The sequence below is a fragment of the Telluria sp. AZSoR62 genome (assembly GCF_058111565.1).
Window position 1 is genome coordinate 55,204 of record NZ_JBYTST010000015.1, and the last position, 43,623, is coordinate 98,826.

Annotated in this window: 47 protein-coding genes (1 of these 47 only partly in view); 26 read left to right on the forward strand and 21 right to left on the reverse strand. The window is 65.3% G+C overall.

Going from position 1 to position 43,623, the window contains the following annotated elements:
* The 3 genes from AC3XQU_RS20150 to AC3XQU_RS20160 form a co-directional block, all read left to right on the forward strand.
* Nucleotides 1–300, forward strand: partial view of an AraC family transcriptional regulator gene (locus tag AC3XQU_RS20150; RefSeq protein WP_489875944.1) — the 3' end only. 636 nt of this gene lie to the left of the window's left edge; only the last 300 of its 936 coding nucleotides appear in the window; its start codon lies off the left edge, out of view; it ends in the stop codon at nt 298–300.
* Nucleotides 301–577: 277 nt separating this feature from the next.
* A complete protein-coding gene (locus AC3XQU_RS20155) occupies nt 578–3,037 on the forward strand; it encodes a bifunctional diguanylate cyclase/phosphodiesterase (protein ID WP_489875945.1) in 2,460 nt (819 codons plus the stop codon).
* Between the two features lie 111 nt (nt 3,038–3,148).
* Nucleotides 3,149–4,633 (forward strand): aminotransferase-like domain-containing protein, encoded by a 1,485-nt coding sequence (locus AC3XQU_RS20160; protein WP_489875946.1) that lies wholly within the window; start codon nt 3,149–3,151, stop codon nt 4,631–4,633.
* A gap of 270 nt (nt 4,634–4,903) precedes the next feature.
* On the opposite strand, the gene AC3XQU_RS20165 is transcribed toward AC3XQU_RS20160, so the two are convergent.
* The 3 genes from AC3XQU_RS20165 to fliE all read right to left on the reverse strand — a co-directional run bounded on the left by AC3XQU_RS20165 (nt 4,904) and on the right by fliE (nt 6,756).
* Nucleotides 4,904–5,257: a hypothetical protein gene (locus AC3XQU_RS20165; RefSeq protein WP_489875947.1), complete on the reverse strand. Its 354-nt coding sequence runs from the start codon at nt 5,255–5,257 to the stop codon at nt 4,904–4,906.
* Between the two features lie 419 nt (nt 5,258–5,676).
* Nucleotides 5,677–6,231: a hypothetical protein gene (locus AC3XQU_RS20170; RefSeq protein WP_489875948.1), complete on the reverse strand. Its 555-nt coding sequence runs from the start codon at nt 6,229–6,231 to the stop codon at nt 5,677–5,679.
* Between the two features lie 156 nt (nt 6,232–6,387).
* Nucleotides 6,388–6,756, reverse strand: coding sequence for a flagellar hook-basal body complex protein FliE (fliE, locus tag AC3XQU_RS20175; RefSeq protein ID WP_489875988.1), 369 nt, complete (start codon nt 6,754–6,756; stop codon nt 6,388–6,390).
* A 172-nt stretch (nt 6,757–6,928) separates the two neighbouring features.
* Between fliE and fliF the strand changes: the two genes are divergently transcribed.
* From fliF to fliR, 13 genes are all read left to right on the forward strand, one after another.
* Nucleotides 6,929–8,614, forward strand: coding sequence for a flagellar basal-body MS-ring/collar protein FliF (gene fliF, locus AC3XQU_RS20180; RefSeq protein WP_489875949.1), 1,686 nt, complete (start codon nt 6,929–6,931; stop codon nt 8,612–8,614).
* Entirely contained in the window at nt 8,607–9,611 is a 1,005-nt protein-coding gene (gene fliG / locus AC3XQU_RS20185) for a flagellar motor switch protein FliG (RefSeq protein ID WP_489875950.1), read from the forward strand. The genes fliF and fliG overlap by 8 nt, the downstream gene beginning before the upstream one ends.
* The gene (locus tag AC3XQU_RS20190) at nt 9,611–10,339 is read left to right on the forward strand and encodes a flagellar assembly protein FliH (protein ID WP_489875951.1); all 729 of its coding nucleotides are present in this window, start codon (nt 9,611–9,613) and stop codon (nt 10,337–10,339) included. The genes fliG and AC3XQU_RS20190 overlap by 1 nt, the downstream gene beginning before the upstream one ends.
* Before the next feature lie 139 nt (nt 10,340–10,478).
* Nucleotides 10,479–11,879, forward strand: a complete 1,401-nt coding sequence (gene fliI, locus AC3XQU_RS20195) for a flagellar protein export ATPase FliI (protein WP_489875952.1) — start codon at nt 10,479–10,481, stop codon at nt 11,877–11,879.
* Nucleotides 11,880–11,919: 40 nt separating this feature from the next.
* Complete coding sequence (fliJ, locus tag AC3XQU_RS20200; RefSeq protein ID WP_489875953.1) at nt 11,920–12,363, forward strand: flagellar export protein FliJ; 444 nt, start codon at nt 11,920–11,922, stop codon at nt 12,361–12,363.
* Nucleotides 12,364–12,387: 24 nt separating this feature from the next.
* The gene (locus tag AC3XQU_RS20205) at nt 12,388–13,698 is read left to right on the forward strand and encodes a flagellar hook-length control protein FliK (protein WP_489875954.1); all 1,311 of its coding nucleotides are present in this window, start codon (nt 12,388–12,390) and stop codon (nt 13,696–13,698) included.
* A 134-nt stretch (nt 13,699–13,832) separates the two neighbouring features.
* Nucleotides 13,833–14,354: a flagellar basal body-associated protein FliL gene (fliL, locus tag AC3XQU_RS20210; RefSeq protein WP_489875989.1), complete on the forward strand. Its 522-nt coding sequence runs from the start codon at nt 13,833–13,835 to the stop codon at nt 14,352–14,354.
* 12 nt (nt 14,355–14,366) lie between these two features.
* Nucleotides 14,367–15,350, forward strand: a complete 984-nt coding sequence (gene fliM, locus AC3XQU_RS20215) for a flagellar motor switch protein FliM (protein WP_489875955.1) — start codon at nt 14,367–14,369, stop codon at nt 15,348–15,350.
* A gap of 90 nt (nt 15,351–15,440) precedes the next feature.
* Nucleotides 15,441–15,878, forward strand: coding sequence for a flagellar motor switch protein FliN (fliN, locus tag AC3XQU_RS20220; RefSeq protein WP_489875956.1), 438 nt, complete (start codon nt 15,441–15,443; stop codon nt 15,876–15,878).
* 152 nt (nt 15,879–16,030) lie between these two features.
* Nucleotides 16,031–16,780, forward strand: coding sequence for a flagellar biosynthetic protein FliO (gene fliO / locus AC3XQU_RS20225; protein ID WP_489875957.1), 750 nt, complete (start codon nt 16,031–16,033; stop codon nt 16,778–16,780).
* A complete protein-coding gene (gene fliP / locus AC3XQU_RS20230) occupies nt 16,770–17,519 on the forward strand; it encodes a flagellar type III secretion system pore protein FliP (protein ID WP_489875958.1) in 750 nt (249 codons plus the stop codon). The genes fliO and fliP overlap by 11 nt, the downstream gene beginning before the upstream one ends.
* 9 nt (nt 17,520–17,528) lie before the next feature.
* Nucleotides 17,529–17,798 carry a flagellar biosynthesis protein FliQ gene (fliQ, locus tag AC3XQU_RS20235; protein WP_171082344.1) on the forward strand — a complete coding sequence of 90 codons (270 nt, stop codon included), beginning with the start codon at nt 17,529–17,531 and terminating at the stop codon, nt 17,796–17,798.
* 10 nt (nt 17,799–17,808) lie between these two features.
* A complete protein-coding gene (gene fliR / locus AC3XQU_RS20240) occupies nt 17,809–18,645 on the forward strand; it encodes a flagellar biosynthetic protein FliR (RefSeq protein WP_489875959.1) in 837 nt (278 codons plus the stop codon).
* A gap of 9 nt (nt 18,646–18,654) precedes the next feature.
* On the opposite strand, the gene AC3XQU_RS20245 is transcribed toward fliR, so the two are convergent.
* Nucleotides 18,655–19,476, reverse strand: coding sequence for an alpha/beta fold hydrolase (locus tag AC3XQU_RS20245; RefSeq protein WP_489875960.1), 822 nt, complete (start codon nt 19,474–19,476; stop codon nt 18,655–18,657).
* Nucleotides 19,477–19,735: 259 nt separating this feature from the next.
* Here AC3XQU_RS20245 and AC3XQU_RS20250 point away from each other — a divergent pair, with 259 nt between their 5' ends.
* The 3 genes from AC3XQU_RS20250 to AC3XQU_RS20260 all read left to right on the forward strand — a co-directional run bounded on the left by AC3XQU_RS20250 (nt 19,736) and on the right by AC3XQU_RS20260 (nt 21,579).
* A complete protein-coding gene (locus tag AC3XQU_RS20250; protein WP_489875961.1) occupies nt 19,736–20,638 on the forward strand; it encodes an alpha/beta fold hydrolase in 903 nt (300 codons plus the stop codon).
* Between the two features lie 94 nt (nt 20,639–20,732).
* A complete protein-coding gene (locus AC3XQU_RS20255) occupies nt 20,733–21,266 on the forward strand; it encodes a DinB family protein (RefSeq protein WP_489875962.1) in 534 nt (177 codons plus the stop codon).
* Nucleotides 21,267–21,411: 145 nt separating this feature from the next.
* Nucleotides 21,412–21,579: a hypothetical protein gene (locus tag AC3XQU_RS20260; protein ID WP_489875963.1), complete on the forward strand. Its 168-nt coding sequence runs from the start codon at nt 21,412–21,414 to the stop codon at nt 21,577–21,579.
* A 403-nt stretch (nt 21,580–21,982) separates the two neighbouring features.
* On the opposite strand, the gene AC3XQU_RS20265 is transcribed toward AC3XQU_RS20260, so the two are convergent.
* Nucleotides 21,983–23,521: an Ig-like domain-containing protein gene (locus tag AC3XQU_RS20265; RefSeq protein ID WP_489875964.1), complete on the reverse strand. Its 1,539-nt coding sequence runs from the start codon at nt 23,519–23,521 to the stop codon at nt 21,983–21,985.
* Nucleotides 23,522–23,782: 261 nt separating this feature from the next.
* Here AC3XQU_RS20265 and udk point away from each other — a divergent pair, with 261 nt between their 5' ends.
* Nucleotides 23,783–24,424, forward strand: a complete 642-nt coding sequence (gene udk / locus AC3XQU_RS20270) for a uridine kinase (protein ID WP_489875965.1) — start codon at nt 23,783–23,785, stop codon at nt 24,422–24,424.
* 19 nt (nt 24,425–24,443) lie between these two features.
* Here the strand turns inward: udk and AC3XQU_RS20275 are convergent, their stop codons facing one another.
* Together AC3XQU_RS20275 and AC3XQU_RS20280 are read right to left on the reverse strand one after the other, a co-directional pair.
* The gene (locus AC3XQU_RS20275; RefSeq protein WP_489875966.1) at nt 24,444–25,124 is read right to left on the reverse strand and encodes a class I SAM-dependent methyltransferase; all 681 of its coding nucleotides are present in this window, start codon (nt 25,122–25,124) and stop codon (nt 24,444–24,446) included.
* Nucleotides 25,125–25,135: 11 nt separating this feature from the next.
* The gene (locus AC3XQU_RS20280) at nt 25,136–26,026 is read right to left on the reverse strand and encodes an NAD(P)/FAD-dependent oxidoreductase (RefSeq protein WP_489875967.1); all 891 of its coding nucleotides are present in this window, start codon (nt 26,024–26,026) and stop codon (nt 25,136–25,138) included.
* Between the two features lie 166 nt (nt 26,027–26,192).
* Here AC3XQU_RS20280 and AC3XQU_RS20285 point away from each other — a divergent pair, with 166 nt between their 5' ends.
* Nucleotides 26,193–26,627, forward strand: coding sequence for an Rrf2 family transcriptional regulator (locus AC3XQU_RS20285; RefSeq protein ID WP_489875968.1), 435 nt, complete (start codon nt 26,193–26,195; stop codon nt 26,625–26,627).
* A 28-nt stretch (nt 26,628–26,655) separates the two neighbouring features.
* On the opposite strand, the gene AC3XQU_RS20290 is transcribed toward AC3XQU_RS20285, so the two are convergent.
* Nucleotides 26,656–27,372 (reverse strand): NnrU family protein, encoded by a 717-nt coding sequence (locus AC3XQU_RS20290; RefSeq protein ID WP_489875969.1) that lies wholly within the window; start codon nt 27,370–27,372, stop codon nt 26,656–26,658.
* A 155-nt stretch (nt 27,373–27,527) separates the two neighbouring features.
* Between AC3XQU_RS20290 and AC3XQU_RS20295 the strand changes: the two genes are divergently transcribed.
* Entirely contained in the window at nt 27,528–28,001 is a 474-nt protein-coding gene (locus AC3XQU_RS20295) for a hypothetical protein (RefSeq protein WP_489875970.1), read from the forward strand.
* 104 nt (nt 28,002–28,105) lie between these two features.
* Here the strand turns inward: AC3XQU_RS20295 and flgL are convergent, their stop codons facing one another.
* The 11 genes from flgL to flgB form a co-directional block, all read right to left on the reverse strand.
* On the reverse strand, nt 28,106–29,335 hold the full coding sequence (gene flgL, locus AC3XQU_RS20300; protein ID WP_489875971.1) for a flagellar hook-associated protein FlgL: 1,230 nt from the start codon (nt 29,333–29,335) through the stop codon (nt 28,106–28,108).
* 38 nt (nt 29,336–29,373) lie between these two features.
* Nucleotides 29,374–31,320, reverse strand: a complete 1,947-nt coding sequence (flgK, locus tag AC3XQU_RS20305) for a flagellar hook-associated protein FlgK (protein WP_489875972.1) — start codon at nt 31,318–31,320, stop codon at nt 29,374–29,376.
* Nucleotides 31,321–31,499: 179 nt separating this feature from the next.
* Nucleotides 31,500–32,459, reverse strand: a complete 960-nt coding sequence (gene flgJ, locus AC3XQU_RS20310; protein WP_489875973.1) for a flagellar assembly peptidoglycan hydrolase FlgJ — start codon at nt 32,457–32,459, stop codon at nt 31,500–31,502.
* Between the two features lie 11 nt (nt 32,460–32,470).
* Entirely contained in the window at nt 32,471–33,574 is a 1,104-nt protein-coding gene (locus tag AC3XQU_RS20315; protein WP_489875990.1) for a flagellar basal body P-ring protein FlgI, read from the reverse strand.
* Between the two features lie 14 nt (nt 33,575–33,588).
* Nucleotides 33,589–34,239: a flagellar basal body L-ring protein FlgH gene (locus tag AC3XQU_RS20320; protein WP_489875974.1), complete on the reverse strand. Its 651-nt coding sequence runs from the start codon at nt 34,237–34,239 to the stop codon at nt 33,589–33,591.
* Nucleotides 34,236–35,018: a flagellar basal-body rod protein FlgG gene (gene flgG / locus AC3XQU_RS20325; protein ID WP_489875975.1), complete on the reverse strand. Its 783-nt coding sequence runs from the start codon at nt 35,016–35,018 to the stop codon at nt 34,236–34,238. Before flgG ends, AC3XQU_RS20320 begins: the two co-directional genes overlap by 4 nt.
* A 64-nt stretch (nt 35,019–35,082) precedes the next feature.
* Entirely contained in the window at nt 35,083–35,823 is a 741-nt protein-coding gene (gene flgF, locus AC3XQU_RS20330) for a flagellar basal-body rod protein FlgF (protein WP_489875976.1), read from the reverse strand.
* A gap of 154 nt (nt 35,824–35,977) precedes the next feature.
* Nucleotides 35,978–37,513: a flagellar hook protein FlgE gene (locus AC3XQU_RS20335; protein ID WP_489875977.1), complete on the reverse strand. Its 1,536-nt coding sequence runs from the start codon at nt 37,511–37,513 to the stop codon at nt 35,978–35,980.
* A gap of 33 nt (nt 37,514–37,546) precedes the next feature.
* A complete protein-coding gene (locus AC3XQU_RS20340) occupies nt 37,547–38,260 on the reverse strand; it encodes a flagellar hook assembly protein FlgD (RefSeq protein ID WP_489875978.1) in 714 nt (237 codons plus the stop codon).
* 17 nt (nt 38,261–38,277) lie between these two features.
* Nucleotides 38,278–38,679, reverse strand: a complete 402-nt coding sequence (flgC, locus tag AC3XQU_RS20345; protein WP_489875979.1) for a flagellar basal body rod protein FlgC — start codon at nt 38,677–38,679, stop codon at nt 38,278–38,280.
* Between the two features lie 2 nt (nt 38,680–38,681).
* Nucleotides 38,682–39,098 carry a flagellar basal body rod protein FlgB gene (gene flgB, locus AC3XQU_RS20350; RefSeq protein WP_489875980.1) on the reverse strand — a complete coding sequence of 139 codons (417 nt, stop codon included), beginning with the start codon at nt 39,096–39,098 and terminating at the stop codon, nt 38,682–38,684.
* Nucleotides 39,099–39,270: 172 nt separating this feature from the next.
* On the opposite strand from flgB, the gene flgA reads away from it, so the two are divergent.
* The 3 genes from flgA to AC3XQU_RS20365 all read left to right on the forward strand — a co-directional run bounded on the left by flgA (nt 39,271) and on the right by AC3XQU_RS20365 (nt 40,879).
* A complete protein-coding gene (gene flgA, locus AC3XQU_RS20355) occupies nt 39,271–39,966 on the forward strand; it encodes a flagellar basal body P-ring formation chaperone FlgA (protein WP_489875981.1) in 696 nt (231 codons plus the stop codon).
* Nucleotides 39,967–40,093: 127 nt separating this feature from the next.
* Nucleotides 40,094–40,402: a flagellar biosynthesis anti-sigma factor FlgM gene (gene flgM, locus AC3XQU_RS20360; protein WP_489875982.1), complete on the forward strand. Its 309-nt coding sequence runs from the start codon at nt 40,094–40,096 to the stop codon at nt 40,400–40,402.
* 6 nt (nt 40,403–40,408) lie between these two features.
* A complete protein-coding gene (locus AC3XQU_RS20365) occupies nt 40,409–40,879 on the forward strand; it encodes a flagella synthesis protein FlgN (RefSeq protein WP_489875983.1) in 471 nt (156 codons plus the stop codon).
* 84 nt (nt 40,880–40,963) lie between these two features.
* Here the strand turns inward: AC3XQU_RS20365 and AC3XQU_RS20370 are convergent, their stop codons facing one another.
* Together AC3XQU_RS20370 and AC3XQU_RS20375 are read right to left on the reverse strand one after the other, a co-directional pair.
* Nucleotides 40,964–41,653 carry a type 1 glutamine amidotransferase domain-containing protein gene (locus AC3XQU_RS20370; RefSeq protein ID WP_489875984.1) on the reverse strand — a complete coding sequence of 230 codons (690 nt, stop codon included), beginning with the start codon at nt 41,651–41,653 and terminating at the stop codon, nt 40,964–40,966.
* 91 nt (nt 41,654–41,744) lie between these two features.
* Nucleotides 41,745–42,350 carry a TetR/AcrR family transcriptional regulator gene (locus AC3XQU_RS20375; protein ID WP_489875985.1) on the reverse strand — a complete coding sequence of 202 codons (606 nt, stop codon included), beginning with the start codon at nt 42,348–42,350 and terminating at the stop codon, nt 41,745–41,747.
* A gap of 170 nt (nt 42,351–42,520) precedes the next feature.
* Here AC3XQU_RS20375 and AC3XQU_RS20380 point away from each other — a divergent pair, with 170 nt between their 5' ends.
* The gene (locus tag AC3XQU_RS20380; RefSeq protein ID WP_489875986.1) at nt 42,521–43,360 is read left to right on the forward strand and encodes a transposase; all 840 of its coding nucleotides are present in this window, start codon (nt 42,521–42,523) and stop codon (nt 43,358–43,360) included.
* The last annotated feature ends 263 nt before the right edge of the window (nt 43,361–43,623 follow it).

Here is a 43,623-nt window from a genome sequence, read left to right on the forward strand (position 1 = left end):
GAGGCGCCCGAGCGTCCCTGGGAAGTGAGCGAACTGGCGGCCGCCTGCAACATGTCGCGCGCCACCTTCGCCCGGCTGTTCCAGCAGGTGGCCGGCACCACGCCGGCGCAGCTCCTGAGCGAAACACGCATGGCCAAGGCCGCGGCGCTGCTGCAGAACGGGCGCCTGCCGGCCGGGGCGATCGGCGAGCAGGTCGGCTATCAATCCGAGGCCGCCTTCAACCGGGTCTTCAAGCGCCATTTCGGCGTCGGCCCCGGCGCCTACCGGAAAACCCGGGCGCCGGGACAGGAACGCGCCTGAACGGGAGGCGGGAGTGCAAGCGGTGCAGTTGCCCCGAAAAGCGGCGTAGCAAGCTGCTGTCCTGCACGAGCCGCGGGGAAACGCCCATGCGCCGCCGCCACCGACACGCGGGACGGCGCCATCTGATGCGCTAAAACGGGTCCGGACTGCCTCTGTTTGTTTTCCATGCGCAGGCCATACTGCCTCATCGACTGGCCGCTGCGCACTTTCCTCGAGCAAGACGTGCAGCGCCACGCCGATCGACAGCCCCGCCGGGGCCTTGTTCCAGGAGCGTGTCATGAACCTGTCCTTCCACCGCGTCATCCCGTTTCGCCGCGATCCCGGCGCGGCCGGCGCCAGCCTGCCCCTGCCGGGCAAGGAACTGGCAGGCATCGTGTTCGTGTTTCGCCTGCTGCGCGACGGCACCTACTGCGCCGCGGCCGCCAGCGATGCATTCTGCGCCCTGTACCGGGTCGAGCGGCATTTGCTGCGCCACGATGCCCAGCCCGTATTCGATGCGGTCCACCCCGACGACCTGGATGGCTTCGTCGCTTCGCTGCTGGCGTCGGCGCGCAGCATGCGTCCGTGGCAGCACGAATACCGCCTGCGTTTCGCGGACGGCACCGAACATGTCATCTCGGGCAACGCCCTGCCCGGCCTGACCGACCAGGGCAATGTGGTCTGGAACGGCTTCCTGGTCGACGTCACGGCCCAGCGCCGCAGCGCCGCACGGGCCGAGCTATGGGCCAGGCACAGCCAGCTGCTGATGGAAATGACCACCGAGGGCATCCATATCCTGGATGAGGCCGGATTCCTGGTGGAAGCCAACGATGCATTCGCCCAGATGCTCGGCGGCGCCGCGCGCCACATGCTGGGCATGCATGCCTCCGAATGGAACCTGGAGTGGGATACCACCGCGCTGCGCCAATGCTTCGCCGGCCTGGTCGCCGCGCCCGGCACGGCCGCGACCATCGATGCGCGCTACCGCCGGTTCGACGGGCGCCGGATCGCCGTGCGGATCTACGCCACCAGCACTGTGGTCGAGGGCCGCGCCTATGTCTACTGCTCCAGCCGCGACGTCACCGAGGAACAGCGCATGCACAGGGAGCTCAGCATTGCCGCGATCGCCTTCCAGGGCCTGGAAAGCATGTTCATCGCCGACACCGGGCGGCAGCTCGTGCGCGTCAACCGGGCCTTCGTCGCCGCCACCGGCTACCAGGAAAGCGAGCTGGCCGGCCTGGACCCGCTGGCCGGACGCATCGACGCCGCCGGGCCGGCCTGCCCGTGGATGGAACTGGCGCGCAGCGGCGCCTGGTCCGGCGAGCTGACCCTGCGGCGCAAGAATGGCGAGGTGTATCCGGTGCTGCTGGAACTGTCCGCGGTCGTTGACGAGCACGGCAACATCGCCAACTACGTCGGCCGCGAAACCGATCTCTCGGCGCGCAAGGCGGCGGAACGGGAAATCGCCCGCCTGGCCTACTACGACGAAGCGACCGGTTTTCCCAATCGCCGCATGCTGCTCGAGCGGGTGGCGCAGGGCGCACTGGACGCGGGAAGGCCCGGCGCGCTATTCCACATCGACCTGGACGACTTCAAGGCGCTCAACGACCGCCTGGGCCACGCGTCCGGCGACCGGCTGCTGCACCAGGCCGGCGAACGCCTGCTATCCGTGGCCGGCGCGGGCGCCACGGTGGCGCGGCTCAAGGGCGACGAATACGGGGTATACATCGACGGCGTGGGCGCTGGCGGCGCGACCCCGTCGGCCGAGGCGCTGGCTGCCGGCGCCCGGATGCTGGCCGCGCTGAACGCGCCGTATTGCCTCGATGGGCAGGCGCTGCGCAGCACCGCCAGCATCGGGGTGGCGCTGGCCTGCCCGGGTACGGCGGCGGGTGAAGCGCTGATGGAGCAGGCCAACCTGGCCATGTGCAGCGCCAAGGCGCAAGGGCGCAACACGGTCAGGATGTTCGCACCCACCATGCAGTCGCCCTACTGCGCGCAGCTGGCGCTGGAAGCGGACATGGCCAGGGGCATGCAGCACGGCGAATTCGTGCTGCACTTCCAGCCGCAGCACGAGGGCGGCCAGGTCGTGGGCGCGGAATTGCTGGTGCGCTGGAAGCATCCGCTGAAGGGACTGCTGATGCCCGGGGCCTTCATCGAGCAGGCCGAGCAAGGCGACATGATCGTCGCCCTGGGCAGCTGGGTTCTGGAATGCGCCTGCGTCCAGCTCGCCGCCTGGCAGGCCCACCCGGCCACGGCGGGCCTGAGCCTGTCGGTGAACGTCAGTGCACGGCAGTTCCGCCGGGCCGATTTCCTGGCCGGCGTGGCCGATCTGCTGCGGCGCACCGGCGCCGACCCGGCCCGCCTGACCATCGAGCTGACCGAGAGCTTGCTGATCGACGACGTCGGCGACACCATCGCCAAGATGGAGGCGCTCAAACGCATGGGCATCGGTTGCGCGCTGGACGACTTCGGCGTGTGCTACTCCTCCCTCACCTATCTCAAGAACCTGCCCTTTGCCGAGATGAAGATCGACCAGACCTTCATCCAGGACCTGACCGACCCCAAGAACGCGGCGATCGTGCGCGCCATCATCGTATTGGGCGAGACCCTGGGCCTGAAGGTGGTGGCCGAAGGCGTCGAGACGGAAGACCAGCGCAGCTTCCTGTCCACCCACGGATGCACCAGGCAGCAAGGCTACCTGCACGGACGTCCAGTGCCGCTACAGGAGTTCGCGTCGAGCCTGTCCCGCCATGGCTGAAGCGCCGCTCGCGCACCCGTTTGTTTCGGCAGCCTGATTGCTCAGTTCACTTAACTTGCCATGCATAGAAACAAGTGCTGTAATTCCTGTATCTGGGAGACAGGGAATCGCATGAAACGCTACGAGCAGCTGGCGGAGGAACTGGCATCCTCGATCAGGACCGGGCTCATGAAGCTGGGCGACCGGCTGCCCTCGGTGCGCCAGGTCAGCGCCAGCCGCGGCGTGTCGGCATCGACCGTGTTCGAGGCCTACTACCTGCTCGAAGCCCGCGGCCTGATCCGGGCGCGCGAGCGTTCCGGCTACTACGTGACGGCGGGCGGCACCAGCCTGCCGCCCGAGCCGGGCACGGCAGGCAACTACGATGCGAGCTCCTTGCCGGTCGAGGTGAGCGAGCTCGTGTTTTCGGTGCTGGCCTCGGTCACGACGCGCGAGGTCGTGCCGCTGGGCTCGGCATTTCCCAGCCCGCTGCTGTTTCCCCTGCCCCGCCTGGCCCGCTCGCTGGCCTATGGCGCCAACGCCATGGATCCCTGGAGCACGGTGGACGACATCACGCCGGGCAATGCGACCCTGCGGCGCCAGATCGCCCTGCGCTACCTGGCCGACGGCGTGCATGTCCAGCCCGACGACATCGTCATCACCAATGGCGCGCTCGAGGCGCTCAATCTCTGCCTGCAGACCGTCACCAAGCCCTGCGACTCCGTGATCGTCGAGTCGCCCACCTTCTATGGCGCGCTGCAGGCGCTGGAAAACCTGGGCCTGAAGGCGATCGAGGTGCCGTCGAGCCCGCGCGACGGCATCGACCTCGGACTGCTGGCGCAGGTGCTGGAAATGCACCGGCCGGCGGCCTGCTGGCTGATGACGAATTTTCAGAATCCGCTGGGCAGCTTGATGCCCGATGAGAAAAAGCGCGCCCTGGTCAGCCTGCTCGCCGCGCACGGCGTGCCGCTGATCGAGGACGACGTCTACGCCGAGCTGTACTTCGGGAAAAAGCGGCCCCTGCCGGCCAAGGCCTTCGACCAGTCCGGGCTGGTGCTGCACTGCTCCTCGTTTTCCAAGTCGCTGGCGCCGGGCTACCGTTTGGGCTGGGCGATTCCCGGCAAGTTCAGGCAGGGGGTGTCGCGCCTGAAACTGATGCGCACGCTCGCGGTCGCCGCGCCGGTCCAGGAAGGGATTTCGGACTACCTGGCCAAGGGCGGCTACGACCGCCACCTGCGGCAGTTGCGCCATGCCCTGTCGCAGCAGCAGATTTCGCTGGCAACGGCGGTCTTGCGCCATTTTCCGTTCGGCACCCGGGCCACGCGCCCGGAGGGCGGGTATTTCATGTGGGTCGAACTGCCGCCCGGGATCGATGCCCTGCTGCTGCAGCGCGACGCCTGTGCCGTCGGCATCAGCATTGCGCCGGGACCGATGTTCTCGGCGCGCGCCGCGTTCAAGCACTGCATCAGGCTGAACTACGGGCACCCATGGACGCCGGAGTTCGACAAGGCCATCGCCACGCTGGGGCGCCTGGCCACCATCCAGCTTGCCAACGCCAAGCTGGCGCCGGAAACGCAGGTGGCGGCGCTGCGCCGGGACGAGATTACGGGCAAGGTCTGAGGCGGGTGCGCTGCATGACGAATCGCGCGCGTAGGCCAAGGCGCATGCTCATTGATTATCAAAGTCGCTTCGACGTCAAGAATCCATATGCATTGAATCAACAATCGCGATACGGCCTTCACCGCCCCACAGGCAAACTGAGCGTGTTCGATGCCGTCCGCTCGGACGACACCTGCGGTGTATCAGACAGGAGAAGGCCAGGCACAGACAGCCAGACATCCAGTCATCAAGGCATCAATTACTAGCCATCTATGCACTGCAACGTGAGTCTTACGCGCGGCTGTGACGAAGGTACAGATAGGCAAGGCCGAGTGGTGCGATAAATAGAGCAAGAGCAAAACACATCACCATTGTGAAGCATTTTGCAATCAGCATTGGAATCGCCGGAAGCAGGAAGAAGTTTTCACCAACAATGAAATCAACGATGCTTTCGTAGACAAAGCGGGAATATGGGTACAGTGCAGCATTTACCAGAAACATCAGCATGGCGCCGAAGCCGACACCGCCCGGCCGATTCTGCAGTACCGTAATGAATAACGCTGCCATTGCTACGCCAAAGAACAGTTGACGAGCGAGATACTGTTTGGTCAGTCCGCCGAAGGTTTTAGCAAGAATTTCTTTCATGGCAATCAAGTTGTGAGGAAAATCACATCATACCAACCTCAATTTATATTTCCAAGCAGCAATTTACGTTACTGTAGTTTATTTGCTAGAGTGATAATTCGCTAGTTTTCGCCGTTGCAGATTCATGTAGTTTTGATGGCGCTAAAGAGTGTCAAAGGCAAATACTCGACTGCATGTATTGTGCATCCGGTGAGGCCCCCGCAATGACGAGCCCCCCTGAAGCCGGAGTTCGAGGGTAACGAAGCCGGACCGGATGCGGACGTTTCAACACCTTTGCAGTCGATTAAATCGGACTCGTTCGGGACAAATACGGCATTACTGGACTTGCATGAAACCTGGAGCAGGTCCCAAGCATGAGGCTATCCCGTACAGCAGGCCAATATATATCAGTCCAGCGATCAAGCCGTTGAATAGCCCGATCACTTGCCCTGGTTGATCAGCTGAACCAGCTTGAACGCTTCGCGCTCGATCGCCGGCTCCGCCTCCGCCAGCTGCTTGCTCGCCTGGACGTAGGCCGCACGCTTGCGTTCCTTCTTTTCCTCTGGCGGCACCACCGGCTTTATTCCTGGCATCATGATCTGCGAGGCGCTGTTGTATTTCTGGTGGATCACCGTCTTGCCGTAGGGCGTGTTATAGAAACGCGTCATCTCGGTCGCGGTGTCGTAGGAGATGGCGGACGCCAGCGGCGCAGCCATGCGCTGGTACACGGTGGCCGGCGGCGTCTTGTCGAGCTTGGCGAACACGGCCTTGCGCTGTGCATCGCTCTGGTAGCGGCTGCGGGCGGCGACCCCGCGTACGACTTTTTCAGCCTGCATGGCGCCGAGCAGGTCCTGGACAGCTTTCACGTGCACCGGACTGCCGGGTGCGACCTTGGTCGCCGGCGCTGCAGGAGCGGCCGGGGCGGCAGGAGCGGCAAATGCGGGTGGGACGACGGCAAGCGACACGCCGAGCAAGGCCTGGACGAGGTAGTTCATGGATTTCCTTTCCGATATTAAATAAGCACAGAGATGTCCGGCTGAAGTCTACCAGCCGGGCCGGAATTCCATGGTTTGCCAAACGCGCAGCCCCAACGAAAAACCGGCCATGCGGGCCGGTCTCGATGCGTTCCTGCTCGGCAGAACTTGTCTGCCTTACACCTGCATGTTCATGATGTCATGATAGGCTGACACGAGTTTGTTGCGTACTTGCACCGTACTCTGGAAAGCGATGCTCGATTTCTGCATGGCGATCATGGTGTCGGACAAACTCACGGTATCATCCCCCATCGCAAACCGCTGGCCGAGCTCGGATGCCTGTTTCTGGGTAGTGCTCACGCCTTCCAGCGTGGTCTTGAGCGCGTCGGCGAAGTCGAGCTTGGCAACGGCTGGGCTGGCGCCAGGCGCGCCCATGCCGACGGGTGCAACCGGGCCCGCTGCCGGCTTGGTTGCCGCAGCTTTCAGTTGCTCCATCATCGCCTGGATCCGGCTGGGGTCGATACCGCCGATGCCGCCAATACTCATCATGTTCTCCTGCAAATTAGCGTGACCGCTTTATTCAGGCTTCCAGAATATCAGTGTCCAGACAAGTTCCTCCTTCGAAGAAGCACGGGTTTCCACCCCTATTTCAGGGTTTGAATGTTGCCCTGCGGCTTCATAATGCGTCTAATCCCTCCATCCCGGACACCAACCCACCATGGCAGCAGTAGCAGACGACTTGATCGATACCCCGGCCGCAGGTCAACGCCAGGGATTTTTCCAGAGCACGATGGGGCGCCGCGTCGCCCTGGGCGGCGGCATCGCCCTGGTCCTTGCCATCATGATCGCGCTGTGGATGTGGAGCCAGGCCCCGGAGTACCGCGTGCTGTTCTCGAACTACAGCGACCGCGACGGCGGGGCCATCACCGCCTCGCTCGACCAGATGGGCGTGAAGTACAAGTTTTCCGAAGGCGGCAGCGCGATCCTCGTACCTAGCGAACAGATCCACGACCTGCGCCTGAAACTGGCGTCGCAAGGCCTGCCCAAGGGCGGCAACGTCGGCTTCGAGCTGATGGAGAACCAGAAGCTGGGCGTGTCCCAGTTCCTCGAACAGGTCAATTACCAGCGCTCGCTCGAAGGCGAACTGGCGCGCTCGATCCAGTCGCTCGGCTCGGTCAGCGCCGCGCGCGTGCACCTGGCGCTGCCGAAACCGTCCGTCTTCGTGCGCGACCAGCAAAAGCCGACCGCCTCCGTGCTGCTGAACCTGCAGCCGGGCCGCGCCCTCGATCCGGGCCAGGTCAGCGCCATCGTTCACCTGGTGGCGTCCAGCGTGCCGGAACTGACCGTCGGGAACGTCACCGTCGTCGACCAGACCGGCAATTTGCTGTCGGATACTTCGAACAAGGCGCCGGGCGCCAAGGGACTGGATGCAACCCAGCTCAAGTATGTCGACCAGGTACAGCAGAACATCATCAAGCAGGTCGAATCGATCATCGTGCCGCTGGTCGGCAAGGGCAATGTGCGCGCCGAAGCCACCGCCGAAGTCGACTTCGCCCAGGTCGATACGGCCGCCGAGATGTACAAGCCGAACTCGCCGCCGGAGCCGCAGGCCATCCGCAGCCAGCAAACGTCCGAGTCGAGCCAGCCGGGCCCCGGCGCCTCGGGTGTCCCGGGCGCGCTGTCGAACCAGCCGCCGGGCGTGGCCACCGCGCCGATCGACGGCCAGGCACCGGCAGGCGCAGCGCCGGCCGCCGGTGGCCCGACCCGCAAGGACGCCACCACCAATTACGAAGTCGACAAGACCATCCGCTACGAGCAGCGCCCGATGGGCGGCATCAAGCGCCTGACCGTGGGCGTGGTGGTGAACCACCGCCGTACCGTGGACCCGAAGACCGGCAAGATCATCGTGCGTCCGCTGGCCGCCGCCGAAGTGGCCCAGATCAACGAGCTGGTCAAGCAGGCGATGGGCTACTCGCAGGCCCGCGGCGATACGCTGAACGTGACCAACGCGCCGTTCGACGGCGTCGACCGCCCGGACGACACCATCGCGCAAATCGACTGGTGGCGCGACCCGGCCAACCTGCCGCTGGCCAAGGAAATCGGCAAATACCTGCTGCTGTTCGCCATCCTCGGCTTCCTGTATTACCGTATCCTGCTGCCGCTGATGCGCCCGGCGATCAAGAAGTTCGACGAGGCCGTGGCCCTGCCGCCGGAGCCGGAGCCGGAAAACCAGGATGAAGCCGAAGCCCTGGCCGAGGCGGTCGAGGAAGAGCTGGAAGAGCAGGAAGTGGAACGCCGCAACCAGGGTTACCGCGCCAATTTGGTCATGGCGCAGGAACTGGCTCGCAAGGATCCACGCATCGTGGCTAACGTCGTCAAAGCATGGTTGGGTACAAATGAGTGACAAGGATAAAGATGGCATCCAGCAGGCAGCGATCCTGATGCTGGCCCTGGGCGAAGCGGAAGCGGCCGAAGTGATGAAATTCCTGGGCCCGCGCGAAGTGCTCAAGCTCGGCGGCGCGATGGCGCAGATGAAGGCCGTGCAGCATGGCGAAGTGGTGAAAGTGCTGGAAGCCTTCGTCGAAGAAACCAACCTGCATTCGACCGTGGGCCTGGATTCGGACGAATACATCCGCCAGGTGCTCACGAAAGCCCTGGGCGACGACAAGGCCGCCGTGCTGCTCAACCGTATTTTGGGCGGCAAGGACGCCTCGGGCATCGAGAGCCTGAAGTGGATGGACTCGCCGTCGGTGGCCGAACTGATCCGCAACGAGCACCCGCAGATCATCGCCACCATCCTGGTCCACCTCGAGCGCGACCAGGCCTGCGAGATCCTGGCCAACTTCACCGAACGCCTGCGCAACGACGTGGTGCTGCGTATCGCCACGCTCGACGGCGTGCAGCCGGCCGCCCTGCGCGAGCTGAACGACGTGCTGACCAAGCTGTTGTCGGGTAACGAGAACATCAAGAAGTCCTCGCTGGGCGGCGTGCGCACCGCGGCCGAGATCCTGAACTTCATGAGCGGCGAGCAGGAATCGGCCGTCATGGACAACATCAAGAACTACGACAACGACATGGCGCAGAAGATCATGGACGAGATGTTCGTGTTCGACAACATCATCGACATCGACGACCGCGGCATCCAGCTGCTGCTGCGCGAAGTGCAGTCCGAGATGCTGATCATCGCCCTGAAAGGCGCCTCGCAAGACCTGCGCGAGAAGATCTTCAAGAACATGTCGCAGCGTGCCGGCGAGATGATGCGCGAAGACCTGGAGTCGAAAGGTCCCGTGCGCCTGTCGGAAGTCGAATCCCAGCAGAAGCAGATCCTGCAAATCGTGCGCCGCCTGGCGGACGAAGGCCAGATCGTGCTGGGCGGTAAGGGTGAGGATTCCTTCGTCTGATGATTCCAAAGGAACAGCAAAGCGCCTACCAGCGCTGGGAAATGACCTCCTTCGGCGACGAGCGCCCGAGCACGCTCGCGCGCCGCGCCGCGATGGCGCCGCCGGCCGCACCCAGCGCTCCCGCGGCGGGCGCCGACGCCGGCGAGATCGTGCACAACGTGCCGATGCCCACTGCCGAAGAACTCGAAGCCATCCGCGAGCAGGCGCGCGCCGAGGGCTATGCCGAGGGCCTGCAGGAAGGCCAGGCCGCGGGCCATGCCCAGGGCTATGCCGACGGCGCGGCCGCCGGCCAGTTGGAAGCCAGCGCCGAGCTGGAACACCTGCGCGCGATTGCCGCGACCTTCAGCGACGCCGTCGTGCAGGCCGACGAGACCATCGCCCACGACGTGCTGGAACTGGCGCTGCGCCTGGCGCGCGGCATGGTGCGCACGGCCTTCGACGTGCGTCCCGAACTGATCTTGCCGGTGGTGCAGGAAGCGATCGGCTACCTGCCGGTACTGGCCCAGCCGGCCGTGCTCACGCTCAACCCGCAGGACGCCGAGATCGTGCGCGACGCCATGGGCCAGGAGCTGATCAAGGGCGGCTGGCGCATCGCCGAGGACATCGGCATGGCGCGCGGCGGCTGCAGGGTGGATACGGCCAGCAACCAGATCGATGCCCAGGCTGCGGCGCGCTGGAACCGCCTGACCCATTCCTTGCAGTCCAATGTGGATTGGCTCGGCAATTGACATTATTCGAACACCGTAGGGTGGGCAAGTTTCTTGCCCAGGCGTTCAACCACCGCCGGCACAACCGCGACTCCATTCATGTCGGCGACCACCGCGTGGGCAGAATCTGCCCACCCTACGATTTTCGACAACTCTTCCGATGACGAATCAACCCACCGACCGCCACACCGCCCGCTGGAAATCGTTCTTGAAGGATTGCGATTCCCTGGTCGGCTTCGCCGAACCGATGCAGGTGTCCGGGCGCATCACGCGCGTGGCCGGCCTGGTGATGGAATGCGTCGGCCTGAAGCTGGCCGTGGGCAGCGCCTGCACCATCCCGATGCCCAACGGCACCCGGATCGAGGCGGAAGTGGTCGGTTTCGAAGGCGAGCGCCTGTTCCTGATGCCGCAGAGCGACGTCGAAGGCGTGGTGCCGGGCGCACGCGTGTTCCCGGTCGAATCCGCCCTGCCGAAGCCCGGCAGCGTGCAGCACCCGCGCCGCCGCCCGAGCGACCGCACGCGCCACCTGCCGGTGGGCATGCAGCTGCTGGGCCGCGTGGTCGACGGCGCCGGCCGCCCGCTCGACGGCAAGGGGCCGCTGTCCACAGACGAAGTGGGCCCGCTCAACGCCCGTCCGATCAATCCGCTCGACCGTGCACCGATCAGCGAGACCCTGGACGTGGGCGTACGCGCGATCAACGCCATGCTGACGGTGGGCCGCGGCCAGCGCCTGGGCCTGTTCGCCGGTACCGGCGTCGGTAAATCGGTCTTGCTGGGGATGATCGCGCGCTACACGACCGCCGACGTGATCGTGGTCGGCCTGATCGGCGAACGGGGCCGCGAAGTAAAGGAATTCATCGAGCAGATCCTGGGGCCGGAAGGGCGCGCCCGCTCGGCGGTCGTGGCCGCGCCGGCCGACTCCCCTCCCCTGCTGCGCCTGCAGGGCGCAGCTTACGCCACCGCCATTGCCGAGCACTTCCGAGACCAGGGCAAGAGTGTCTTGTTGATCATGGATTCGCTGACCCGCTACGCGATGGCCCAGCGCGAGATCGCGCTGGCGATCGGCGAGCCGCCGGCCACCAAGGGCTATCCGCCCTCGGTGTTCGCCAAGCTGCCGGTGCTGGTGGAGCGCGCCGGCAACGGACTCGAGGGTGGCGGCTCGATCACGGCGTTTTATACCGTGCTGTCCGAGGGCGACGACCAGCAGGACCCGATCGCCGACGCCGCGCGCGGTATCCTGGACGGCCACATCGTGCTCAACCGCCACCTGGCCGAGGCCGGCCACTATCCCGCGATCGACATCGAGCAATCGATCTCGCGCGCCATGCACGGCATCACCACCCACGAGCACCAGCTGGCGGCGCGCAAGCTCAAGCAGCTGTACTCGCGTTTCCAGCGCTCGCGCGACCTGATCGCCGTTGGCGCCTACGCCGCCGGCAGCGACCCGGTGCTGGACCAGGCGATCGCCAAGAACGAGCAGATCGAACATTTCCTGTGCCAGGAGATCCACGACAACGCCAACATGCTGGAGAGCTTGGGGCAATTAACCTCTCTGTTCTAGCGATGAAAGGATGCTTGGCGGCATTATAGTGTGACCTATTATGGCCAATGCATCCGCCCTCGACACCCTGATCGACCTTGCGCAGCGCGATTCCGACGCGATTGCCAAGCGCCTGGGCGCAGCCCTGAAGGCGGTCGAGGAAGGCGAGCAGAAGCTGGTGATGCTGGACGGCTACCGCGACGAATACGTGCGCAAGCTCGATGCGGCGCAAATGGCCGGCATCACCCCGTTCTCGTACCAGAATTTCGTTGCCTTCATCGGCAAGCTGGACAACGCGATCATCGGCCAGCGCGAAGTCATCAAGCATGCGCAGTACAAGGCGGACATGGAAAAGAAAGCCTGGCAGGAAAGCGAGCGCAAGCGCCTTTCCTACCGCACCCTGAACGAGCGCGCCGCCGCCGAAGCACTGGCGATCGAGAACAAGCGCGACCAGAAACTGATGGACGACCACGCAGCCCGTGGCGCCCGCTACAAACAACGCTGACCAGGCTGACGAAGCCCACACGCCATGACGATGCAGACGACCACCCTCCCGTTCCAGGTTTCCGGCGCCAACGCGCTGGCCCAGCCGCAGCGCAATGCCGCTGCGGGCGTGCAGGCGCCGGGCGCCGGCCAGTTCGGCGCCACGCTGTCACGCGAAATCGCCCAGCGCCAGCAGGCGCCCGGCAAGATCACCGGCGCACCAATGCCCGCGCCCGGCCCAACCTCGGCGAACAAACCCGCTGCCGCGGCCAGGCAGCAGGCGGCCGACAAGCCCGCCGCGCCAGGCCCGAAAGTGGCCGCGCGCGAACCGGCGAAAGCGAACGAGGCGGCAAGCGAGGCGCCGGCAACTGCCCAGGCGGATACTGCCGCCAAAGCCGGCGCCACGGAAGACGCCGCAGCAGCTGCCGAATCGGCCAGCGCCGCGGCCCTTGCCGCCGCCGAAGCGGCCGCCAGCCCGGTCACCGACATGCTCGCCTTCATGGCCAGCCTGGCCCAGCCGGTGGCCGTTGCCGCACCGGTGGTCGCCGAAGCCGCCAACGCTGCCGCGACCGGCGCCGACGTGCAGCTCGCCGCGCTCCAGTCCGCCTTTGCGAAACTCGACACGGCCGACAGCCTTGTGACCACGACCGATCCGGCCCTGGCCACCGCGACCGAGGGCGAGACCGGCTTCTCGCTGGCCACCGGCGTGCAGCCGTCGACCCAGGAAACCGCCGACCTGCGCACGCTGCAGCAGACCGCGCAAGCCGCCGTGCAGGGCGAGCCGAAGGCCCTGGCGGGCGGGCGCGAAGCGGTGGCTGAGGCGGCCCCCGTGGTCGAGGCCCCGGCACCGGCCCAGCTGCAGGCCCAGGCCGCCAAGCTCGAGGCCCTGGCCCCGGCTGCCGTGCCGACCGACCGCATCCCGGCGCGCGTGGGCACCCCGGCCTGGGACAACCAGGTCAGCCAGCGCATCGTCTACATGGTGGGCAAGGAGCAGGCTGCGACACTGACGCTCAATCCGCCGGACCTCGGCCCGGTGCAGGTGGTGCTGAACGTGGGTAACGAGGGCGCCAGCATCGCCTTCTCCTCGAGCGAGCTGGAAGTGCGCCAGGCCCTGGAAAACGCCCTTCCCCGCCTGCGCGAGATGATGAGCGAGAGCGGCATCGCGCTGGGTAATGCGACGGTCGATGCCGGCACGCAGGAGCAGCGCCAGGCGCAGGACGGCGAGCGCCGCAACGGTAATGCTGGCGGCCGCGCAGGCCTGGATGCCGGCGGCAGCGTGCTGGCCGCCGAAGACAGCCGTCCGGCCACGCGCACGGTGATCCTGGGCGACAACGGCATGGTCGATACTTTCGCGTAAGCATAGATCGTTGGGATTGCCACCCGTTCGCCCCTCTTTTCGGGGCTTGCCGGTCTACCCTTTCCACCGATAATGCCATAATGACGCACCCATTCTCTAGGCAGTAACGAGGCATCTTGAAAGCGAATCCGAAAATGAAGGCCGACCCGAAAGCAGACGCAGCCGTAGTAGTCCCGGCCGGCTCCAAGAAGAAGCTGATCATCATCGTCGCGGCCGCCGTGCTGCTGCTCGGCGGCGGCGGCGCCGCGGGCTGGTATTTCATGAACGCGGGCGGCGAGGAAGCGGCCAGCGCGGAGACGGCCAAGGACGGCAAGAAGAAGAAAAAGAAAGAAGCCGGCGTCAAGCCCGAATACGTGCCGGTCGAGCAGTTCACCGTCAACCTGCAGCCGGAAAACGGCGAGCAGTACCTGCAGGTGCAGTTCACCCTGCAGGTCGAGGGCGCCGAACAGGGCACCCTGATCAAGGACAACATGGCGATCGTGCGTAACCGCGTGCTGCTGCTCCTGTCGGGCAAGAAGGCGTCGGAAATCAGCACGGTCGAGGGCAAGCAGCAGCTCGCCGCCGAGATCCAGGCCATCATCCGCGAGCCCTTCGAGAAAGAAGGCGACGAGCAGGAAGTAACGGACGTACTATTTACCTCATTCATCATCCAGTAAGCCAGACGCACCATGGCCGATAATTTCCTCTCCCAGGAAGAAGTCGATGCCCTCCTCAAGGGGGTCAACGGCGACCAGGACGACATTGCCGCGCCTGAAGACACCTCGGGGGTACGCACCTATAACCTGGCGACGCAGGAGCGGATCGTCCGCGGCCGCATGCCGACGCTCGAGATCATCAACGAGCGTTTCGCCAGGTATCTGCGGGTGGGCCTGTTCAACTTCCTGCGCCGCAGCGCCGAGGTGTCGGTCGGCTCGGTGCGGGTCTCGAAGTACAGCGAGTTCATCCGCAACCTGGTGGTGCCGACCAACCTGAACCTGATCCACATGAAGCCGCTGCGCGGCACGGCCCTGATGGTGTTCGACCCGGGCCTCGTGTTCCTGCTGGTGGACAACCTGTTCGGCGGCGACGGCCGCTTCCACACGCGCGTGGAAGGCCGCGACTTTACCCAGACCGAGCAGCGCATCATCCTGCGCATCCTGGACATCGTGTTCGAGGCCTACGGCAAGTCGTGGGAACCGGTGTATCCGGTCGAGTTCGAGTACATCCGCTCCGAGATGAACACGCAGTTCGCCAACATCGCGACCCCGAACGAGGTCGTGGTGTCCTGCACGTTTACCGTCGAGCTCGGTTCAGTGTCGGGCCAGATCCACTTCTGCATGCCCTACTCGATGATCGAGCCGATCCGCGATGCGCTGACCTCCAGCCTGCAGGGCGAGGCGCTGGAAGTGGACAAGCGCTGGGTGCGCCTGATGACCCAGCAGATCCAGGTCGCCGAAGTCGAACTGGTGGCGGTGCTGGGCGAAGGCCGCGCCAATTTCGACGAGATCCTCAACATGAAGATCGGCGACGTCATTCCGATCACGGTGCCCGAGACCCTGCAGGCCACGGTGGACGGCGTGCCGGTCATGGACTGTACCTACGGCGTCTTCAACGGCCAGTACGCACTGAAGATCGAGCGACTGCTGGCCAACAGCGACAGCTTCAACAAGTAATACTCAGATAGCGCAGTCATCAATATTGGCCGCGATTAATAGCAACAGGTAATGAATAGGGCCGGCAGCTGCCGGCGACAGGAGAGCAAGATGTCTGATACCCAGGACGACCAGGGCGGTCTCGACGACGATTGGGGCGCGGCGATTGCCGAGCAGGCCGCGGCCGAAGCCGCGGCGCTCGAGCGCCAGCAGCAGGCCGCAGCGGCCGCCCCGACCGCCGCCGTGTTCAAGGATTTCTCGAACAAGGGCACGCGCAACGAAACGCCGAACGACATCGACTTCATCCTCGACATCCCGGTGCAGCTGACCGTGGAGCTGGGCCGCACCAAGATCGCGATCAAGAACCTGCTGCAGCTGGCCCAGGGCTCCGTGGTCGAGCTCGACGGCCTGGCCGGCGAGCCGATGGACGTGCTGGTCAACGGCTGCCTGATCGCCCAGGGCGAGGTCGTCGTCGTGAACGACAAGTTCGGTATCCGCCTGACTGATATCATTACGCCGTCGGAACGGATCAGAAAACTGAATAAATGACCTCGCGCAACGTCGGCAATCGTAATCCCGTAGGGTGGGCGGGTCTTCCGCCCACGCGTTCAAGCGACGGTGAAGTCATCACAGATGTTCGTCCGTGCCAAGGCCGGTTGAACGCGTGGGCAGCCAAGCTGCCCACCCTACGGATTGCGGCAGTGCTGCTGTTGTCGCCCTTGCCGGCGTGCGCGGCACCCGTCGTTGCCGACCAGGCGCCGACGGCCCAGCAGCAAGTGGCCGCGCCTGCGACGCCGCAGGCAGCGCCTCGCACCGAGCCCGCAGCCACTGCCCCGATTCCCGTCACGCCTCCCGCCTCGGTAGAAACCCAGCCCCTGCCCAAAGGCGCCACCACGGCCGGCCGCCCGGCCACCCTGGCGCGCCCCGCCCCCTCCGGCCCGATCTCCACGCCCGTGCAAGGCCCGGGCCCGGATGCCGTCGTCACCGAGACCGCGCCGGCGCCCGCTGCCGAAACACCTGCCACCACCACCGCCCCCGCCACAACACCGGCGCCTGGCCAGCGTCCGCCGCAAGTGATCATGCCCGGCTCGGCCACGCCCGGCGCCGGCAGCCTGCTGCAGACCATCCTGGCCCTGGTGCTGGTGCTCGGGCTGCTGCTGGGCCTGGCCTGGATGCTCAAGCGCTTCGGTCCGCGCGCCATGGGCGCCAGCGCCAACCTCAAGCTGGTGGGCGCCCTGAATATCGGCGGGCGCGAACGGATCATGGTGGTCGAGGTCGGCGACCAGTGGATCGTCGTCGGCGCCTCGCCCGGCCGCGTGAATGCCCTGGCCACCATGCCGCGCCAGGAGGGCGCGCAGGGACAGGACGCCCAGCTCGCGCAGCACGCCACGCCCGCCGCCAGTTTCGGCGACTGGCTCAAGAACACGATCGACAAACGTAATGCGAAATAAACGACTCCTGCTGTGGGTGGGACTGGCGGGACTGGCATTGCTGCCGCTCGCCGCCCTCGCCCAGCCCGGCATCCCGGCCTTCACCTCGCGTCCCGCCCCCGGCGGCGGCACCGCCTTCTCGCTGCCGGTCCAGACGCTGATCCTGATGACGGCGCTGACCTTCCTGCCGGCCGCGCTCCTGATGATGACCGCCTTCACCCGCATCATCATCGTATTGTCGCTGCTGCGCCAGGCGCTCGGCACCCAGACCGCGCCGCCGAACCAGGTGATGGTGGGCCTGGCGCTGTTCCTGACCTTCTTCGTGATGGGGCCGACGTTTGACCGCATCTACACCGAGGCGTACCTGCCGCTGCAGGAAAACCGGATGGAGATGAGCCAGGCGCTGGACCGCGGCGTGGTGCCGCTCAAGGAATTCATGATCAAGCAGACGCGCCAGTCCGACCTGGCCCTGTTCGTGAAGATCTCGCGCTCGCCCGCCCTGCAGGGGCCCGAGGACATCCCGCTGCGCGTGCTGATCCCGGCCTTCGTCACGAGCGAGCTGAAAACCGCCTTCCAGATCGGCTTCGCCATCTTCATACCGTTCCTCATCATCGACATGGTGGTGGCCTCGGTGCTGATGGCGATGGGTATGATGATGATGTCGCCGGCCGTGATCTCGCTGCCCTTCAAGCTGATGCTGTTCGTGCTGGTCGATGGCTGGCAACTGCTGCTGGGTTCACTGTCCCAGAGCTTCTACTAGGAGGCCCGCATGACACCCGAAACCGTCATGACGATGGGCCGCAACGCAATGGAAGTGACCCTGATGGTCTCGGCCCCGCTGCTGCTGGTGGCCCTGATCATCGGCCTGATCATCAGCATCTTCCAGGCCGCCACCCAGATCAACGAGGCCACGCTCTCCTTCATCCCGAAACTGGTCGGCATCTTCGTCGCCCTGGTGGTGGCCGGCCCCTGGATGCTGTCGGTGATGCTGGACTACATGCGCCAGGTCTTCACCGGCATCCCCGGCATGATCGGCTGAGAAGGCTGCGATGCTGAGCCTGACCACGGGCGAGATGAATGCCTGGATCGCGGGCCTGATCTGGCCGCTCACGCGCATCCTCGGCCTGGTCGCTTCCGCGCCCCTGTTCGGCAATGCCGGCGTGCCGGTATCGATCAAGGTCGCGCTGGGCGTGCTGCTGGCCAGCGTCATCGCCCCCACCGTGGGCGACATCCCGGCCGTCGACCCGGGCTCCTGGGCCGGCATCCTGATCCTGGTAAAAGAGCTGCTGATCGGCGTTGCCATGGGCTTCGCGATGCGCATCGTGTTCGCCGCGATCGAGTACGCGGGCGAAGTGGCCAGCATGACCATGGGCCTGGGCTTTGCCATGTTCTTCGACCCCAACTCGCGCGGGCGCTCGTCGGCAGTCGGCCAGTTCCTGGCGCTGGTGGCGACCATGGCCTTCCTGGCCGTGAACGCCCACCTGGTGCTGCTGGCGGCGCTGGCCGAAAGTTTCGTGACGCTGCCGATCTCCAGCACCCCGTTCTCGGGCAACGCGCCGCTGGAACTGGCGCGCTGGGGCGGCCGCATTTTCTCCAGCGGCCTGCAGCTGTCGCTGCCGATCGTCGCCGCCCTGCTCATCACCAACGTCGCCTTGGGCATCCTCACGCGCGCCGCGCCGCAGCTGAACATCTTCGGTATCGGCTTCCCGGTCACGCTGGGCGTGGGCTTCCTGACCCTGAGCCTGACCCTGCCCTACCTGGGCATGCCGATCGTGAACCTGTTCAACCAGGGCATCGAAGCCGGACGCGCGGTGCCGCGTGCCGGGGCGCAGCGGCCGGCGCAGCCGGTGGCGGCGCCGGTGGCCGCCGTTCCCGCTCCCGGCTGACGCAGCCCTTCAGCGCCCGGCCACGGCCTGCGCGCCGCCGGCCGCGATCACCTGCAGGATCGCCGCCTTCACGACGTCCGGAGAGCTCAAGGCCATCTGGTGGCTGGAATCGGCCACGATGGTCTTCGCATTCGGGTACAGCGCGCGCACCTGCTTGCGCGTGTCCTCGTCCATCCGGAAGGCGCCGAAATCGACCGGGATCGCCGTCGCAGAAGTGGGCTGGTTGACCAGGCGGACGATCGGCTTGCCGTCGATGCTCGCCATGCGCAGCACCATCTCGCCGGTCTCGTCGATCTGCTCGATTTCGCGCCACACCGAGCGCGAAAAGCCCAGCTGCCCAGCCAGGCGCGACCACATCGGAAACTCCGCGACCGGCTTGACCATGCGCGGATACAGCGCATCGACCAGTACCAGGCCTTTGACTTCTTCCGGATAGGCGCGCGCGAACAGCTGCATGTACAGGCCGCCCAGCGAATGGCCCACCAGCACATAGGGCGGACCCAGGCCCTTGTGGCGCAGCACCGCGCGCAGCTCCTCGACGATCGTGCGGCCGTCGCGCGCCGTCGCGGCAACCGCGCTGTTGCCATAGCCGGGGCGGTTGTAGGCAAACACGGTGGCCTCCCGCCCGACCAGTTCCGGCACCGTGCCCCACTTCTCGATCGTATTGCGCGAGCCGCCTTCGAACACGACCACGTCCTTCGATGTGGGATGGCGGATCATCAAGGATTCGACCTGGCGCCCGTCGATGGTGTCGACGACCGGCGCCGGCGCGGCGGCAGCGCCAAGCAAGGGAAAGCAGAGGGCGGACAGGGTCAGGACAGGTTTGAACACGGGCGTCTCCATGATGAAAACGCCAGCATCGCGCCAAGCCTGCCCAGGTGCAGCAGCTTTGCGACAGACCGGCGCCGCCTGCGACGAACTGCAGTTTGCTGGCGGATGCATTGATGGGAAAGGCAATGACGGGCGGTGACAATATGCGAAAATTGCCACTTCAATAGCCAATATACTGGCCGGTGACTGGTAGCAGACCGGCTTGTGATCCGGACCCCGTGCGCCGCCCGCGCCCATGACAAATCGAACAGGAGACAGGATGAATTCAACGAAGATGTCGCGTCGCAGCTTTGCCGCATGCGCAGTAGCCGTGCTGGCAGCATTCCCCCTCACCAGCGCGCTGGCCGCGCCCTTCTCCTCCGAACGGATTACCGTGCGGACCGAAGGCAGCGGACCGGACGTGGTCTTGATCCCCGGCCTGAATTCGTCGCCGCGCGTGTGGGCCTCGACCGTCGAGAAGCTCCCCGGCTACCGCTACCATCTGGTCCAGGTGTCCGGCTTCGCCGGCCAACCGGCCGCCGGCAACAAGGAAGGCACGGTGGCCGCGCCAGTGGCCGACGAGATCGCGCGCTACATCGGCGAGGCAAACCTGAAGCAGCCGGCAGTCATCGGCCACTCGATGGGCGGCACCATCGGCATGATGCTGGCAAGCCGCCACCCACAGCGCCTGTCGCGCCTGATGGTGGTCGACATGTACCCCTTCCTCGGCACCTTCTTCGCCGGCCCGGGCGCGAGCGCGAGCCAGGTGGAAGCGGTCGCCGACCGCATCGGCGCCGGCATTCGCGCGGCAACGCCGGAGCAGCGGACCAAGAACACCAACGACACCATCGCCGGCATGGTCAATACCGAGGCGATGCGCCCGGTCGCGATCAAGGATTCCACGGCCAGCGACCCGGACGTGAGCAGCCGCGCCTACCGTGAACTGATCGTCACCAACCTGATTCCCGAACTGTCGAAGATCACCGTGCCGGTCACGGTGCTGTACGTCCAGCCCAAGACCGTGCCGCTCGCGCCGGAACAGTTCGACGCTGTCTACAAGGGCGCCTATGCGCCGATCAAGCAGCTGACCCTCAAGCGCATTCCCGACAGCGCCCACTTCATCATGTGGGACCAGCCGCAGCGCTTCCAGTCGGAAGTGGCGGCCTTCCTGTCGGCGCGCTGAGCGGCGCGGCCTGAAATCCCGATCCTTGTGCCGCCATCGTCCTGCCTGGCCGGACGATGGCGGCATGCCCATTTCGACAGTCTGAACAAACCGAATGCCCACGCGCGACGATATCGTTTTACTAGCGGCCTATAACGCGTCGATGAACGCCAAGCTGTATGCCGCTGCCGCCCTGCTGCCGCAGGACGCGCTGCACGCCGACCGCGGCGCCTTCTTCGGTTCCGTCATGGGCACGCTGAACCATATCGTCGCCGGGGACACCATCTGGCTGCGCCGGTTCAGGGGCCATCGATCAGGTTTTGCCGCGTTGGACGCGATGGCGGACATGCCGGTTCCGGCTGGTCTTGCGCATTCCTTCAGCGAGGAGCTGGCTGCGCTGCTGGCGCTGCGGGTGCGGCTCGATGCGATCATCACGGCACTGGCGGCAGAAGTCACCGACGACGACCTGGCACAGGCGTTGTCGTACACGAATTCGCGCGGCGAATTCCGAAAGAATGTTGGAAGCCTGCTGCTCCACCTGTTCAACCACCAGACGCATCACCGGGGCCAGGCAAGCACGCTGCTGTCGCAATCGGGCATCGATATCGGCGTGACTGACCTGCTTGAGTGGATACCCGAGCAAACTTAAGCAGGTCGGCCTAACCCAAGCAGCGCAAGAAAGCGCTGGTACCAAGGCGGCGCACTCCTGAGATACGCAGGCCGAATACGATTTCTGATTAAGCTCATCAAGGCTGGGCAATGACCAAATATCTCATCTCCTTCCCTGCAGTGCAATGGTGGTCGCCGACGAGGATATGGCAGCGGTCAGCGAGGCGTCGCGTGCCGTGATCAGGAAAGCAAAGGCCGCTGGGGCGTATGTTTTCGCCGGCGGCATCAATAGCGAAGTCGATCCGCTGATGGTGTCGGCTGACGGACACTGCGCGAACAAGACTTACCGATAAACGAGAGAGCTGGATGGCGGTTTCTGTGTGCTCGAGCTGCCATCCAGGGAGGATGCTCTTCATTGGGCCGCGAAATTGGCTGCCGCCTGCCGTTGTGCACAGGAGCTTAGCGAGTTCTACTTCGACCCCGAGAGTTAAGTAGGCTTGCTCTGCATTCGGCTTGAGGCGGCCCAGCGTGATTGATTGCAGCGCGACGTCTGCAAATCGATCAAAACCGAATTGAACGGTCGAGGCTCGCAGCCAGGCATGCTTGCGTACGCGGCCTGGCCGAAGGGGCGTTTAGCGAGGGGAGTTCGCTCGTCTGATACCCCTCGAGACCGAGAATCCTGGAAACGACGAAGACTGGGCAGCATGACCGCCGCAGGAGCTGGCAGGTAAGCACCCGCCAGCTCCTGCAACGCGATTATTTCGTGACCTGCACCGACGTGCTCGACACATTACCCGCCGCATCCCTCGCCACCGCCTTGACCGTATGCGTGCCCTTGGCGATCTTCTGCGTGTTCCACTTGTAGCTCAGGCTCGCACCGTTGTTGCTCGCCACCAGCGCGCCGTCGATATACAGCTGGTTGATGATGCCGGCAGCGCCGCTGTTGTCGGCCGACTGCACCATCACCGTCACCGTGCCGCTGATGCGGCCACCGACAGGACTCGTGATCTGCACCGTCGGCGCCGTGACGTCCGTGGTTGGCGCAGGCGCCGGCGCGGGTGCAGGCGCCGGCTGCGTCACGACCGTCGCCGCCTCGTAGGCGCCGATATCGAGCGCGCCGCTCACCGCGCGAACGTCGCTGGCCGCGCGGTGCTTGTACTGGGCGACCGGCGCCAGCGACAGGCCGGTGACGGACACGCCAGGATTGGCGCCGGCGTCGAGCATCGGCGAGCCGGCGGCGGGACGCAGGTCGTAGTTGGCGCGGTCCACAAAGGCCGGCGCCAGCGAGCGGTAGTTGTTGCGGTCGAGTGCGGCCGCTTGCGTGCTCAGGGTGCCCACGCCCGCGACGATGTTGTTCTGGATGAGGGCCGGGGTCGTGACGCCGCTGCCGATGAAGACGAAGGTGCCGCGCGAGCTGTCGTCGTTGAGGAAGGTGTTGTTGACGACGTACAGGTTCTGGCCTGGATTGGTGGCGCCCTCTTCGCCGAAGGTCAGCATGCCCGGGTTCTGGTTCGACGCGGGCTGCTGGATCACGTTGCCGATCACGTAGGCGGTACCGGCGTTGGGCAGGTTCACCTCGTAGCTCGGCTGCCCGCTGGCGGTGGTGTTGGCGTGCCCTGCCGGCGTGCTCGAGAACCGGTTGTAGACGATCGTGTTGGTCTGCGCGCGCGACTTCAGGTTGTGGCCGATATTGGCGTCGTGCGAGTAGTTGTAGCGGAAGGTCAGGCTGCGCACGTTGCCGATATACAGGTTGTGCGAATAGCCGTCGCCGTGGCCGTTGAAGCCGAATTCCGAGCGCTCGACCAGGATGTCCGACGCGGTGTTCGCGTTCGACAGGATGCCGTTCTCGTTATCGTGCAGGAAGCTCGAGCGCAGCGTGAAGCCGGTGCCTTCCAGGCGCAGCGCGGCGCCGTTGCGGTCCGGCACACGGGCGCCGAACATCTCGACGTTCTCGACCGTGATGCCGTTACCGACCACCACCCAGGTGCCCTTGCCCATGGCATTGGCGCCGCCGGCATCGATCTTCGGCCGGCCATTGACACCGCGGATCACCAGGTTGTGCGCGTAGATGCCGCAGACATCGCCCACATAGGCGGTCGCGGCATCGATCTCGACGATGTCGCCGGCGGCAGCGGCGGCGAAGGCCTTGCAGGGCGTGGCAAAGGTCTTGCCGGCGCCCACCGACAGCGTCGCTGCATAGGCAGGGCTCGCGGCGGCAGAGCACAACAACACGGCGGCGGTCATCGCGGTGCGCGACAGTGGCGAGGAAATCAACATGCGGCGGATCGTGGACATGGCTACTCCTGAACTCAACAAGACAGAACAGGAATCTTCCCATGGGAAATTGATTTCCTACGGAAACATAAATCTTCCATAACGCCATAGGACGCGATGCGTTGGCCTCGCACAACAATTTGAACAGCAAGCCTTGGCTTGCCGTCAATCTTGCAAAATGTTGGTGTCGATATCCAAACGCCTGCTACGTCGTACGATTGCGACATCGTGGCGGGTAAGCCCACCCTGTCGCTCCGCCCGCCGCTCCGGTATCATTCGGGGATGAAAGAAATTCCTTTCCGTCCGTTTGTCATTGGTGTCGCCGGCGGCAGCGGCAGTGGCAAGTCAACGGTCTCCCAGCAAGTGCTGGCGTCGTTCGGCGCCGATGTGGTGTCGGTCGTGATGCAGGACGACTACTACCGCGACCAGTCCGACCTTACCCCCGAAGTGCGCCGCCGCCAGAACTACGACCATCCGCAGGCCTTCGACTGGCCGCTGCTGGTGCAGCACGTCCAGGCCTTGTGCAACGGCGACGCGATCGAGATGCCCGAGTACGACTTCACGATCGACAACCGCTCCAACAAGACCATTCCGGTCAAGCCGGCGCCGGTCATCGTGATCGAAGGCCTGTTTGCGCTGTACGACGCGGACCTGCGCAACATGATGTCGCTGAAGATCTTCGTCGACACCGCCCCCGACGTGCGCTTCATCCGCCGCATGCAAAGGGATATCACGGAACGCGGCCGCTCGGTCGAGAGCATCGTCGGCCAGTACCTGGAAACGGTGCGCCCGATGCACAAGCAATTCATCGAGCCGACCAAGCGCCACGCCGATGTCATCCTCCCCCACGGCGCCAATGGCCCGGCGGTCGATGTCATCACGACCAAGGTCGCCAGCGTGATCGGCCAGCTCAAGCGCACCTGATCGCCTGCCCTTGGTGTGACTAGCCGGCGCTGGCCACCCAGCCCCGGAACGAGAAGGCTGCATAGAACAGCGCCACGTCTTCGAACCCCGCTTCGCGCAGCAGCGCTTCTTCCTCGTCCGGGGCGAGCAGCGACAGGCGCTGCGCCATCACCCTGGCGCTTTCGCTGGCGTGGGTCCAGTCCGGGCCGGCGCGATCGCCGAACGCGATCGAGCGCATCATCCAGCGCTGCGGGTCCGGCAAGGGGGCCGTATGGTGGGCCAGTATGAGCCGCCCTCCCGGCTTGAGGCGGCGGCGGATCTCGCGCAAGGCAGGCCCGCGCTGGTCCCTGTCGATGTGATGCAGCGTGAGCAGGCAGCTGGCGCCATCGAAGGGACCGTCCGGCGCCCGGTCGACCGTCCCCTCCAGCAAATCGATGCGGTCCGCGAACGGCGTTAAGGCCTGGCGCGCCAGCGACAGCATGGCCGGCGATGGATCGACACCGGTAAACCGCCATGCCGGCTGCGCCTCGGCCCAGGCCCGTGTTTCCATGCCGCCGCCGGCGCCGACCACCAGCATGTGGGCCGAGGCGCCCGCCTGCTCCTCCAGCAGGAGCAGCGCCATGCGATGCAGGTCCGCCAGTCCCGGCACCTTGCGCAGGGCATCCTCGGCATACGATGCGACGGCGCGCGGGTCGTTGTACGGAGAAGCCTGGCCGGACATCGGGGCCGTCCTCACAGAACCAGCGAGCGGTGGATGGCCAGCGCCGCCATCACGCCGTCGCTGGCGGCAAAGGTCACGGTGTGGCCGGCGCGGGTGATATCGCCAGCGGCCCAGACGCCGGCCACGCTGGTCGCCTTCATCTCGTCCACCGTCAGGATCGGTCCGAGCGGTCCGGCGTCGATGGCGCATCCGAGCCGTTCGGCCAGGTCGCTGTTGAAGCGGTTGGATGGACCGATGTAGAGCGCGTCGAGCTGCAGCTCGCGGCCGTCGCGCAGCTTGACCGCTTGCAGGCGCGTTCCTTCCCCCACCAGGCGCTCGACCGGCGTGGCCTCGAGCGTGACGCCGCGGCGCACCAGGTCCGCCAGTGCGGCCGGGTCGAGCGCGACGTCGTTCGTGAAGAAGGTCGTCGGCCCCCATTGCGGCGCCAGCATCGCCTGGTGCACCGACATCGGCGACATCGCCAGCACGCCGAGCCGCTGGTCGCTGAATTCATAGCCGTGGCAGTAAGGACAGTGGATCACCGACTTGCCCCAGCGTTCGGCCACGCCCGGAAGGTCGGGCAGGATGTCGTGGATGCCGAAGGCGAGCAGCAGCGTGGCGGCCGAGAGCGTGGCGCCGTCGGCCAGGGTGACGCGGAAGGCCTCGCCCTCGCGCACGGCGTCGACCGCTGCTACATCGATGAACTGCACGGTCGGATAGGCCGCGACCTGGGCGCGCATGGTGGCCAGCATGTCCAGCGGGTCCCGGCCGTCCTGGCCGAACAGGCCATGGGACGCGCTGGCGTAGCGGTTGCGCGGGCTGCCCGTGTCGAGCACGCAGACCGAGCGGCGCGCCCGCCCCAGGTAAAGGGCAGCCGACAGGCCGGCGAAGCTGCCGCCCACGATGATGGTGTCGTATCGCATTATAATTTCTCCTTGTCGCAAGACTGCGCAAAGGCGCCCCGCGGCAGGCGAAGCGCAATTCACATGAAGGACTTCATTTCATGTATCTTTGAATGATACGTAATCAGTCCTGGCATGTCAACGGCTGTCCGGCCAGCGCCGGACCACCCCACTCGAAAGCCATACGATGAACCGGGACACCCGACTCTCCGACGTACTCCACGTCCTGCTGCACATGGACCAGTGTGCCGAGCCGCAGACGTCCGAGCTGCTGGCGCAAGGCATGGGCACCAACCCTGCCGTCTTTCGGCGCACCATGGCGGGGCTGCGCGAGGCCGGCTTCGTCAGTTCGGGCAAGGGGCATGGCGGCGGCTGGCAGCTGGCGCGCCCCTTGAGCGAGATCACCTTCCTGGCCGTGTACGAGGCGCTCGGCCGCCCCAACCTGTTCGCGTTCGGCAACCGCAGCGATCATCCGGACTGCGTGGTGGAGAAGAATGTCAATGCTGTGATGGCGGCCACCATGGCGGAGGCCGACGCCCTGTTCCTGAAACGCTTCGGCGAGATCACGCTCGACGAGATCGCGCCGCGCCGTCCGGTGCCGGTCTCGGTGCACGCCGCCTGAGGACGGCTGGCGCGTTTCCTCTACCGCTTCACGCCAGCCAGCGCCAGACGCCGGCCGCCCACCCGGCCAGCGGAATGTGCGCCCAGGTGGCCAGCAGCCACACCACCACCCCGCCGCCCAGCGCATGCGCGCCGAAGCCGCCGAAGCGCGCCCTGCCCTGCGCGATCGCCTGGAACGGCCAGTAGCTGGTGCGCGCCTGCCAGGCGTGCCAGCCCTGCGGATCGAGGCCGGCCTTCTTGCGGTCCTGGAGCGCGGCGCCCACCAATGAGAGCACGATGATGGCGACGGCGACGATGATGTTCTTCGTTACCGGGTAGACCAGGATGTGCACGCATCCCCAGATGGCAAAGGCCCACATCATCGGATGGCGGGTAATGGCATACACGCCGCTTGCCTGCGCGCCGGCGGCATTGGTGGCGCCCGGCAGGGCCGGGTTGCGGATGAAGGAACCGAGCAGCATGATGGAAGCGGCCAGCATCAGTACGGTGCCCAGCGCCCACAGGCCGTCGCCCACGGCCCAGAACGGCGCGGTGACCGGCGCTTTCGGATAGGCCCAGGAGATCGACCACAGGGTAGCGAAGGCCAGCGCCGAATACAGCAGCAGGAAACCCTTCTCGCCCAGGGCGGCGACCAGGGGCCGGCGCAAGGGATGCGACAGCAGGAAATGCGAGCCCACGAAGGCTGCGGCGCACGCCAGCAGCACCACCGTCATGTCCATGTCCAGCCCTCCTTTGTTGTCATCCATGCAAACTATAGCAGACCTGGGAGAGCCTGCAGCCGCATCGCGCCGGCGGCCTTCTTCCGGCGTGGGTGGCGACACCCGTGCCGGGGCCGTGGTTAGAATTGACGAGTCGGCCTGCACCCGCAGGCTCCCGTCTCTCAGCGATAGGAATCACTACCATGCGTTTTCGCGACCTGCTCTCTTCCGCCCTGATCGGCGCCGTCGCCAGCGCGCGCTCCATGACCCCGATGGCCACCATTGCCGCGGCGCGCCTGTTTGGCCGCCGTACGCCGGGCGAGCTGTTCATCCTCGACCGTCCCCTGTTCAAGTACGGTGCGCTGGCGATGGGCCCCGGTGAACTCTACGGCGACAAGATGAAGTCGGCGCCCGACCGTACGGTCTTCCTGGGGCTGCTGGCGCGTGTCATGAGTGCCGGGATCGCCGGCGCGGCCCTGGCGCCACGCGGCCGCGAGCAGGCCGGTGCAGCCGTGGCGGTTGCAACCGCCGTGCCGCTGGCCTATTGCACGCTGGCCGTGCGCAAGCAGGCGATGGCGCGCATTGGCCAGACCAGAAGTGGCCTGATCGAAGATGCGCTCATCGTCGCCGCAGGGATCGCAGTGGTTGCGCTGGCCACGCGTCCGAAATACGCTTGATTCATTCACGGCGTGCCGGAACCGGTCCTGATCGACCGGTCGTTCCGCCCAAGCAAAAGAGCCGGCAACTGCCGGCTCTTTTGCTTGTCACGCCTGCTGAACGCTTACAGGTAGTTGAACAGCGACAGCCCCGACATCGTCTTGAACGACATCTGCGCCGCCTGCAGCGTCACCTGCTGCTGCGAGAAGTCGGAATAGGCCTTGACCAGGTCCAGGTCCTGCAGGTCCGACAGCGTGGCCGTGTACTGGATGTCGAGGTCGTCGCCGGCGCTGTCGAGGTAGTCGAGTTCCTTCATGTGCGCACCTACCGAGGCCTGCACGGTCAGGACGTTGTTGTGCGAGGACTTCAGGTTGTCCAGCGCGGTGTTGATCTGGTTGGCCAGCGCGGCCTTGCCGGTGGAGCCGTCGGCCGGGGCGCGCAGCGCCGTGATCAGGTTGGTCACGGTGGTGAACACCGACTGCTTCTCGCTCGGCTTGGCGCTGAAGTTGTCGCCGTCGGCCGGTTCGCCCTTGATGTCGAAACTCAGGCCGCCGAAAGTGATCGCCTTGCCCGCTTCGTAGGGCTGGGCGGTCATGCCCGGCACGGCGACGTCGGTGCCGGTGGTGGTGTCGACCACGCTGTAGGTGGTCACGGGCGGCGAACCGGCCACCGCGAAGGTGAGCTTGTAGTCGCGGCCCGCATTGGCCAGGTTGCGGTCGACCACCGAGCCGGACGAGATGATGGCCGCGCCCGTGTTGGCGGCGTTGGCCTGGGTCTGGAAGGTGCCGTTGCCGGTCGCGTTGTTCTCGAACACCGCGCTGCCCGAGGTCGACAGCGGCATGCGGCGCGAAGCGGCCACCTGCAGCTGGCGCTGGCCCTGGTCGCCCTGGTAGGCGGCGCCGCCCGGGGTTTCGGTGAAGGGCTGGGTGGTGGCCATGTAGCCGCTGAACAGGTAGCCGCCGGAGCCGTCGGTGCTGTTGGCCACGCCCAGCAAGTCTTGCAGGCGGCCTTCGAGCTCGGTCGCCAGCAGCTGGCGGTCGGCCGGCAGCATGGTGCCGTTGCCGGCGCTGACGGCCAGTTCCTGGATGTCCTGCAGCAGGTTGCCGGCGTTTTGCAGCGCGCCTTCCACGGTCGACAGCGACGAACGGGCGCTGGCGCGGTTGGTGGCGAACTGGCTGTTCATTTCCTTCGACTGGCTCACTTCGAGCGCGCGCGCCGACGCCACCGGGTCGTCGGACGGGGTCAGGATGCGGCGGTCGGTCGACAGCTGCATCTGCGTGCGCGCCAGGGCGCTCTGCAGCGAATTGAGCTGGGTGGTCGCGTTGCTGTAGATCGAAAGTGAACTGATGCGCATGGGTGCCTCGTGTTGGTGCGGTGACGTGCGGTGGGCGATCAGCGGCCGATCGACAGCAGCGTGTCGAAGATGCTGCCCGCGATCTGCATCACCTTGCCGGCGGCCTGGTAGGCCTGCTGGTACTTGATCAGGTTGGTTGCTTCCTCGTCCAGGTTCACGCCCGAGACGTCCTGGGCCGCGCCCTGGGCCTGCACCAGCAGCGCTTCGCCGGCCTTGCCGTTCACCTGCACTTCGCGGGTCTTGTTGCCGACCGTGCTCACCAGCTGGGCATAGGACGATTGCAGGGTCGCGGTGCCGTTGTTGAAGATGTTCTTGGTCTGCAGGTCGCCCAGCAGGCCGATGTTGCGGGTGTCGCCCACCCCGCTGCCGTTGCTGGAAATGGTGAACTTGTCGCCGTCTCCCGGCGCGCCGGTCATGGTCACGCTGATGCCGCCGAAGGTATAGGTGGCGCCGGCCTTGAAGGGCACGCTGCCGGATGGGACGGTGCTGGCCACGCCATTGCTGTCGACCATGCGCACGGTGCCGGCCGGGAAGCCGCCCAGGTTGCCGCTGGTTTTATCGAAGCTCAGGGTCAGCGGCAGCGCGGTGCCCCCGCCCAGGAAGCTCGGGTCGACCTTGCCTTCGCTGATCTTCGCGGTGCCGGTATTGCTCAGCGGCGCGCTGGTGCTGATCGGCGCGGCGGCGGCAATGCCGGACACGTCCTTGACCAGCACGCTGAAATTGGCGGCGCCGCCGATGGTCGGGCGCACCAGGAAGTTGTCTTCTTTTGCCGCCGTGCCGGTGATCCTGAAGTCGACCCCGTCGATGGTCTGGGCCGCGCCGGCGCCGGTATAGGTAGTCTTCTTGTTGTCCGACAGGCGAATGACCTGGTAGTCGGTGCCGTCGAACTCGACCTTGTAATCGCTGTCCGCCAGCGCCGCCGGGTTGCTGACGATGGCGTCGATCTTGGTGGTGCTGGCCGTGGCGTTATGGATGTTCTTGCCCACGTAGGCCGGCGCCACGCTGAAGAAGTCGCCGCCCGGCACGCCGTTCTGGTCCAGGCCCAGCTTGTGCTGCTGGTTGAATTCGTGCGCCAGGCCGATCGCGACCTTGCCCAGCGCGCTCTGCGCCGGGTCCAGCGTCTTGCTGCGGAACTCCAGCGCGCCGCCCAGGGCGCCGCCGGAGAGCGCATTCTCGCCGAGCACCGAGACCTTGTTGCCGGTCACATAGCCCACTTCCAGGCGGGTCAGGTCGGTCGGCGACTTGGTCGCCGCCAGTTCGAAGGCGCGCTGGCCCACCACCAGCGGCTGGCCGCTGCCGATCGAGACCGTCAGGCTGCCGTTGTCGCCCGGGCGCACGGTGGCTTTTACTTGCGTGTTCAGTTCCATCACCAGCTGGTCGCGCTTGTCCAGCAGGTCGTTCGGCGCGCGCTGCATGGCCGAGGCGAAGGTGCCGATCTTCTCGTTCAGGTCGGCGATCTGGCTGGCGTAGGAGTTGATCGTGGTGATGCTGCTTTCGATGGTGCTGTTCACGCCTTCGCGGATCTCGCCCAGGCGCGAATCGAGCGCCTGGAAGCGCGTGGCCAGGGTGTCGGCGCTCGACAGCATCGACTGGCGCGACGGGATCGAGGCGCGGTTGGCGGCCATGTCCTGCACGCCCTTGAAAAAGCTTTGCAGCGAGGGCGACAGGCCGGCGGTCTGGTCGGCCAGCATGTTGTCGATCTGGCTGATCTGGCTGTAGTAGGAATCGAGCCCGCTCTTGCTGGCCTGGGCGTTGCGCACCTGGCTGTTGAGGAATTCGTCGCTGTAGCGCTTGATCTGGTCGATCTGGGTGCCGGTGCCGATGAAGCCCACGCCGGTATCCATCATCGGGGCGGTCGACTGCACCACCGTCTGGCGGTTGTAGCCGGCCACGTTGGCGTTCGCGATGTTGTGGCCGGTCGTGGACAGGCCTGCCTGTGCCGCGAACAGGCCGCTCTTGCCAATGCTGAGGAGGTTACCGGACATGTCAGCTTTCTTTCTATGTGTATCTCATTTACGGCAACTGATGAAAAAACTTGACCCGTCGGGTGAGGGGGTTCCCCGCCCACGCGGCGATAGTTATCACTTGAATAACCGTATGCGATGATCTTGCTGCCTGACCGCGTGGGCAGGAAACTTGTCCACCCTAAGGGTTACTTGCTCTTTTACGCCAATGAGTTCTTGATGATGCGGGTCAGTTTGCTTGCGTAATTCGGATCGGTCGCATACCCGGCGCGCTGCAGGCCGTGGGCGAAGGCCGAGGCATCGCCGCCGCTGGCCAGCACTTTCTCGTAGCGCGGGTTCTTGGCCAGCATGTTGGCGTAGTCCTTGAACGAGTCGGCCGGCGTGTCGTAGGCGCGGAACTTCTCGACCTTCTGGTGCGGACGGCCGTTGATGTATTCGGTGGTCACGGCGGTGGCGACCTTGCCCTTCCAGCCAGGGCCGGCCTTGATGCCGAACAGGTTGTTGCTGCTGGTCCCGTCGGCGTTGCGAATCATGCGCTTGCCCCAGCCGCTTTCCAGCGCGGCCTGGCCCAGCATGAACTTGGCCGGCACGCCGGTGGCGCGCTCGGCCTCGGCGGCGTGGGCGTGCAGCTTTTCCTGGAAGGCGCGCACGTGCGGGGTTTGCACGCGGCCCGAGTCGGTGGTCAGCGCCAGGGCCGGCGCGCCCGGCTGCTTCGCGCCGGTCTTGATCATCGTGGCCGCGTCCATGCCCGGACGCATGCTGCCGTCCAGCGGCGCCAGGGCCGATGCGGCGGCCGCGGCTTTCCCGGCCGCCATGCCATCCGACCCGATCGCCAGCGCCTGGGCGCCGACCTGGTTCGAGGTCAGCTGGCGCGTAAGCATGTCGGCCAGGCCGACGCCGCGCTTGGCCAGGTTCTGGCTCATCTGCTGGTCCAGCATGCCGGTGAACATCTTGGACTGCTGGTTGTCCAGCATCCCCTCCTGCGGGGTGGCGTCGCGCATGCTCTTCATCATCATGTTGATGAACATGGCTTCGAACTGGGTAGCAGCCTCCTTCAGCGCGGCGGGCGAGCCGGCCTTGGCCGATTGCTTGAGTTCGCCCAGGCCCTTGGTATCGAGGGCGAACTTACTGGTCAGGTCAGTGGAAGGAGAACCGATCATGGCGTGCTTTCTTAGATGATCTCGAGTTCGGCGCGCAGCGAGCCGGCCGCCTTCAGGGCCTGCAGGATGGCCAGCAGGTCTTGCGGGGTGGTGCCGATCGAATTCATGGCCTTGACCACTTCGGCGAGCGAGGCGCCGCCCTTGACCATCAACACGCGGCCCGGGTCTTTCTTGACGTCGACCGAGTTCGATTGCGTCACGGCGGTGCGGCCGCGCGAGCCCGGGGCCGGCTGGCTCACGTTCGTCTCGGCGCCGACCGTCACGGTCAGGTTGCCATGCGAGATCGCGCAGTTTTCCAGCATCACAGCCTGGTTCATCACCACCGAACCGGTGCGCGCATTCATGATCACCTTGGCCGCATCCTTGCTGCGGGCCACGTCGATCCCTTCCAGCTGGCCGATGAAGGCCACGCGCTGGTCGCTCGAAGACGGCGTGCGCACGCGGATCACGCGGCCGTCCAGCGCGGTGGCGATACCGGCGCCGAACTGGTCGTTGATGGCTTCCACCACGCGGGCGGCGGTCGAGAAATCGGTTTCCTTCAGCTCGAGGCGGATCTGGTTGTCGGCGCCCAGGTTCGAGGCCACTGCGCGCTCGACGGTCGCGCCGGCGGAGACCTTGCCCACCGACAGGTGATTGACCTGCACTTGCGCGCCGCCCGCCTGGGCGCCGACGCCGCCGACCAGCACATTGCCCTGGCCCATGGCATACACCTGGCCGTCGGCGCCATGCAGCGGGGTCATGAGCAGCGTACCGCCGCGCAGGCTTTTCGCGTTACCGATCGACGAGACCGTGATGTCGATGGTCTGGCCCGGCTGGGCAAAGGCCGGCAGCGAGGTGGTGACCATGACGGCCGCGACGTTCTTCAGTTGCAGCTGGGTGCCGGGCGGCAGGTTCACGCCCTTTTGCTGCAGCATTGCCTGGATCGACTGCACAGTGAACGGGGTCTGGCTGGTTTGGTCGCCGGTGCCGTCCAGGCCCACGACGATGCCGTAGCCGGACAACTGGTTCTGGCGCACGCCGGCGATGCTGGCGAGGTCCTTCAGGCGCTCGGCCTGGGCCGGGGTAGCGGCGCCAAGCAAGGCTGCGCAGAGCAAGGCGATCGAGGTGATTTTCATCTGCATGGCTATCCTCAGAACGGCAGCATCGACTGGAAGAAGCGCGAGAACATGTTGCTCATCTCGGCGCGGTCGACGCGGCTGTTGGTGCGGTATTCGACGCGTGCATCGGCCACCAGGGTCGACGAGACCATGTTGCCCGGCTGGATGGTGTCGGGAGCGACCATGCCCGAGAAGCGGATGTACTCGATGCCCTTGTTCATGGCGACCTGCTTCTCGCCGGCGACGATCAGGTTACCGTTGGGCAGCACTTCGGTGACGGTTACACCCAGGGTGCCGGAGAAATTGTTCGATGCGCTCTGGGTGTCGGCGTCGGCGAACTTGTTCGCGCCTTCCAGCGCGATGCCGGCGCCGAGCTTGGCCTGCAGCGGACCCGGCACCGTGAAGCCGGCGCTGCCCGACTTGCTGCCGGTGCTCGCGCCCGACTTGCCGGCCGAGGTGCGCTCGGTGATGTTCACGGTCAGCAGGTCGCCGATGTGGCGCGCGCGGCGGTCTTCGAACATCGGGCGATAGCTGTTGGCGTTGTAGATGGCGCCATCGGCGGCGGGCGCCGTCTGCACCAGCATCGGGCGGCTCGAGGTCGGGCCCTGCACGATGCTGCTCGGGGTGGTCGAGCAGCCGGCCAGCGCCAGCAATGGGGCAGCGAAAAAGAGAGAAGATTTCATAACTGGGACAGTTTCTGCAGCATCTGGTCGGAGGTGGTGATCGCCTTGCTGTTGATCTCGTAGGCGCGCTGGGTCTGGATCATGTTGACCATTTCCTCGACCACGTTCACGTTCGACGATTCCACATAGCCCTGCATCAGCACGCCGGAGCCGTTGGTGCCCGGGACGTTCAGGTTCGGGTTGCCCGAGGCGCCGGTCTCGACGTACAGGTTCTCGCCGCGCGACTCCAGGCCGGCCGGATTGATGAAGGTCGCCAGCTGCAGCGAGCCGACCTGGGTCGGGGCCGGGGTGCCCGGCAGCTTCACCGAGACCACGCCATCGCGGCCGACGGTGATCGATTCGGCATTGGCCGGGATGGTGATCGCCGGCTGCACCACGAAGCCGCTGGAGGTGACCAGCTGGCCGTTGGCGTCGGTCTGGAAGGAGCCGTCGCGGGTATAGGCCTGGGTGCCGTCCGGCAGCAGCACCGGGAAGAAGCCCGAGCCATTGACCATCACGTCTTTCGAGTTGCCGGTCAGCTGGGGATTACCCTGGGTGAAGATGCGCTCGGTGGCGACGGTGCGCACACCGGTACCGATCTGCAGGCCCGAAGGCAGGTTGGTCTGCTGCGACGACTGCGCGCCTGGCTGGCGCACGTTCTGGTACAGCAGGTCCTCGAACACCGCACGCGAGCGCTTGAAGCCGTTGGTGCTGACGTTGGCGAGGTTGTTGGTGATGACGTCGAGGTTGGTCTGCTGCGCTTCGAGGCCGGTCTTGGCAATAAACAGCGATCGGATCATGGAATTCTCCTAAGTGCAGCGGACACGGTCCGCCACGTACAGGAGAATTATGCTGCAGCAACTATCAATTCAAAGCGAGGATCTGGGTGGCTTTCGCGGCGTTATTCTCGGCGTTCTTCAACAGGCTCATTTGGGTGTCGAAAGAACGTGCCAGGGCGATCATGTCGACCATCGAATCGACCGCGCTGACATTGCTGCCCTCGAGGGCGCCGCCGGCCACGCGCACCGCCGGGTCGGCCTGGGCAGGGGCGCCGCTCCTGAGGCGGAACAGGCCGTCGTCGCCGCGCACCATCTCGCCGGTTGGCGGATTGACCAGTTTCAGGCGGCCCAGGATGTTGCTTGCCGAGGGCTGGTCGGTGGTGGAAATGGTCGAGATGGTGCCGTCGCCGCCTACCGTGACGGTGACGTCGGGCGGGATCGTGATCGGGCCGCCCTCGCCGGCGATGGTGGCGCCGTTCGCGGTGGTAAGCAGACCGTTGGCGCTGGTTTGCAGCGAACCGTTGCGGGTATACGCTTCGGTGCCGTCGGCCATCTGCACCGCCAGCCAGCCTTCGCCCTTGACGGCCACGTCGAGGTCGCGCCCGGTCACCTGCAGCGCCCCGGACGCGAAATTCGCGCCCGGGGTCGAATTGACCACGAAGGCGCGCGTCGGCAAGCCTTCGCCCTGTACCGGCACGGCGCGGAACACGTCCATCTGGGCCCGGAAGCCCGTGGTGTTCACGTTGGCCAGGTTGTTCGAGGTCGTGGCCTGCTTTTCCAGGATGTGCTTGGCGCCACTGGCGGCGGTGTAGATCAGGCGATCCATCGTATATTTTCCTCGTTGCTACTATTCGAGTTCTTGTTGACCGCGTGGGCAGGAGACCTGCCTACCCTACGATGAGCCACTAGCTCGTAGGGTGGGCAGATTCTGCCCACGCGGTCAGCCATCGCTTGCTATGCCGTACTGCTCATTATCTCAATTAACGCAGGTTCACCAGCGTCTGCAGCACCGAATCCTGGGTCTTGATCGTCTGCGCATTGGCCTGGTACACGCGCTGCGCGGTGATCATGTTCACCAGCTCGGCGGTCAGGTCGACGTTCGAGCTCTCGACCGCCGACGACTGCAGCACGCCCATGCTGCCCGAGTTCGGGGTGCCCATCAGCGGCACGCCGGAGTTGGCCGATTCGGCCCAGGCATTATTGCCCAGCGGCTCCAGGCCGTTCGGGTTGGTGAAATTGGCCAGAACCACCTGGCCCAGCGGCTTGGTCTGGCCGTTGCTGTACTGGCCCAGGATGATGCCGTCCTGGCCGGTCGAGAAGCGCTGCAGGTTGCCGGCCGCATAGCCGTCCTGGACGATCTTCTTTTCGCTGGTGGCGGTGCCGTACTGGGTGGTGCCGTCGTAGTCGATGGTGAAGGTCATGACCGGTTCCGCGCCGGTGGCGGGGAACACCGGCAGGCTGGCGCTCATCTTGCCGGCGCTGGTGGAGGTAACCTTGTTCAGGCCGCCATTGGTGTCGAACACCAGGGTGCCGATGCTCTTCGGCGGCACGTTCACGGCCTTGGCCATGGCTTCGTCGACTTCGGCCGGCGTGGTGCCCGGCACCAGGGCGGCATTGGTCGCGGCGGTATTGATCTCGGTCTGGTTGGCGGCAGTGCCGCCGGCGGCGCCGGCAGCGGCCGACACCATGGCCGAGGCGGCGGTGGCATAGCTGTTCAGGGCGGCGGCGATGGTGGCCGGAACCGGCGGAACGGCCTTGGTGGCCGCTTCCCAGTTGGCGCGCGCGGTATTCACCGCGTTGAAGGCCGCGCCCGTACCTTGCGCGGCGCCGGCCACGGCCAGGTTGGTCACTTCGGTGCCGTCGTTGGCCGCGTATACATCCCAGCCGCCGGTGGCGTTGCGGGCGTAATAGGTCGACAGCACGTGCGGATTGCCCAGCGTGTCGTACACGCTCATCGGGGTCTGCTTGTTGTAGGTGGTCGGGTCGTCCGCGTTGAACGGCGTGTTGATCGGCGCCTGGCTGCGCGAATCCAGGTTCAGTTCCATCTGCACTTCCGAGGTCTTGACCGGCTGCAGGTCGGCGGTGTTGATCTGCAGCGGCGCCGGGGCGCCGGCCGAGAGCTGGCCGTTGGCGTTCAGGCCGTAGCCGGTGAGCTTGGCGCCCTGCGGGTTGACCATGAAGCCGTTCTTGTCGAGCGAGAACTGGCCGTTGCGGCTGTACTGGATCAGGCCCGAGGTTTCGGTGCGGAAGAAGCCGGCGCCATTGATGGCGATGTCCAGCGGGTTGTTCGAGGCTTCGACGTTACCCTGGGTGAACTGCTGCGAAATCGCCGCCACTTTCACGCCGATGCCGGCGGTGACGCCGCCGGCGCCGTTGAGCGAGCTGGCGTAGACGTCGGCGAACTGGGTGGTCGAACCCTTGAAGCCGACCGTGCTGGCGTTGGCGATGTTGTTACCGATGACGTCGAGGGATTTGGCAGCGCCGTTCAAGCCGCTCAGGCCTTGTTGGAAAGACATGGTGTACTCCTAATAGGTTGGTAAGCGGCTGGCTTACAGGACTTGTTTGATATCGGCCATGCTCACGGACCCCTTCACCGGCAGGTTCAGCTTGATGCCGTCCTTGCCGCTGGTGGTCACGCTCGCGACGCTGTCGAAGGACAGGCCTTTCGCATCTTTCAGGGCCTCGCCGCCGCGCGTGGCGACGACACGGAAACCGTAGTTGCCATTGGCCAGGGTGACCGGCTTGCCGGCGGCATCGACGTTCTTCGGATCGATCACGCCGTCCCAGGCCAGCGGCAGGACGCCGGCGGCCTGCGGGCCGAGCTCGATGGTCTGGACATCCTTGCCGGTGACCGGATCGGTGATCACCACCTGCACCTTGTCGGCCGGGCTCTCGAGCTCGACGCCGAGGATGGCCTTGCCATCCTGCAGCTGCACCTTGTTGCCCTCGACCAGCACGCCGTGGCCGATCAGGTTGGTCGCCTGCATCGCTTCGGCCGACTGGTAGCTGGTCTTGAGCGATTCCAGGGTGGTGTTGAGCTTGTTGACGCCGGTAACGGTGGAGAGCTGGGCCAGCTGGCTGGTGATCTGCGCGTTGTCGAGCGGGTTCAGCGGATCCTGGTTCTTCAGCTGGGTGACCAGCAGGGTCATGAACTTGTCGGTGTCGGCCTGGACGCTGTCGGTCTCGACCTTCTTCTTGGCGTTCATGGTCGACATCAGGTCGGAGACGTTCGCGGCCGGGTTGTTGTTGGCAATGGTGGTCATGGTTTAGTGTTCTTGTGTTACTGACCCAGGGTCAGGGTCCGTTGCAACATGGTCTTGGCCGCGTTCATGGTCTCGACATTGGTCTGGTAGGAGCGCGAGGCCGACAGCATGTTGACCATCTCGTCGACCACGTTCACGTTCGGCATCGCCACATAGCCCTTCTCGTCGGCCATCGGGTGCTTGGGATCGTAGACCTGCTTGAGCGGCGACGCGTCCTCGACCACTTCGCGCACCCGCACGCCGGTGGCGCCCGACTGCTGCGGTACCGCCTCGAACACGACCGCCTTGGCGCGGTAGGCTTCGCCATTGGCGCTGGTGGCGCTGTCGGCATTGGCCAGGTTGCTGGCCACGGTATTGAGGCGCTGCGCCTGGGCGCTCATGGCCGAGCCGGACACGTTGAAGATATTGAATAGCGACATGATTACTGTCCTTGAATGGCCGCGAGCAGGCCCTTGATCTGGTGGTTGATCATCGTGATGCCGGCTTCGTAGCGCAGCGCGTTGTCGGCGAACTGGTTGCGTTCCACGTCCATGTCGACCGTGTTGCCGTCGACCGCGCCCTGCACCACGCCGCGGTACATCACCGGGGTGCCGTTGGACAGCATGTCGCCGGTGGGCTTGCCGCGGCCGATGTGGTTCTGCGCCGTGGTCGCCATCGGGCCGGTGGCGCCCTTGGCCGCCAGCGCACCCTGCAGCGCCGCGGTGAAATCGATGTCCCGCGCCTTGTAGTTGGGCGTGTCGGCGTTGGCGATGTTCGACGCCAGCAGCTCCTGGCGCTGGGCGCGCAGGGACAGGGCCTTTTCGTTGAAACTCAGATACTGGTCGACTTTGCCGATCATGCTGCCTCCGGGACGGGACGTATTGGGACAGCACCGATCATACGGACGGGCAACAAACACCAATCGATGGAGAAAGGACGGCAAACCCCGGCTATTCAAAGTTTCACCATGGAATCATGCTGCCTAAAATGGCAGCATTCGAGATCCATGCCCTTACCGGAGTCATCCTTCCATGAAACGCCAGATCGCCGCCCTGCTCTTCCTGCTCGCGCCCTTCGCCTCCGCGCAACAGCCGGTCGCCCAGCGCCAGAACCTGCCGGCCTTGCGCGCGGTCGTGGAACAATACCTGCAGACCCAGGCCGCCGGCCTGCCCGGCGAGGTGAGCGTCAAGGTCGGCAATGTCGATCCGCGCACCAGCCTGGCCGCCTGCCCTGCTCCGGAAGCCTTCCAGCAGCCGGGCGCACGGGCGTGGGGGAAAACAACAGTGGGCGTGCGCTGTACCGCGCCGAGCGCCTGGACGGTGTATATTCAGGCGACCGTGAGCGTGGTGGCCGAGTATGTGGCAGCGGGCGTGCCGCTGGCCCAGGGCCAGGCGGTGGACGCCAGCCAGCTGGTGATGATGAAGGGCGATATCGCGGCGATGCCAAACGGCATCATCACCGACATGGCCCAGGCCATCGGGCGCACGCCGACCGCGTCGCTGCAGGCGGGAACACCGCTGCGGCTCGATACGCTCAAGGCCAAGCCGGTCGTGCAGCAGGGCCAGGCGGTACGGCTGGTTTCAAAAGGATCGAACTTCTCGGTGTCGGCCGAAGCGCGCGCGCTCGGCAATGCCGGCGAAGGCCAGGTCGCGCAGGCGCGTACCCAGTCCGGCACCGTGGTGAGCGGCACCGCACGCAGCGGCGGCGTCATCGAAATCGCGATCTGAACATTGTCATTCAGCGGCACCGCATAATTTCAATCCATGGCCTTTTCTGCACTAAAGTTTGTGAAATCCGCGCCGTTACCGGATGCAGATACCGGAGTTTCCGCTCCGAACAGAGAAGGATGATGCTGTGAAAATCAACGATACCGTCAAGGGCAACCCAGGCCTTCAGCCGGCAACCACGCCGGCCAACAATACCCGCACCGACAAGGCCGCGACGACCGCCGCCACGCCGGCGGCAACCGACAGCGTGCGCCTGTCCTCGCAGGGCCAGGCCATGGCCGCTGCCGTGGGCGCCAACAACCAGGTGTTCGACACCAAGAAAGTTGAACGCATCAAGATGGCCATCGCCGATGGCCAGTTCCAGGTCAATTCCGAGAAAGTCGCCGACGGGCTGCTCGACACCGTCCGCGACTTGCTCCATTCACGCAAGCGATAACCCTTCATGCCCACCAGCCCAGCCTCGACCCTTTCCCTTGAGCAGCAACACGTCACCTCCCTGCTGGAGTTGATGAAGCAGGAACAAGCGCTGCTGGTCGCAGCGGACGCCGACGGGCTGGCAGAACTCACTCCACGCAAGAACGCGCTGTTGCAGGCGCTGGCCGACCTGTCGGCCGAACGCCACGCCGCCCTGCTGGCAGCGGGCTGCGAAGGCTCGGAAGCCGGCATGCAACCCTGGCTGGCCGTCGGCGGCACCGCCGAAGTACAGACCCAGTGGGAACAACTGCTGGACCTGGCCCGCCAGGCCAAGGAACTCAACCGCGTCAACGGCATGCTGATCAACAAGCAGCTGGCCCACAACCAGGGCGTGCTCAACGCATTGCGCATGCCGGCCGGCGCCGAAGCCGGCGGCGTGTATGGTTCCAGCGGGCAGACCGTTGCCGGCGGACCATCGAAGCGCTTCGTGGTCGGCTGACCCCGCCGGGTCAGGCTGCCCTCATCTCCCTACGATCCTGATCAGCCCCTGAGGCTCCGCGTTCCCACCCGGGACTGACGGGGCCTACGCGGCCTTGCGGGCAAGCGCCTGCAGCAAGGTAGTTGCCGTTTCCTCCGAGGAGCCGGGATTCTGTCCGGTAATCAAGAGGCCATCGGTCACCACATGCGCGGCCCAGTCGTCGCCCCGCGTGAAGATGCCGCCCTTTGCCTTGAGTTCGTCTTCCACCAGGAAGGGCACGATATCGGTCAGTTCGACCGCCGCTTCTTCGGTATTGGTAAAGCCCGTGACCTGCTTGCCCTGCACCAGCGGCGACCCGTCGGGATTTTTTGCGTGACGCAGCACGCCGGGAGCATGGCACACCAGCGCAACCGGCTTGTTTGCCGCGATGAAGGCTTCGATCAGGGCGATCGAGTTCGCGTCCTCGGCCAGGTCCCACAGCGGACCGTGGCCGCCGGGGTAGAACATTGCATCGAAATCGTCCTGCGACACCGAATCGAGGCGGACGGTGGCGGCCAGCTGGGCAGTTGCCTCGGCATCGGCTTCGAAGCGGCGGGTCGCCTCGCTCTGGGAATCGGGCTCCTTGCTCTTCGGGTCGAGCGGCGGCTGGCCGCCGGCGGGCGAGGCCAGCACGATGTTGGCGCCGGCGTCCTTGAAGGCGTAATACGGGGCCGCCAGTTCTTCGAGCCAGAAGCCGGTCTTGCGGCCGGTGTTGCCGAGGGTGTCGTGGGAGGTCAGGACGATCAGGATATTCATGGCATGGATCTTTCTTGAAAGTAGTAGACCAGTCGTCTACTGATGAGGTCAAAAAAACGCTCCGTCTGAAGCGTTGGAAGTAGTGTCCCGCTCAGCGGGACAGATGCAGCAGGTGCTGCGTGGTACGCATGACGCCATCGAAGGGCGCTTCGTCGCGCGTGATCTTGGCCATGACGCTGGCGCCGAGCCAGAGTTGATACAGGCTTTCGGCAACCAGGCCCGGTTCGCTTTCCACCTGCAAGGAGCCTTCGGCGACGCCCTGCTCGATGGCATGCGCCAGGCGCGCCACGATACCCGCGGTGCCCTGCTTGAGCGTCAGGCGCATCGGCTCGGACAGGTCCGACACTTCCGCCCCCAGTTTCACGACCAGGCATTTTCCATGGCACTCGCCCAGGGACTGGCTGGTGCGCCAGTTGTCGAAATAGCGCACCAGGCCGTCCGCCATGCTGATGTCCGGCTCCTGGAAGGCAGCATCGATCTCGGCCAGGTAGTCCTTGAAATACTGCTCGAGCAAGGCTTCGCCGAACGCATCCTTGGACGCAAAATAATAGTAGAACGATCCCTTCGGCACGCCGGCGGTAGTCAGTATCTCGCTCAAGCCGACTGCCGAAAATCCCCTGCCCGCCATGAGGCGCTGACCGACTGCGACGATCTTGTCACGGACATCGGGGGCTTCGCTTGCTGACGATTTGTTCATGGATCGATAATAAGTTAAATTAGACCGGTCGTCTACAACTATTTTCTGCGGCCTTCCTAACCAATTTCGGGGTCAGGTCTGACATTCGGACACGAGCTCAACAGTTCTTACCCTGCGCGCAGCTGTGCGGCCTCAGTGCAAGCGATTATCCAATCGATACCGTTAGCGGTATGACGCGACCACTTCGAATCGAATTTCCAGGCGCCCTCTACCATGTGACCTCGCGTGGCAACCGGCGTAATCCGATCTACCGGCACGATACCGACCGCCAGGTCTGGCTAGCAATGCTTGCCTTGGTGTGCAAGCGGCACAACTTCGTGATTCACAGCTTTTGCCAGATGACGAATCACTACCATTTGCTGATCGAAACAGTGGAGGCGAATCTTTCACGCGGCATGCGCCAACTGAACGGCTTGTACAGCCAATATTTCAACCGGCGGCACAGCTTGGTCGGACATCTTTTCCAAGGCCGATACAAGGCGATCCTGATCCAGAAAGAAAGCTACCTTCTGGAACTTTCCCGTTACGTGGTCTTGAACCCGCTACGCGCGAAGACTGTCATCTCCCTGGACGATTGGCCTTGGAGCAGTCACCGTTATGTTGTTAGCGAAGACGATCCGCCCCCTTGGCTCGAGCGTGTTTGGCTCCTTGGCCAGTTCGGCTCCACGCGCACAGCTGCCATTTCCGCCTATCAGGCGTTCATCCTGGCCGGCGTCGGCAAAGCCAGCCCGCTTCGCGCAACACGACATCAGATCCTGCTGGGCGATGACGACTTCCTGTCGATGCATCAGGAATCCCAATGCGCTGCGGAGTTCGCGGAAACGTCGAAGTTCGAGCGTCGCGCAATTGCACTTCCGCTGAGCTTCTACCAAGCCCGCTTCGCCGACCGGAACGAAGCCATGGCGCGCGCTTATCATTCGACCGCATTCACCATGTCCCAGATTGCGAGTGCATTCGGCGTATCGAGCAAGACGGTGAGCCGGGCTGTCGCTCACTTCACGATGCCCTGAGCACTGTCGCACGCGGGATCACGCGCCAGATAACAGCGGGGAATTCAGGGTCAGGTCTGACATTCGGACACGGCCTCAACCGCGCATGCTCATGGCGAGGCACGAACACTGGGATCCGCTCGAACAGCCATTCCCGAATCGACCTTCATCTCTGCGGCCGGCAAAACGCGGGACGCCGCGGCATGCCTAATGCTGAGTTCGTGTCCAAATGTCAGACCTGCCCCCGATGTTGCAGGTATGTGCCTAATGCTGAGTTCGTGTCC

What these genes read in the sequence shown, in the direction of transcription:
- AC3XQU_RS20155 (WP_489875945.1), top strand. Translation starts at nt 578, where the DNA reads ATGAACCTGTCCTTCCACCGCGTCATCCCGTTTCGCCGCGATCCCGGC.
- AC3XQU_RS20160 (WP_489875946.1), top strand. Translation starts at nt 3,149, where the DNA reads ATGAAACGCTACGAGCAGCTGGCGGAGGAACTGGCATCCTCGATCAGG.
- AC3XQU_RS20165 (WP_489875947.1), bottom strand. Translation starts at nt 5,257, where the DNA reads ATGAAAGAAATTCTTGCTAAAACCTTCGGCGGACTGACCAAACAGTAT.
- AC3XQU_RS20170 (WP_489875948.1), bottom strand. Translation starts at nt 6,231, where the DNA reads ATGAACTACCTCGTCCAGGCCTTGCTCGGCGTGTCGCTTGCCGTCGTC.
- fliE (WP_489875988.1), bottom strand. Translation starts at nt 6,756, where the DNA reads ATGAGTATTGGCGGCATCGGCGGTATCGACCCCAGCCGGATCCAGGCG.
- fliF (WP_489875949.1), top strand. Translation starts at nt 6,929, where the DNA reads ATGGCAGCAGTAGCAGACGACTTGATCGATACCCCGGCCGCAGGTCAA.
- fliG (WP_489875950.1), top strand. Translation starts at nt 8,607, where the DNA reads ATGAGTGACAAGGATAAAGATGGCATCCAGCAGGCAGCGATCCTGATG.
- AC3XQU_RS20190 (WP_489875951.1), top strand. Translation starts at nt 9,611, where the DNA reads ATGATTCCAAAGGAACAGCAAAGCGCCTACCAGCGCTGGGAAATGACC.
- fliI (WP_489875952.1), top strand. Translation starts at nt 10,479, where the DNA reads ATGACGAATCAACCCACCGACCGCCACACCGCCCGCTGGAAATCGTTC.
- fliJ (WP_489875953.1), top strand. Translation starts at nt 11,920, where the DNA reads ATGGCCAATGCATCCGCCCTCGACACCCTGATCGACCTTGCGCAGCGC.
- AC3XQU_RS20205 (WP_489875954.1), top strand. Translation starts at nt 12,388, where the DNA reads ATGACGATGCAGACGACCACCCTCCCGTTCCAGGTTTCCGGCGCCAAC.
- fliL (WP_489875989.1), top strand. Translation starts at nt 13,833, where the DNA reads ATGAAGGCCGACCCGAAAGCAGACGCAGCCGTAGTAGTCCCGGCCGGC.
- fliM (WP_489875955.1), top strand. Translation starts at nt 14,367, where the DNA reads ATGGCCGATAATTTCCTCTCCCAGGAAGAAGTCGATGCCCTCCTCAAG.
- fliN (WP_489875956.1), top strand. Translation starts at nt 15,441, where the DNA reads ATGTCTGATACCCAGGACGACCAGGGCGGTCTCGACGACGATTGGGGC.
- fliP (WP_489875958.1), top strand. Translation starts at nt 16,770, where the DNA reads ATGCGAAATAAACGACTCCTGCTGTGGGTGGGACTGGCGGGACTGGCA.
- fliQ (WP_171082344.1), top strand. Translation starts at nt 17,529, where the DNA reads ATGACACCCGAAACCGTCATGACGATGGGCCGCAACGCAATGGAAGTG.
- fliR (WP_489875959.1), top strand. Translation starts at nt 17,809, where the DNA reads ATGCTGAGCCTGACCACGGGCGAGATGAATGCCTGGATCGCGGGCCTG.
- AC3XQU_RS20250 (WP_489875961.1), top strand. Translation starts at nt 19,736, where the DNA reads ATGAATTCAACGAAGATGTCGCGTCGCAGCTTTGCCGCATGCGCAGTA.
- AC3XQU_RS20255 (WP_489875962.1), top strand. Translation starts at nt 20,733, where the DNA reads ATGCCCACGCGCGACGATATCGTTTTACTAGCGGCCTATAACGCGTCG.
- AC3XQU_RS20260 (WP_489875963.1), top strand. Translation starts at nt 21,412, where the DNA reads ATGGTGGTCGCCGACGAGGATATGGCAGCGGTCAGCGAGGCGTCGCGT.
- AC3XQU_RS20265 (WP_489875964.1), bottom strand. Translation starts at nt 23,521, where the DNA reads ATGTCCACGATCCGCCGCATGTTGATTTCCTCGCCACTGTCGCGCACC.
- udk (WP_489875965.1), top strand. Translation starts at nt 23,783, where the DNA reads ATGAAAGAAATTCCTTTCCGTCCGTTTGTCATTGGTGTCGCCGGCGGC.
- AC3XQU_RS20275 (WP_489875966.1), bottom strand. Translation starts at nt 25,124, where the DNA reads ATGTCCGGCCAGGCTTCTCCGTACAACGACCCGCGCGCCGTCGCATCG.
- AC3XQU_RS20280 (WP_489875967.1), bottom strand. Translation starts at nt 26,026, where the DNA reads ATGCGATACGACACCATCATCGTGGGCGGCAGCTTCGCCGGCCTGTCG.
- AC3XQU_RS20285 (WP_489875968.1), top strand. Translation starts at nt 26,193, where the DNA reads ATGAACCGGGACACCCGACTCTCCGACGTACTCCACGTCCTGCTGCAC.
- AC3XQU_RS20290 (WP_489875969.1), bottom strand. Translation starts at nt 27,372, where the DNA reads ATGGATGACAACAAAGGAGGGCTGGACATGGACATGACGGTGGTGCTG.
- AC3XQU_RS20295 (WP_489875970.1), top strand. Translation starts at nt 27,528, where the DNA reads ATGCGTTTTCGCGACCTGCTCTCTTCCGCCCTGATCGGCGCCGTCGCC.
- flgL (WP_489875971.1), bottom strand. Translation starts at nt 29,335, where the DNA reads ATGCGCATCAGTTCACTTTCGATCTACAGCAACGCGACCACCCAGCTC.
- flgK (WP_489875972.1), bottom strand. Translation starts at nt 31,320, where the DNA reads ATGTCCGGTAACCTCCTCAGCATTGGCAAGAGCGGCCTGTTCGCGGCA.
- flgJ (WP_489875973.1), bottom strand. Translation starts at nt 32,459, where the DNA reads ATGATCGGTTCTCCTTCCACTGACCTGACCAGTAAGTTCGCCCTCGAT.
- AC3XQU_RS20315 (WP_489875990.1), bottom strand. Translation starts at nt 33,574, where the DNA reads ATGAAAATCACCTCGATCGCCTTGCTCTGCGCAGCCTTGCTTGGCGCC.
- AC3XQU_RS20320 (WP_489875974.1), bottom strand. Translation starts at nt 34,239, where the DNA reads ATGAAATCTTCTCTCTTTTTCGCTGCCCCATTGCTGGCGCTGGCCGGC.
- flgG (WP_489875975.1), bottom strand. Translation starts at nt 35,018, where the DNA reads ATGATCCGATCGCTGTTTATTGCCAAGACCGGCCTCGAAGCGCAGCAG.
- flgF (WP_489875976.1), bottom strand. Translation starts at nt 35,823, where the DNA reads ATGGATCGCCTGATCTACACCGCCGCCAGTGGCGCCAAGCACATCCTG.
- AC3XQU_RS20335 (WP_489875977.1), bottom strand. Translation starts at nt 37,513, where the DNA reads ATGTCTTTCCAACAAGGCCTGAGCGGCTTGAACGGCGCTGCCAAATCC.
- AC3XQU_RS20340 (WP_489875978.1), bottom strand. Translation starts at nt 38,260, where the DNA reads ATGACCACCATTGCCAACAACAACCCGGCCGCGAACGTCTCCGACCTG.
- flgC (WP_489875979.1), bottom strand. Translation starts at nt 38,679, where the DNA reads ATGTCGCTATTCAATATCTTCAACGTGTCCGGCTCGGCCATGAGCGCC.
- flgB (WP_489875980.1), bottom strand. Translation starts at nt 39,098, where the DNA reads ATGATCGGCAAAGTCGACCAGTATCTGAGTTTCAACGAAAAGGCCCTG.
- flgA (WP_489875981.1), top strand. Translation starts at nt 39,271, where the DNA reads ATGAAACGCCAGATCGCCGCCCTGCTCTTCCTGCTCGCGCCCTTCGCC.
- AC3XQU_RS20365 (WP_489875983.1), top strand. Translation starts at nt 40,409, where the DNA reads ATGCCCACCAGCCCAGCCTCGACCCTTTCCCTTGAGCAGCAACACGTC.
- AC3XQU_RS20370 (WP_489875984.1), bottom strand. Translation starts at nt 41,653, where the DNA reads ATGAATATCCTGATCGTCCTGACCTCCCACGACACCCTCGGCAACACC.
- AC3XQU_RS20375 (WP_489875985.1), bottom strand. Translation starts at nt 42,350, where the DNA reads ATGAACAAATCGTCAGCAAGCGAAGCCCCCGATGTCCGTGACAAGATC.
- AC3XQU_RS20380 (WP_489875986.1), top strand. Translation starts at nt 42,521, where the DNA reads ATGACGCGACCACTTCGAATCGAATTTCCAGGCGCCCTCTACCATGTG.